Origin of the sequence: Flavobacterium sp. CYK-55, assembly GCF_018413465.1 — a bacterium.
Classification (GTDB): Bacteria; Bacteroidota; Bacteroidia; order Flavobacteriales; family Flavobacteriaceae; genus Flavobacterium.
The window spans coordinates 346,029-403,699 of the sequence record NZ_JAHCDK010000003.1 but is presented as its reverse complement, the minus strand read 5'-3'; the positions used below and the strand labels follow the sequence as shown (position 1 = coordinate 403,699).

Annotated in this window: 53 protein-coding genes and 1 pseudogene (2 of these 54 cut by a window edge); 29 read left to right on the top strand and 25 right to left on the bottom strand. The window is 38.6% G+C overall.

Going from position 1 to position 57,671, the window contains the following annotated elements:
* Window positions 1-662, bottom strand: partial view of a TerC family protein gene (locus tag KIH23_RS06365; protein ID WP_213212154.1) — the 5' portion only. 289 nt of this gene lie to the left of the window's left edge; 662 of the gene's 951 nt are visible here — the first part of the coding sequence; its start codon is at window positions 660-662; its stop codon lies off the left edge, out of view.
* A gap of 209 nt (window positions 663-871) precedes the next feature.
* Between KIH23_RS06365 and KIH23_RS06360 the strand changes: the two genes are divergently transcribed.
* The 6 genes from KIH23_RS06360 (at window position 872) to KIH23_RS06335 (ending at window position 7,220) form a co-directional block, all read left to right on the top strand.
* On the top strand, window positions 872-3,061 hold the full coding sequence (locus KIH23_RS06360) for a glutamine synthetase III (protein ID WP_213212152.1): 2,190 nt from the start codon (window positions 872-874) through the stop codon (window positions 3,059-3,061).
* A gap of 133 nt (window positions 3,062-3,194) precedes the next feature.
* Window positions 3,195-4,085 (top strand): OmpA family protein, encoded by an 891-nt coding sequence (locus KIH23_RS06355; RefSeq protein WP_213212151.1) that lies wholly within the window; start codon window positions 3,195-3,197, stop codon window positions 4,083-4,085.
* A gap of 9 nt (window positions 4,086-4,094) precedes the next feature.
* Window positions 4,095-4,862 (top strand): OmpA family protein, encoded by a 768-nt coding sequence (locus KIH23_RS06350; protein WP_213212149.1) that lies wholly within the window; start codon window positions 4,095-4,097, stop codon window positions 4,860-4,862.
* Window positions 4,863-4,909: 47 nt separating this feature from the next.
* Complete coding sequence (locus KIH23_RS06345; protein ID WP_213212147.1) at window positions 4,910-6,088, top strand: AIR synthase related protein; 1,179 nt, start codon at window positions 4,910-4,912, stop codon at window positions 6,086-6,088.
* Between the two features lie 86 nt (window positions 6,089-6,174).
* On the top strand, window positions 6,175-6,786 hold the full coding sequence (locus KIH23_RS06340) for a GNAT family N-acetyltransferase (protein ID WP_213212145.1): 612 nt from the start codon (window positions 6,175-6,177) through the stop codon (window positions 6,784-6,786).
* A 2-nt stretch (window positions 6,787-6,788) separates the two neighbouring features.
* On the top strand, window positions 6,789-7,220 hold the full coding sequence (locus tag KIH23_RS06335) for a hypothetical protein (protein WP_213212143.1): 432 nt from the start codon (window positions 6,789-6,791) through the stop codon (window positions 7,218-7,220).
* Window positions 7,221-7,281: 61 nt separating this feature from the next.
* On the opposite strand, the gene KIH23_RS06330 is transcribed toward KIH23_RS06335, so the two are convergent.
* The 5 genes from KIH23_RS06330 to crcB all read right to left on the bottom strand — a co-directional run bounded on the left by KIH23_RS06330 (window position 7,282) and on the right by crcB (window position 11,691).
* Window positions 7,282-8,514, bottom strand: coding sequence for a peptidylprolyl isomerase (locus tag KIH23_RS06330; RefSeq protein WP_213212141.1), 1,233 nt, complete (start codon window positions 8,512-8,514; stop codon window positions 7,282-7,284).
* Between the two features lie 32 nt (window positions 8,515-8,546).
* On the bottom strand, window positions 8,547-9,668 hold the full coding sequence (locus KIH23_RS06325) for a peptidylprolyl isomerase (RefSeq protein ID WP_213212140.1): 1,122 nt from the start codon (window positions 9,666-9,668) through the stop codon (window positions 8,547-8,549).
* A gap of 4 nt (window positions 9,669-9,672) precedes the next feature.
* Window positions 9,673-10,254, bottom strand: coding sequence for a gliding motility-associated peptidyl-prolyl isomerase GldI (gene gldI, locus KIH23_RS06320; RefSeq protein ID WP_213212137.1), 582 nt, complete (start codon window positions 10,252-10,254; stop codon window positions 9,673-9,675).
* Window positions 10,251-11,258: a DHH family phosphoesterase gene (locus KIH23_RS06315; RefSeq protein WP_213212136.1), complete on the bottom strand. Its 1,008-nt coding sequence runs from the start codon at window positions 11,256-11,258 to the stop codon at window positions 10,251-10,253. Before KIH23_RS06315 ends, gldI begins: the two co-directional genes overlap by 4 nt.
* A 61-nt stretch (window positions 11,259-11,319) precedes the next feature.
* Window positions 11,320-11,691: a fluoride efflux transporter CrcB gene (crcB, locus tag KIH23_RS06310; RefSeq protein WP_213212128.1), complete on the bottom strand. Its 372-nt coding sequence runs from the start codon at window positions 11,689-11,691 to the stop codon at window positions 11,320-11,322.
* A 71-nt stretch (window positions 11,692-11,762) separates the two neighbouring features.
* Here crcB and guaA point away from each other — a divergent pair, with 71 nt between their 5' ends.
* From guaA to KIH23_RS06270, 8 genes are all read left to right on the top strand, one after another.
* Window positions 11,763-13,292 (top strand): glutamine-hydrolyzing GMP synthase, encoded by a 1,530-nt coding sequence (gene guaA / locus KIH23_RS06305; RefSeq protein WP_213212126.1) that lies wholly within the window; start codon window positions 11,763-11,765, stop codon window positions 13,290-13,292.
* Between the two features lie 14 nt (window positions 13,293-13,306).
* Entirely contained in the window at window positions 13,307-14,206 is a 900-nt protein-coding gene (locus KIH23_RS06300; RefSeq protein WP_213212124.1) for a LysM peptidoglycan-binding domain-containing protein, read from the top strand.
* A 36-nt stretch (window positions 14,207-14,242) separates the two neighbouring features.
* Complete coding sequence (locus KIH23_RS06295; RefSeq protein ID WP_213212123.1) at window positions 14,243-16,306, top strand: LysM peptidoglycan-binding domain-containing protein; 2,064 nt, start codon at window positions 14,243-14,245, stop codon at window positions 16,304-16,306.
* On the top strand, window positions 16,306-16,707 hold the full coding sequence (locus KIH23_RS06290; protein ID WP_213212121.1) for an OsmC family protein: 402 nt from the start codon (window positions 16,306-16,308) through the stop codon (window positions 16,705-16,707). The genes KIH23_RS06295 and KIH23_RS06290 overlap by 1 nt, the downstream gene beginning before the upstream one ends.
* The gene (locus KIH23_RS06285) at window positions 16,707-16,937 is read left to right on the top strand and encodes a DUF3820 family protein (protein ID WP_213212119.1); all 231 of its coding nucleotides are present in this window, start codon (window positions 16,707-16,709) and stop codon (window positions 16,935-16,937) included. Before KIH23_RS06290 ends, KIH23_RS06285 begins: the two co-directional genes overlap by 1 nt.
* Window positions 16,938-17,053: 116 nt before the next feature.
* A complete protein-coding gene (locus KIH23_RS06280) occupies window positions 17,054-18,667 on the top strand; it encodes a CTP synthase (RefSeq protein WP_213212117.1) in 1,614 nt (537 codons plus the stop codon).
* Window positions 18,668-18,686: 19 nt separating this feature from the next.
* The gene (yidC, locus tag KIH23_RS06275; RefSeq protein ID WP_213212115.1) at window positions 18,687-20,582 is read left to right on the top strand and encodes a membrane protein insertase YidC; all 1,896 of its coding nucleotides are present in this window, start codon (window positions 18,687-18,689) and stop codon (window positions 20,580-20,582) included.
* A gap of 273 nt (window positions 20,583-20,855) precedes the next feature.
* On the top strand, window positions 20,856-22,184 hold the full coding sequence (locus KIH23_RS06270; RefSeq protein WP_213212113.1) for a T9SS type A sorting domain-containing protein: 1,329 nt from the start codon (window positions 20,856-20,858) through the stop codon (window positions 22,182-22,184).
* A gap of 78 nt (window positions 22,185-22,262) precedes the next feature.
* On the opposite strand, the gene KIH23_RS13880 is transcribed toward KIH23_RS06270, so the two are convergent.
* From KIH23_RS13880 to KIH23_RS06230, 9 genes and pseudogenes are all read right to left on the bottom strand, one after another.
* Window positions 22,263-22,676, bottom strand: coding sequence for a T9SS type A sorting domain-containing protein (locus tag KIH23_RS13880; RefSeq protein ID WP_410505124.1), 414 nt, complete (start codon window positions 22,674-22,676; stop codon window positions 22,263-22,265).
* A 33-nt stretch (window positions 22,677-22,709) separates the two neighbouring features.
* Window positions 22,710-23,903: pseudogene (locus KIH23_RS06265) on the bottom strand (aryl-sulfate sulfotransferase); the annotation flags it as partial.
* The gene (locus KIH23_RS06260) at window positions 23,903-25,237 is read right to left on the bottom strand and encodes a YHYH protein (protein ID WP_213212104.1); all 1,335 of its coding nucleotides are present in this window, start codon (window positions 25,235-25,237) and stop codon (window positions 23,903-23,905) included. The gene KIH23_RS06260 and the pseudogene KIH23_RS06265, both read right to left, overlap by 1 nt.
* A gap of 1 nt (window position 25,238) precedes the next feature.
* Window positions 25,239-27,503 (bottom strand): CotH kinase family protein, encoded by a 2,265-nt coding sequence (locus KIH23_RS06255; protein WP_213212102.1) that lies wholly within the window; start codon window positions 27,501-27,503, stop codon window positions 25,239-25,241.
* A gap of 61 nt (window positions 27,504-27,564) precedes the next feature.
* On the bottom strand, window positions 27,565-28,587 hold the full coding sequence (locus KIH23_RS06250) for a cytochrome-c peroxidase (RefSeq protein WP_213212100.1): 1,023 nt from the start codon (window positions 28,585-28,587) through the stop codon (window positions 27,565-27,567).
* A complete protein-coding gene (locus KIH23_RS06245; protein ID WP_213212099.1) occupies window positions 28,584-29,273 on the bottom strand; it encodes an MbnP family protein in 690 nt (229 codons plus the stop codon). Before KIH23_RS06245 ends, KIH23_RS06250 begins: the two co-directional genes overlap by 4 nt.
* Window positions 29,266-29,754, bottom strand: coding sequence for a periplasmic heavy metal sensor (locus tag KIH23_RS06240; RefSeq protein ID WP_213212097.1), 489 nt, complete (start codon window positions 29,752-29,754; stop codon window positions 29,266-29,268). The genes KIH23_RS06245 and KIH23_RS06240 overlap by 8 nt, the downstream gene beginning before the upstream one ends.
* Window positions 29,747-30,025: a hypothetical protein gene (locus KIH23_RS06235; RefSeq protein WP_213212095.1), complete on the bottom strand. Its 279-nt coding sequence runs from the start codon at window positions 30,023-30,025 to the stop codon at window positions 29,747-29,749. The genes KIH23_RS06240 and KIH23_RS06235 overlap by 8 nt, the downstream gene beginning before the upstream one ends.
* A gap of 20 nt (window positions 30,026-30,045) precedes the next feature.
* Complete coding sequence (locus KIH23_RS06230; RefSeq protein WP_213212093.1) at window positions 30,046-30,594, bottom strand: RNA polymerase sigma factor; 549 nt, start codon at window positions 30,592-30,594, stop codon at window positions 30,046-30,048.
* A gap of 223 nt (window positions 30,595-30,817) precedes the next feature.
* On the opposite strand from KIH23_RS06230, the gene fabG reads away from it, so the two are divergent.
* Together fabG and KIH23_RS06220 are read left to right on the top strand one after the other, a co-directional pair.
* Window positions 30,818-31,564 carry a 3-oxoacyl-[acyl-carrier-protein] reductase gene (gene fabG, locus KIH23_RS06225; RefSeq protein ID WP_213212092.1) on the top strand — a complete coding sequence of 249 codons (747 nt, stop codon included), beginning with the start codon at window positions 30,818-30,820 and terminating at the stop codon, window positions 31,562-31,564.
* Between the two features lie 16 nt (window positions 31,565-31,580).
* On the top strand, window positions 31,581-33,608 hold the full coding sequence (locus KIH23_RS06220; protein WP_213212090.1) for a hypothetical protein: 2,028 nt from the start codon (window positions 31,581-31,583) through the stop codon (window positions 33,606-33,608).
* A gap of 1 nt (window position 33,609) precedes the next feature.
* On the opposite strand, the gene KIH23_RS06215 is transcribed toward KIH23_RS06220, so the two are convergent.
* Complete coding sequence (locus KIH23_RS06215) at window positions 33,610-35,703, bottom strand: LTA synthase family protein (protein WP_213212088.1); 2,094 nt, start codon at window positions 35,701-35,703, stop codon at window positions 33,610-33,612.
* A gap of 160 nt (window positions 35,704-35,863) precedes the next feature.
* Between KIH23_RS06215 and KIH23_RS06210 the strand changes: the two genes are divergently transcribed.
* The 5 genes from KIH23_RS06210 (at window position 35,864) to KIH23_RS06190 (ending at window position 40,642) form a co-directional block, all read left to right on the top strand.
* Window positions 35,864-36,292 (top strand): thioredoxin family protein, encoded by a 429-nt coding sequence (locus KIH23_RS06210; RefSeq protein ID WP_213212086.1) that lies wholly within the window; start codon window positions 35,864-35,866, stop codon window positions 36,290-36,292.
* A 234-nt stretch (window positions 36,293-36,526) separates the two neighbouring features.
* Window positions 36,527-37,663, top strand: coding sequence for an alpha/beta hydrolase (locus KIH23_RS06205; RefSeq protein WP_213212084.1), 1,137 nt, complete (start codon window positions 36,527-36,529; stop codon window positions 37,661-37,663).
* A 7-nt stretch (window positions 37,664-37,670) separates the two neighbouring features.
* Window positions 37,671-39,095: a leucyl aminopeptidase family protein gene (locus KIH23_RS06200; RefSeq protein ID WP_213212082.1), complete on the top strand. Its 1,425-nt coding sequence runs from the start codon at window positions 37,671-37,673 to the stop codon at window positions 39,093-39,095.
* Window positions 39,096-39,098: 3 nt separating this feature from the next.
* Window positions 39,099-40,316 carry an acetyl-CoA carboxylase biotin carboxylase subunit family protein gene (locus KIH23_RS06195; protein WP_213212080.1) on the top strand — a complete coding sequence of 406 codons (1,218 nt, stop codon included), beginning with the start codon at window positions 39,099-39,101 and terminating at the stop codon, window positions 40,314-40,316.
* Entirely contained in the window at window positions 40,316-40,642 is a 327-nt protein-coding gene (locus tag KIH23_RS06190) for a DMT family transporter (RefSeq protein ID WP_213212079.1), read from the top strand. Before KIH23_RS06195 ends, KIH23_RS06190 begins: the two co-directional genes overlap by 1 nt.
* Before the next feature lie 2 nt (window positions 40,643-40,644).
* Here KIH23_RS06190 and KIH23_RS06185 read toward each other — a convergent pair whose 3' ends face one another.
* The 7 genes from KIH23_RS06185 to KIH23_RS06155 form a co-directional block, all read right to left on the bottom strand.
* A complete protein-coding gene (locus KIH23_RS06185; RefSeq protein WP_213212077.1) occupies window positions 40,645-41,835 on the bottom strand; it encodes a hypothetical protein in 1,191 nt (396 codons plus the stop codon).
* 20 nt (window positions 41,836-41,855) lie between these two features.
* Window positions 41,856-42,686 carry a type 1 glutamine amidotransferase gene (locus KIH23_RS06180; RefSeq protein WP_213212075.1) on the bottom strand — a complete coding sequence of 277 codons (831 nt, stop codon included), beginning with the start codon at window positions 42,684-42,686 and terminating at the stop codon, window positions 41,856-41,858.
* Window positions 42,687-42,737: 51 nt separating this feature from the next.
* On the bottom strand, window positions 42,738-43,844 hold the full coding sequence (locus KIH23_RS06175; protein WP_213212072.1) for a carboxylate-amine ligase: 1,107 nt from the start codon (window positions 43,842-43,844) through the stop codon (window positions 42,738-42,740).
* Window positions 43,845-43,969: 125 nt separating this feature from the next.
* A complete protein-coding gene (locus tag KIH23_RS06170; RefSeq protein WP_213212069.1) occupies window positions 43,970-44,917 on the bottom strand; it encodes a RimK family alpha-L-glutamate ligase in 948 nt (315 codons plus the stop codon).
* 18 nt (window positions 44,918-44,935) lie between these two features.
* The gene (locus tag KIH23_RS06165; RefSeq protein ID WP_213212067.1) at window positions 44,936-45,649 is read right to left on the bottom strand and encodes an esterase family protein; all 714 of its coding nucleotides are present in this window, start codon (window positions 45,647-45,649) and stop codon (window positions 44,936-44,938) included.
* Window positions 45,650-45,898: 249 nt separating this feature from the next.
* A complete protein-coding gene (locus KIH23_RS06160; protein WP_213212065.1) occupies window positions 45,899-46,306 on the bottom strand; it encodes a glyoxalase in 408 nt (135 codons plus the stop codon).
* Window positions 46,307-46,381: 75 nt separating this feature from the next.
* On the bottom strand, window positions 46,382-47,731 hold the full coding sequence (locus tag KIH23_RS06155) for an OmpA family protein (RefSeq protein WP_213212063.1): 1,350 nt from the start codon (window positions 47,729-47,731) through the stop codon (window positions 46,382-46,384).
* A 141-nt stretch (window positions 47,732-47,872) separates the two neighbouring features.
* On the opposite strand from KIH23_RS06155, the gene KIH23_RS06150 reads away from it, so the two are divergent.
* Together KIH23_RS06150 and KIH23_RS06145 are read left to right on the top strand one after the other, a co-directional pair.
* Window positions 47,873-48,295: an NUDIX domain-containing protein gene (locus KIH23_RS06150; RefSeq protein ID WP_213212061.1), complete on the top strand. Its 423-nt coding sequence runs from the start codon at window positions 47,873-47,875 to the stop codon at window positions 48,293-48,295.
* The gene (locus KIH23_RS06145) at window positions 48,292-48,684 is read left to right on the top strand and encodes an acyl-CoA thioesterase (RefSeq protein WP_213212060.1); all 393 of its coding nucleotides are present in this window, start codon (window positions 48,292-48,294) and stop codon (window positions 48,682-48,684) included. Before KIH23_RS06150 ends, KIH23_RS06145 begins: the two co-directional genes overlap by 4 nt.
* A gap of 1 nt (window position 48,685) precedes the next feature.
* Here KIH23_RS06145 and KIH23_RS06140 read toward each other — a convergent pair whose 3' ends face one another.
* Together KIH23_RS06140 and KIH23_RS06135 are read right to left on the bottom strand one after the other, a co-directional pair.
* Complete coding sequence (locus KIH23_RS06140) at window positions 48,686-49,942, bottom strand: mechanosensitive ion channel family protein (RefSeq protein WP_213212058.1); 1,257 nt, start codon at window positions 49,940-49,942, stop codon at window positions 48,686-48,688.
* Entirely contained in the window at window positions 49,935-50,210 is a 276-nt protein-coding gene (locus KIH23_RS06135; protein WP_213212056.1) for a DUF3817 domain-containing protein, read from the bottom strand. Before KIH23_RS06135 ends, KIH23_RS06140 begins: the two co-directional genes overlap by 8 nt.
* A 95-nt stretch (window positions 50,211-50,305) precedes the next feature.
* On the opposite strand from KIH23_RS06135, the gene KIH23_RS06130 reads away from it, so the two are divergent.
* The 6 genes from KIH23_RS06130 to KIH23_RS06105 all read left to right on the top strand — a co-directional run.
* On the top strand, window positions 50,306-50,815 hold the full coding sequence (locus KIH23_RS06130) for a DUF6155 family protein (RefSeq protein ID WP_213212049.1): 510 nt from the start codon (window positions 50,306-50,308) through the stop codon (window positions 50,813-50,815).
* A 78-nt stretch (window positions 50,816-50,893) separates the two neighbouring features.
* Window positions 50,894-52,426, top strand: coding sequence for a DEAD/DEAH box helicase (locus KIH23_RS06125; protein WP_213212047.1), 1,533 nt, complete (start codon window positions 50,894-50,896; stop codon window positions 52,424-52,426).
* Window positions 52,427-52,666: 240 nt separating this feature from the next.
* Window positions 52,667-54,211, top strand: a complete 1,545-nt coding sequence (pelF, locus tag KIH23_RS06120) for a GT4 family glycosyltransferase PelF (protein ID WP_213212045.1) — start codon at window positions 52,667-52,669, stop codon at window positions 54,209-54,211.
* Between the two features lie 53 nt (window positions 54,212-54,264).
* Entirely contained in the window at window positions 54,265-55,878 is a 1,614-nt protein-coding gene (locus tag KIH23_RS06115) for a hypothetical protein (RefSeq protein ID WP_213212043.1), read from the top strand.
* A 55-nt stretch (window positions 55,879-55,933) separates the two neighbouring features.
* Entirely contained in the window at window positions 55,934-56,674 is a 741-nt protein-coding gene (locus KIH23_RS06110) for an endo alpha-1,4 polygalactosaminidase (protein ID WP_213212041.1), read from the top strand.
* Between the two features lie 123 nt (window positions 56,675-56,797).
* On the top strand, window positions 56,798-57,671 hold the start of the coding sequence (locus KIH23_RS06105) for a hypothetical protein (protein WP_213212040.1). It continues 989 nt past the right edge of the window; only the first 874 of its 1,863 coding nucleotides appear in the window; the start codon lies at window positions 56,798-56,800; its stop codon lies beyond the right edge, outside the window.

The following is a 57,671-nucleotide window of genomic DNA, read 5'->3' as shown; positions in this document are numbered from 1 at the left end:
TCTAAGGCAAACAAAACATCCATAACTTCAATGATGACTAGGGCTACCAATAAAGGTGTGGCGAAGGTTTTATTCTCTTTTTTGATGACAAAATGTTCGTGATCGGTTTTGCTTGAAATCGGCATCACTTTTCCTAATAATTTATACACCCATGATTCTTTTGGTTCAAATGGCTCTTCACTTTGTGCGGAGAAAAGCATTTTTCCGGCAGTAAATAATAAGAATGCTCCAAATAAGTATGTGGTCCAGCTAAATTGACGAATCAGGATAACTCCGAAAAAAATCATCAAACCTCTAAAAATAATCGCGCCTAGAATACCCCAAAACAAAATTCGGTGCTGGTATTTCTGCGCAATTTTAAAGGAGCTAAAGATAACCGCCATGACAAAAATGTTGTCAATGCTCAACGATAATTCAATTAAATATCCCGAGATAAATTTCATCAAAGCGCCAGTAGGTGAAAGTTGGTCAGGATTGTCAATGGATTGGTTTTGATATAATAAATAGACTACGCCTGAAAAAACAAACGAAAGTGAAACCCAAACGGCAGTCCATTTTCCGGCTTCACGCGCACTAATAATATGTGGTGTTTTGTTGAATACGCCTAAATCGAGGGCAAGAATGGCAAAAATTCCGAGTAAAAATAGAATCCAAACAATCATAAAGCAGTTTATTGGGTATGGAACAAATATAACCCTTGTGTATTTCATCGGCAACTTTTGCAGGCATATGTTTTTGGTCTATAAAAACAAACATTTTATCTAATTTTTAAAATAACCCTGTAAAAAATAGGGGTATAAATTATTTTGGATGTATTTTTTTATAAATTTGCATCACAAACAACGGGGTAAAACCTTTTAAAACAAATTTTATGTCAACATTACGTTTTCAAGCACTACACACCGCCGGAAACAGAAAACCGGTTAAAGTAGAAGAACTCGACAAAAAGTCGGCGATTTTTGGTTCCAATGTATTTAACGACAAAGCCATGCGACAATTCCTCACGCCTGAGGCTTACAAAGCAGTTAAAAGCGCTGTCCAGCACGGGACTAAAATTGATCGCAAGTTGGCAGATTATATTGCAATGGGTATGAAAGAATGGTCGCTCACCAAAGGAGTAACCCATTATACCCACTGGTTTCAACCATTAACCGGTGCTACTGCTGAAAAACACGATGCCTTTTTTGAAACTTCATTTGACGGAAGTGATCCGGTTGAAAAATTTGGTGGTGGTCAATTGGTACAACAAGAACCTGATGCTTCGTCTTTTCCGAACGGAGGAATCCGCAATACTTTTGAAGCCAGAGGTTACACTGCTTGGGACCCAACATCTCCGGCCTTCATCTACGGAACTACTTTGTGTATTCCTACAGTATTTGTATCCTACACTGGTGAGGCTTTAGATAATAAAACACCTTTGTTGCGTGCCTTGACTTCAATTGATGAGGCAGCAACAGAAGTCGCTAAATATTTTGATAAAAATGTAAAGAAAGTTACTCCGACTTTGGGTTGGGAGCAAGAATACTTTTTGATTGACTCGGCTTTGGCAGCTTCACGTCCGGATATCAACATGACCGGAAGAACATTGCTGGGTCATACATCGGCCAAAGGACAACAATTAGAAGATCACTATTTTGGGTCGATTCCAACGCGTGTTTTGAATTATATGCGCGATCTAGAAAACGAGTGTATGTTGCTTGGAATTCCGGTAAAAACGCGCCACAACGAAGTAGCGCCTAATCAGTTTGAGTTAGCCCCGATTTTTGAAGAAACCAACTTAGCTGTTGATCACAATTCATTGCTGATGGATGTGATGTCAAAAGTTGCTGAGCGTCACGATTTCAAAGTGTTGATGCACGAAAAACCATTCAAAGGTGTGAACGGTTCTGGTAAACACAACAACTGGTCATTGGCTACTGATACAGGCGTAAACTTATTGGCTCCGGGCAAAACACCGATGAGCAACTTGCAGTTTTTGACTTTCTTCATCAATACCATTAAAGCGGTTTATCGTTATGAAGAATTGCTTCGTGCTTCCATCGCATCGGCAAGTAATGACCACCGTTTGGGTGCGAATGAAGCGCCACCGGCCATTATTTCTGTATTCATCGGACAGCAATTGACCAAAGTATTGGCAGAACTTGAAGGGGTAACCAACGGTAAACTTTCACCAGAAGAAAAAACTGATTTAAAACTCAATGTGGTTGGTAAAATTCCAGATGTATTGTTGGATAATACCGATCGTAACCGTACTTCGCCTTTTGCGTTTACCGGAAATAAATTTGAGTTCCGTGCGGTAGGTTCATCAGCCAACTGCGCTACATCAATGACTACTTTGAACGCGATTGTAGCCAAACAATTGATTGATTTTAAAGTTGAGGTAGATGCGCTGATTGAGAAAAAAGGCCTCAAAAAAGACGAAGCGATTTTCAACATTTTACGTGAATACATCAAAGAAACCAAAAACATCTTGTTTGAAGGTGATGGCTACAGCGACGCTTGGGAAAAAGAAGCTAAAAAACGCGGATTGAGCAACCACAAAACCACACCAAAAGCTCTAAAAGCTAAAGTTTCGAAAGAAGCTGTAAAGCTTTTTGAAGAGTTGGGCATTATGAATCATGTTGAGGTGGAAGCGCGTTATGAAATTGAACTCGAAGAATACACCAAAAAAATCCAAATTGAAGGTAGAATTTTAGGTGATATTGCCAGAAATCATGTTATTCCAACGGCCATTCGTTACCAAAATACTTTGATTGAAAATGTGCGCGGCCTTAAAGAAATCTTCGGAAAAGATTTTGAGAAAATCGCCAAAGAACAAATCTCGCTCATCAAAGAAATTTCATTGCATATTGAGGGTATTAACTCAAATGTTGATGCCATGATTGAAGAGCGCAAAAAGGCCAACAACTTGACTTCTGTTGAGAAAATGGCCGATGCTTATTGTGACAAAGTAAAACCGTATTTCGATGTCATTCGTGACCATTGCGACAAACTTGAGTTGTTGGTCGATGATGAAATGTGGACACTCACTAAATACAGAGAGTTATTATTCACACGATAGTCATTTTGAATTAGAAAAAATCCCGCTCAAAAGGCGGGATTTTTATTTGTATCCAAGCATAAGTAATTTAAGGTCTATTTAAACGTTTGTTCAGGTAATTATTATTTATTTTTGGGTCATCAGTTTCTGCGGCATGAAAAAGCTTGTCTTTATTTTATTTTGTTTGGTTTTAAATGTTTCATCATTTTTTGCTCAAGAAAATTTCTCGGTTTATTTTGATAGCAATAAGTTTGAACTCAATACAACACAAACCCAATCTTTAGAGCAGTGGATAACTTCCAATACCACCGGAAAAATCCTTGCCATTCACGGTTTTACCGATGAAGACGGAACTTCAGGGTACAACGATACACTGGCGCAAAAACGCGTTGCTTGTATTTACAACAAGATTCAGAATCGCATCAAGATTCGCGACGATTTTAAAACGCGCAGCTTCGGCGAAAACTTCGCACTATCAGCCAACAAAGCCCAAAACCGAAAAGTGACCATTTATTATTTGCTCGAAAAAGATTTACCGCGTGAAGACGAAATTCTAGGCATCAAACCCAAAGAACCGGTTTCAGAATTGCGCGAAGTGATTCATTATCCCGAACAAATGCAATTCACCAATCCGGATGGTTCGGTCAACGAATACAAGCTTGATGTTGCTTTTATGAAGAAACTCGGCGAGGCGCAAACGGGTGAAAAGCTCAAAATTGACAACTTGAATTTTGTCATCAACACCTATATTGTGGTTCCTGAATCGCGCTCTAAAATGTATGAATTGCTGCTCGTTTTGCAGAAAAACCCGAGCATGAAAGTGCAAATTCAAGGGCATTTATGTTGTATGCCGGTTGATCGTAATGATTTATCAACCCAACGCGCCAAAGCCATCAAAAACTTTTTGGTCGGCCAAGGCATCAATCCTGAAAGGCTCACTTATAAAGGTTTTGGCAGCAGTCAACCCATTCATCCAATTCCCGAAAAAGACGAAACCCAACGCGCGGCCAACCGTCGTGTTGAAATTGAAATCACCGCAAGATAAGTTTGTGTTATGAAAAAAGTGTTTGCCGTATGTTTGATGTTTTTGTCTGCGGCACTGCAAGGGCAGGAGCTCACGCTTTTTTTTGACTTTGACCGCTGCGATTTAAACCCAACTGCGCAAACCCAATTACAGCATTGGCTTGCTGATCATCCGAATGTTGAGGTTACCAAGATTTATGGTTTTTGTGACTGGAAAGGCAGTAATCATTACAACGATTCACTGTCAATCAAACGCGTCAAAACAGTTTTGGCCTATCTTCAAGAAAAAAATATTTTGGTGCAACAAGGCTACGAAATCAAAGGTTTTGGTGAAGATTTTCCGCAGTCAAAAGTGCAGTCTGAAAACCGAAAAGTCATCATCAACTACACCCAAAAGCCACAAAAACCAAAAGATTCTCATTTGAGTGAGCAAATCAGTCAAGCTCAAGTGGGCGATAAAATTCAACTCACACGCATTTATTTTGCCAACATGACCGCGCGTATTCTGCCGCAATCACTGCCGGTTTTACAAGATTTATTGTGCGCTTTAGAAGAACATCCATCGCTTAAAATTGAAATTCAGGGCCACATTTGTTGTCAATTGGTATACGACATCAACGATTTGTCTACGCGCCGAGCCCAAGCGGTGTACAACTATTTGGCGCGACAAAAAATCAGTAGAAAACGCTTGTCTTACAAAGGCTTCGGAACCAGTAAACCCATCTATACCATTCCCGAAAAAACACCACAAGAAGAAGATGCCAACCGCCGTGTTGAAATTTTAATCCTCGAACATTGACAGGCAGCAAAAGCTTGGTTATCTTTGCGCCACACAACAACACAACCATGAATTCAGAAACTTCAAAGCGCTATGATTTGCGCGGCGTTTCGGCTACCAAAGACGATGTACACAACGCCATCAAAAACCTCAACAAAGGTTTGTTCCCTAAAGCATTTTGCAAAATAGTCCCCGATACTCTAACCGGCGATGACAATTATTGTTTGGTGATGCATGCCGATGGCGCCGGAACCAAATCATCCTTGGCTTATATGTATTGGAAAGAAACAGGCGATCTTTCAGTCTGGAAAGGCATTGCCCAAGACGCACTGATCATGAACATCGACGATTTACTTTGCGTAGGAGCCACCAGTAAAATCATGCTTTCGTCTACTATTGGGCGCAATAAAAACCTCATTCCCGGCGAAGTAATTCAAGCCATTATTTCGGGAACTGAAGAACTCATTGCCGAACTCAAAAACCATGGCGTTGAGATTTTTTCTACCGGAGGTGAAACCGCTGACGTAGGCGATTTGGTGCGCACCATTATTGTTGATTCAACCGTAACGGCTCGTATGAAACGCTCTGAGGTTATTGACAACGCTCGCATTCAGTCCGGAGACGTTATTGTTGGCTTGGCTTCGTTTGGACAGGCTACTTATGAAAACGAGTACAACGGAGGCATGGGCAGCAACGGATTAACATCTGCTCGACACGATGTTTTTCATCATTCGTTGGCCGAGAAATACCCCGAAAGTTATGACGCCCAAGTACCCAAAGAACTCGTTTATTCCGGGAATATTCAACTCACCGATGTGGTCAAAGGAGCTCCGCTCAATGCCGGAAAACTAGTCTTGTCGCCTACGAGAACCTATGCGCCGGTAGTCAAAAAAGTCCTCGAAAAATATCGCCCGACCGACATTCACGGTATGGTGCATTGCAGCGGTGGCGGTCAAACCAAGGTGTTGCATTTTATTGAAAATCTGCACATCATCAAAGACAATCTATTTACGGTTCCGCCTTTGTTTGCGCTTATTCAAGAGCAATCGCAAACCTCATGGAAAGAGATGTATCAAGTATTCAATTGCGGACATCGCCTTGAATTCTATGTGCCCGAACACATGGCTGCCGATTTGATTTCAATTTCAGAATCGTTCGGCATTGCGGCGCAAATTGTCGGTAGAGTAGAGGCTTCTGATGTCAAGAAGTTGACCATCCAAAGCCCGAACGGAATTTTTGAATATTAATATTTTTTGAAGCTATTCCCGCTCTCCACTATATCTCCCGAACGAGTCGGGAGGATGCCGTTGCGATCGGGGCTAAAGAAACCGCCATGTCAGAATCAACTTTTATCCCACAAAATATCATCCTTCAAAACGAAAGCGTTTTACTGCGTCCGTTAGAACTTTCAGATTTTGATCATTTATTGCCGTTTTCGCTGCAAGAACCCGAACTCTGGAAGTATTCGTTAGAGCCTGCTTCGGGCGCTGAGAACTTAGAAAAATACATCCGAAAAGCCATCCAGGCCAGAGCCAAAGGCACCGAGTTTCCGTTTGTTGTTTTTGATAAAACCACCAATCGATATGCTGGCTCCACAAGGTTTTACGATATTCAACCTCATTTTCAGACTTTACAATTGGGCTACACTTGGTACGGAAAAGATTTTCAAGGAACCGCGCTCAATAAAAACTGCAAACTTTTGTTGTTGACCTATGCTTTTGAAACGCTCGGTATGCAGCGCGTTGAATTCAGAGCCGATAACAATAACCAACGAAGCAAAGCCGCCATGCGCAGTATTGGTTGCCAAGTAGACGGTGTTTTGCGCAGCAACATGCCTACTTATCAGAGCGATGTCCGCCGCGATAGTATTGTTTTGAGTATCTTGCGCGACGAATGGTTTAATGGGGTAAAAACAAACCTGGAACAAAAAATTAAAAACAGATAAATATGGAAATCAGACCCAAATTTGGCATTGGTCCGTTGTTGTTTGGTATGAAACAAAAAGATGTTCAAGCGGTTTTAGGCAAGCCTGACAAACAATTTGAAGATGACGACCAGAATATTATTTATGTGTACAACGCGCCCAAACTCAGACTAACTTTTTATGAAGATGAAGGTTTTAGAATGGGTTATATTATTTCATCGCATCCGGATTTGGTTTTGTACCAGCAATTCGTGATCGGGAAAACCGCTGATGAAATCAAGAAACTGCTTCAAACCAAACAATACAAAAACTGGGAAATTGAAGAATTTGATTTAGCCGAGAATCACTTTAATGAAGATCATTGGCTCATCTTGCAAACCGAATACAACGAAATTGTCAAAGTTGAACTTGGAGTTGTTGCCAAAAACGCTGATGATTTTGACTGGAAATTCTAAAATTAGCTTATAAAAAAAAGCACGGTTCAAAACCGTGCTTTTTTATTATATATACTTGTACTTATTTCTTTTCAGTAGTAGTGATGGTTGAGCCCGGTAAGGCATCAAAAATCTCAACTTCAAAAATGATGTTGGCATTAGGTGGAATCACGCCGCCGGCTCCGCTCTCACCGTATCCTAAGTTTGAAGGAATAAAGAAAACCGCTTTATCGCCAATATTCATATTGCCAATACCTTCTAAAAAGCCCGGAATCAAACCGTCTTTGCGGCCCGCTTGAAACGGAAATGGTTGATAACCGTTTTGCTTCGCGCGGTTTTCATCAAATTTTCCGTAGGTTTTGTTTACTTCTTCATAGCTGCTGTCAAACAAAGAACCGTCTTCTAAATATCCGGCATAATGAACATAAATATTGCTTCCATCAGCTGGTTTTTTATCAGTGCCTTTTTTAAGATTTGCAAATTCTAGCCCGGAAGCTGTTTTGGTAGCAGTTTTTCTAACCTCGGCCAATTGCTTTACTTTTTCGGCTTTTACCGGAGCATATTTCATATCATATGCTTTTTTAGCTTCAGCATCAGCTGCTTCTTTTTTGGCTTTTGCTTCGGCTTGAATGGCCGCTTGTTTTTTATCGTCTTCGGCTTTGTTTGCATAGTAATCACCAAAAACTTTTACAGCATCAAATGCTTTGGCAGCAGCACCTTTGCGAATGATGGTTACTTTTTTCATCACATCGTCTTGTGCAATGGCATCTACTACATTTTGACCGGTAACTACATAACCGAAAATGGTGTGTTTTCCGTTGAGCCAAGGCGTATCTTTGTGCGTAATAAAAAATTGACTTCCGTTGGTGGCCGGACCTGAGTTGGCCATTGCTAATATACCGGATTTATCAAACACAAATTCCGGAACAATTTCGTCTTTAAAGCTATAACCCGGACCACCAGAACCATTTCCGGCAGGGTCACCACCTTGAATCATAAAGTCTTTAATCACTCTATGAAACTTAAGCCCATCATAAAATGGTTTTCCTTTGAGTTTTGGGTCGGTTACAAAGCTTTGTTTTCCTTCAGTCAAAGCCACAAAGTTTGCAACTGTGATTGGGACTTTTTGATACTCTAAACGAACCAAGATTTTTCCTTTGGCAGTTTCAAATTCAACAAAAAGGCCATCTGTGCTTTGTGCAGGTTTTGCCTGATTGGCAGCAGTCGGTTTTTTTGCCGGAACAGCTTTTTTTCCTTTTTGGGCATTCATACTGAAGCTCGCCAAAAATATAAGAGCAAAAATTTTAATTTTCATTGTGTTTAAGTAATTGATTTAAATGATTATAACTAACGATTAGGCATTTTTTCTAGCAATTCAATTTCAAAAATAAGGTTGGCATTTGGCGGAATCACTCCACCGGCACCTTGCGGGCCGTAACCCAAATGTGAAGGTATAAAAATAATAGCTTTTTCTCCAAAAGATAATTTTTCAATGCCTTCAATAAAACCCGGAATCATGCCATCTCTTTTTCCGGCAGTAAACGGAATCGGTATGTATTGCTGTGCTTGTGCTCTTGCAATGTCGAGTTTGCCAAATTGTTCTGCAACGGATGCTTTACTGGTATCAAACAAGTCACCGTTTTCAAGAAATCCGGCGTAATGAATATAAATTTCACTACCTGGTTTTGGTTTTTTTCCTCCGGTTGAAGCAATGATTTTGTACTGCAAACCCGAAGCTGTTTTTTGGCTGGCTTTACGCAAAGCAGCAAATTCAGCCAATTTTTTATCGATTACCGGCTTGAATTTGATTTCGTATAAACGCTGATTTTCTGCGTCAATCTTTTTTTGCTGTTCGCGTGCTTTGGCTTCTTCAACAAAGTTATTGGCAAAAACTTTTTCGGCATCAAATTTTTTGGCTGCAGCTCCTTTTCGAATGATGGTCACTTTTACGATTTCGTCATTGGGTTCAATGCTGTTAACCGTTTCCATACCGTTGTCAACGACGTGTCCAAAAATGGTATGTCTTCCATCAAGCCAACGGGTAGCGGTATGTGTGATAAAAAATTGACTTCCGTTGGTAGCCGGTCCTGAGTTTGCCATGGCTAAAACACCGCCATCAGTAAAGCAGTTTTCATTGATTTCATCTTTAAATCTATAGCCGGCATCGCCCGAACCATCACCATTAGGATCACCGCCTTGAATCATAAAATTAGGAATCACTCGATGAAATTTGAGCCCGTCATAAAAAGGTTTGCCTTTAAATTGCGTTGCTACACAAGGGTTTTTTCCTTCGGCCAAACAAACAAAATTAGCTACGGTTACGGGTGTTTTTTCAAAATCAAGTTGGGTTATGATGGTTCCTTTGTTGGTTTCAATTTCGGCATATAGCCCATCTGGCAAGTTGTTTTCTGCATTTTTACATGCCGTAAAAAAGATCAAGGCAAAAATAAAAATTGAGATTTTTTTCATACAATTATTCAGTTACAGGTTTAGTTGTGGGTTTGGTTTCTGGCTCAAAAGAATTTAAAGTCACTGTGTAAATTAGCGGTTGGTTGTGTCCAATACGACGATTGTCTCCGTGATAACCATAGCCCATATGCGACGGAAACAAGAAAGTTACTGTTTCATTTTTGCGCATGAGTTTGATGCCGTCTCGTAATCCGCGGATGATTTTTTGTTCTTGATCAACGCGATAATCTTGTGGACGAAGCTCAAGTTCTGAGTAAATTACATTTCCGGACAAGTCTTTAATCTCGTAGGTATAATGTGCAATATCTCCTTTTTTGGGACGCAAAGTATCTGTGGTATTTCGTTTGTCATATCGATACCAATAGCCTTTTTTTGAAGCCAAATAGTTGACATTTGGATTACTCTTAATAATAGAATCAATTAAAGATTCTTCTGCCGATACGAGTTTCTTGTTTCGCTCAACTGATTCATTCAAAAAAGTTCCTGAAGAATGCGATATGGGTTTACGCGCGTTTTGCTGTGAACAACAACTTAAAATTGTAGCGGTGGTAGCAGTTAAAAAAATATACTTAATTTTTTGTATCATTTATGTGGTATTTGGGTAATAACTTGTTTGAATTTTTCTATTGTTTGTAGCATGCTTAAAGACGATTTCCCCCCAGCTGCATTGATGTGTCCGCCACCGTTGAAGTGATCTCGTGCCATTTGATTAACATCAATATCTCCTTGTGAGCGCAAAGAAATCTTGATAATGTTTTCATCTTTATGCTCAATAAAAATAGCAGCTAATTGAATTCCTTTGATGCTCAAGCCATAATTGACAATGCCTTCGGTATCGCCTTTTTCGTATTTGAATTCATCGAGTTCTGCTTGTGTAAGCGCGGTGTAAGCAGCTTTGTATTCAGGAAAAACAACCAAATTGTTCAATGCTCTACCCAGTAATTGTCTACTTTCATAAGAGTTGTTGTCAAAAAGCAAAGCCGGTATTTGTGTATTGTCAACGCCTAAATCAATCAATTCAGCTACAATTCGATGGGTGTTTCCGGTAGTTTTCGGAAATCTAAACGAACCTGAATCCGTCAGAATCCCGGTATAGATACAGGTAGCGATGGTTTGATCAATCTGATTTTTTCCTCCTAAAAATGAAATAAAATTGTACACCATTTCACAAGTTGATCCAAACTGCGTGTCAGAATAAGTAACGGTTGCATAACTGTCAGGGCTTTGATGATGGTCAATCATCACAAATGGAGCTTGTAGTTGGCTGAGTACTTTTTCCAATTCGCCGGTACGGTGCAAAGCATTAAAATCAAGGGTAAAAATAAGCTCAGCTTCTTGAAGAATTTTGGTGGTTTTGACGCGGTCGTTTTCATAAACGAGCACACTTTCACTAGCTGGCATCCAAGCTAAAAACTCCGGGAAGTCATTGGGTGAAATGACCATCGGGTCATGACCGCATTTTTTTAAAAAATGAAACATGGCCAAAGTCGAACCCATAGCATCGCCGTCGGGGCTTCGGTGCGGAATAATCGCAATTTTCTTGGGTTCTGCCAGTAGTTGAGTAACTTTCTGAATGTCTGCTGTAGTCATAAGGCTGCGAAGTTACATTTTTTTGTCAGATGTGCAGTAAATTAACGCAGTCTTAAGTGCATTATTTTGCAATACTCATGCCCAGCCAAACCGAAATTATTCCTATAACAATACTACAAATGCTATAGATTAAAGCCCAAAGTGTTTGTTGGTTTTGCATCAATTGAATGTTTTCAAAAGCAAAAGTTGAAAAGGTTGTATAGCCTCCGCAAAAACCGGTCACCAATAGCCATTTGAGTGGACCGTTAAGTATATTGTTTTTTTCGAGCCAACTCATCAAAACACCAATCAAAAAGCAACCAATTACATTTGTCGTAAAAGTTGCCAGCGGAAAAATTGCACTGTAATACTTTTGAACCAATACAGTTGTTAAATAGCGAAATATGCTGCCGATAGCTCCGCCTAAGCCAACATAAAAAAGAGTTTTAAACATGACTTTTTTGAGTAAAAATAGTTTTTTTAAATTCTATTTTCAACTCTGATTTTTTAAAAGTATTTTTGCCCATGCAACACAACGTACTTATTCTCGATTTTGGTTCTCAATACACCCAACTTATTGCACGAAGGGTTCGAGAACTCAACATCTTCTGTGAAATTTATCCTTATCATCACATTCCGGAAGATTTGTCTAATTACAAAGCCGTTATTTTATCGGGTAGTCCTTTTTCAGTTAGATCTGATGACGCACCGCATCCTGATTTGTCAAACATCAGAGGAAAGCTCCCGTTATTGGCGGTTTGTTATGGCGCGCAGTATTTGGCTCATTTTAATGGAGGCGAAGTAGCACCGTCCAACATTCGTGAATACGGCAGAGCCAATCTTACTTTTATTAAAGCGGACGAACCTCTTTTTGAAGGTATTTTGGTTGATTCACAAGTGTGGATGTCACACAGTGATACCATAAAAAAACTGCCCAATCATGGTGTTCGATTGGCCAGTACGCATGATGTAAATAATGCGGCGTATAGAATTGAAGGTGAGTTAACTTACGCAATACAGTTTCATCCTGAAGTATATCATTCAACCGACGGGAAATTACTTCTTGAAAACTTCTTGATTCGCATTGCCCAAGTGCCACAAAACTTCACTCCGGGTTATTTCGTAGATGAAATTGTTTCAGAATTAAAAAGCAAATTGCAGAACGATCGAGTTGTACTAGGATTATCTGGCGGCGTTGATTCAACAGTTGCTGCGGTTTTATTGCACAAAGCGATTGGTAAAAATTTGTATTGCATTTTTGTCAACAATGGATTGCTCCGAAAAAATGAATTCGAAAATGTGCTCGATCAATACCAACATATGGGTTTGAACGTAAAAGGTGTGGATGCTTCTGCCAGATTTATGGAAGCGCTTGCCGGAATTAGCGATCCAGAATCTAAACGCAAAGTCATTGGTCGCGTGTTTATTGAAGTTTTTGACGATGAGGCACATCAAATTGAAAATGTCAAATGGTTGGCTCAAGGAACCATTTATCCGGATGTAATTGAATCAGTTTCAGTCAAAGGTCCGTCGGCAACCATAAAATCGCATCACAATGTTGGCGGATTGCCCGATTATATGAAATTGAACATTGTTGAGCCATTGCGCATGTTGTTTAAAGACGAAGTTCGTAGAGTAGGGGCTGAACTCGGCATTGATGCTGCTTTATTGGGGAGACATCCGTTTCCGGGTCCGGGATTATCCATCAGGATTTTGGGCGATATAACTTTAGAAAAAGTTCGTATATTGCAAGAGGTTGATGCCGTCTTTATCGAGGGACTAAAATCGTGGGGCTTGTATGATAAAGTATGGCAAGCAGGAGCGATTTTATTACCGGTGCAAAGTGTTGGCGTTATGGGAGATGAGCGAACCTACGAAAAAGTTGTAGCGCTCAGAGCGGTTGAATCAACAGACGGTATGACCGCAGATTGGGTACATTTGCCGTATGATTTTTTGATGAAAATTTCGAATGAAATCATCAATAAAGTCAAAGGTGTAAATCGTGTGGTGTATGATATTAGTTCAAAGCCACCAGCCACAATTGAATGGGAATAACTTAAATTTATGCTATGAATAAACTATTGGTTTTGTTTTTTTCGCTGTTCTTTTTGTGTACTAGTTACAGTCAAACACGTAAAAAAGAACAAGAAGTTGACATTGTTGATCATCAAGTTCAGTTTGGTGAAACCGTTAGAATGATTTCTAAAAAATATCTTGTTGATCCTGCAGAAATATACAAACTCAATAAGTTTGCCGTTGAAGGTATTAGTAAAGGAATGACGCTTAAAGTTCCGGTTCCGCGCAAAGAAAGTGTTTCAAAACCTGAAGTTGAATCAACCAATAAAAACGAAACTGTTGCTCAAAGTGATGTGTCTACCAGAGATTCGGTTCAAGAATCTAAATCTGACGAAGCTCAAAAGCAACAAGTCAAGCCTGAATCAACCAAAGGAAACAATGACTCAGATGTAATCAACTCTTCTACAGTTGTTTCATCACAACCCAAAAAACAGGAAGTAAAAAAAATTGTCATCAGAGAAACACAAACTGATATCAATCACAAAGTCTTGCCCAAAGAAACTTTATTCAGTTTGTCAAGAACCTATAGCGTTTCAGTTGATGAGATTAAAGCCGCCAACCCCGAACTTGCTTCTAAAGGATTACAGGTTGGTCAAACAGTCAAAATACCCAAAGGTAAAACGGTCGACATTCAACAATCAACTTCGGTTGATGCTTCACCTGTTACCGAAAAGCCTGTAGCTGAAAAAAAGACATCTCAAAAAATTGCTGAAGTTAAAACCACTGAATCTAGTACTATTTCTGAAACAATTACACACAAAGTTGAACCCAAAGAAACTTTGTATAGTTTGTCCAGAAAATACAATGTTTCTGTTGAAGAGATTAAAAGCCAAAACGAAGCTTTACTCAAAAACGGGCTTCAAATAGGGCAAACTTTAATTATTAAAAAATAAACTGCACTTCTGTATACAACCTAACTAACTCACAGAATGAAAAAAATATTGATATCAATTGTAGCTGCGGCATTGACAACTGGAGCTGTGTTCGCCCAAGATAAAAACTTTTCAAAACACATTGTCAATCAAGGCGAGACTATTACTCAGATAGCCGCCAAATACAATGTAACACCACACGATATCTATACACTCAATCCCGATGCTCAAAACGGAATTAAACCCAATGATGTTTTGATAATTCCATCGTCAGAGGTAAAGAAAACAATTGCTGAAACTCCAGTAAAAACGATTGCTCAAGCTCCTTTAAATCGAATGCATACGGTTAAAGCCAAAGAAACATTCTTTAGCATTGCTCGTGATTACAACATTCTTGTCGGAGATTTAAAAAACCTTAATCCTGAGGCCTTTTCGGCAGGTTTGAAAGTTGGACAGACTATTAAAATCCCAGATGCAGGTGTTTCAGTTCCGGCTCCAGCTAAACCGGTAGTTGCTCCGAAACCTGAATCAGCTGTGGTTTCAAATGCCAATTCTGAGAAAAAAATCTATCATATTGTTGAGGCCAAAGAAACCAAATTTGGTATTGCCAAAAAGTACGGAATCACTATTGAAGAACTCGAACAGCGCAACCCCGGTATTCAGAACAATTTGCCAATGGGCTATAAATTGATCATCAGTGGGGTGAGTGAAGAACCACAGCCACAAAAAAAAGTGACTGAAAAAGTTCCGGTTGAAAAGCCAAAACCAGTCACTACTCAAATTGTTCGTGATGAGGTTGTTACTACTGAAACCACTAGAACATTAACCAAAAACGGTTATGCCAATTACGAAGTTAAAGACGGCGATACAATGTATAGTTTGAGCCAGTATTTTAATATTTCACAAGATGAGTTGTTGAAACTGAACCCTAATTTGAGCGGAGGAGTCAAAACGGGTACTATACTTAAAGTTCCCGGTCGCGGGCAAATCAAAGTAAGTTCAGCTTCATCGGGTGTACAAAAAGTAGCCGACAATAAAAAGACTTTGCTTCCTAATGTTACCAAAAAACAATTGGTGTTGATGTTGCCGTTTAATGCTGCTAAGATTCAAAGTGATACGCTTAAAACCATTGATGCACGTTTGAAAAAAGATGCCTTTTTGAACATGACACTTGATTTTTATGCCGGAGCTTTGGTCGCGATTGATTCAGCCAAAACACTTGGTTTGAATGTCGATGTAAAGATTCTTGATTCTGAGGAAAGTAAAACCGGTTCATCGGTAGAAGCTTTGGTCAAAAACAATGATTTAAGTAAAGCTGACGCCATCATTGGTCCTTTTTATCAACAATATGCCGAGAAAGTGGCCGATTTGCTCAAAGATAAAAATGTACCGGTAATATCACCCATGTCTAAAGAACCCGGAAAGCCATTTTCAAACTTATATCAAGCGATGCCTTCAACCGAATACGGTAAAACGGCTATGTTTGAATACATGAAAGCCCAAAACGGAAACGTTATTGTGGTGAGTGACCCGAAAAAAGTGGCCAACAAAGATTTTATTATGACCAATTATCCGCAAACTAAATTTGCGGCCTTACTTGATAATGGTGCACTTGACGTAAATGACCTTAAATCATTGTTTGATAAGGATAAAAAGAATTTTGTAGTGCTTGATTCAGAGCGCACAGGACTTATTTTAGGAACCACAAATGTCTTGTTGAACGAAATGTCTAATTTCAACATTCAATTGGTCATCATTGAACAAAATGATACACTTGATTTTGAAGAGATTTCAATGAAACGACTCACCATTCTTAAATTGTTGTATCCGACATTTACTCGTGAGAATACGACTGGTCAAGGTTTAGCTTTTGAACAACACTACAAAGAAAAAAACAAAGTTTTCCCGAACCAATTTGCCGTGCGCGGATTTGATGTTACTTTTGATACGCTCATGCGCATAACACAATTCAAATCGTTTGAGGATTCGGTTTCTGAAATTAAATCGGAACAAGTTGAAAGCCGTTTTCAGTATGCCAAAAAAGGCAAAGACGGCAATGAAAATAGAGGCATTTATCTTATGGAATACCAAGATGATTTGTCTGTAAAACAAGTAAACTAATGACTTCAAAAATAACTTATCTCGGTGAGTTGCGCACCACTTCGGTGCATTTGCAATCCGGGACTGAAATTTTATCTGACGCTCCTACTGATAACCACGGCAAAGGCGAAGCTTTCTCCCCAACTGACCTAGTAGCTAATTCGCTCGGAACTTGTATGGTATCAATCATGGCGATTAAGTCAAAAGATATGAATCTTGATTTGACCGGAAGCACGGTTGAAGTTACCAAAATCATGAACCCGGAACCGCGCAAAATTGCTAAGATCATTGTGGTTTTGAATATGTCTATTGCTGCAGATGAAAAAACGCGCACTATTTTAGAACGCGTGGCGATGAATTGTCCGGTTTTGCTGAGTTTGCATCCGGATATTGAAAAAGAAGTTACTTTCAATTGGAAGTAATGACCGAATCGCAAAAGGAATTATTAGCGCTCGCACATGCCCGAATGCCTTTTGGTAAATACAAAGATTCATATCTGATAGATTTGCCTGAATTTTATGTAGTTTGGTTCAAAAATAATGGCTTCCCCGCCGGAAAATTAGGGCAACAACTTCAACTTGTTTATGAGCTCAAACTCAACGGACTCGAACCGATGTTGCGCGATTTGCGCAGTCGTTTTCAAAAGCCGTAAAAGCGCATGTTTTGCTGTGAATAAATCTGCGTGACGCATGGTTTTTAATCAATATATAATTGTATTTTTGCCACGTTTTTTAAACCGCACAACAACAACACAACAACAACATCATCATGAATCAAACTAAGTATATTTTTGTTACCGGCGGCGTGACTTCTTCTCTCGGGAAAGGAATCATTGCGGCATCGTTGGCAAAATTGCTGCAAGCCCGCGGTTATCGAACCACCATTCAAAAGTTCGATCCGTATATCAATGTTGATCCGGGCACACTTAATCCTTATGAACACGGCGAATGTTTTGTCACCGATGATGGCGCCGAAACCGATTTGGACCTGGGCCATTACGAACGATTTTTAAATGTTCCGACTTCACAGGCCAACAATGTAACTACAGGCCGCGTTTATCTTTCGGTGATAGAAAAAGAACGCCGCGGAGAATTCTTGGGCAAAACTGTTCAAGTTGTTCCGCACATCACCAATGAAATCAAAGAGCGTATGCAATTGCTCGGCAACACCGGCGATTTTGACATTGTTATTACTGAGATTGGTGGAACCGTTGGTGATATTGAATCATTGCCGTATATAGAATCGGTTCGTCAATTGGTTTGGGAACTCGGCGAAGGCAACAGTATTGTGATTCACCTGACTTTGGTTCCGTATTTGGCGGCAGCCGGTGAACTCAAAACCAAACCCACACAGCATTCGGTCAAAACGCTCATGGAAAGCGGTATCAAAGCCGATATTCTCGTTTGCCGCACAGAGCATGAACTCTCTGATGAATTGCGCCAAAAACTCGCTTTGTTTTGCAACGTAAAACGCGAGGCTGTAATTCAATCTATTGATGCTTCTACGATTTATGAAGTGCCGAATTTAATGCTTGAAGAAGGACTCGATGTGGTTACCCTCAAAAAACTCAACTTACCCAAAAAGAACTCGCCCGATCTCAAGAACTGGAATGTTTTTTTACATCGATTAAAAAATCCAAAACATACCGTTAATATTGGTCTCATTGGTAAATATGTAGAATTGCAAGATTCGTACAAATCAATCCTTGAAGCCTTTATTCACGCCGGTGCTACCAATGAAACTAAAGTGAATGTGGTTTCGGTTCATTCGGAACATATTGATGCCGATAACGTTGCTGAGAAACTCTCAGGTTTAGACGGAATCCTTGTGGCACCGGGCTTTGGCGAGCGCGGTATTGAAGGAAAAATTGAAGCCGTTCGTTATGCCCGTGAAAAGCATTTGCCGTTTTTTGGCATTTGTCTCGGCATGCAAATGGCCGTTATTGAATATGCGCGCAATGTTTTAGGTTTAAAAGATGCCAATTCTACTGAGATGAATCGCGGAACTTCGCATCCGGTGATTGATTTGATGGAAGAACAAAAAAGCATTACAGACAAAGGCGGAACCATGCGTTTGGGCGCTTGGAAATGCGTTTTGAAACCGAGAACTTTGGCCCAAAGTATTTATAATACAGATCAAATTTTAGAGCGTCATCGTCATCGTTATGAATACAACAGTGACTATTTACAAGCACTTGAAAAAGGCGGTTTGATTGCTTCTGGCGTCAATCCGGATACGAATTTAGTAGAAGTGGTTGAGATTGCCGATCACCCGTTTTTTGTGGGCGTGCAATATCATCCGGAATACAAAAGTACGGTAGCCAATCCGCATCCTATATTTGTTCGTTTTGTTGCGGCAACAGTACAATCAAAAAAGAAATAATCAATTTTTATTTATATCAATGGAAGAAAAAAAATTTGACCTCAACTCGATTATAGGCTTTGTTTTGCTGTTCGGGATTTTGTTCTGGATTATGTATCAAAATCAACCAACAGCCGAGCAATTAGCTGCTGAGAAAGCCAAGAAGGAGTTGGCTCAAAAACAAGCAAAACAAGCTTCAAAAGTAGTGGCTCCAATTACAGAAACGACTCTAACAACTGCTGACTCTACTGAGTTGAACGCTTTGAAAAGTACCATGGGCGCTTTTGCTTATTCAGCAACTTTGCCATCAGCCAAGGAACAAGTCACCACTTTAGAAAACAATTTACTTCGTCTTAAGATTTCAAATAAAGGCGGATATATAACAGAGGCAGTTCTTAAAAACCATGAGCGACTCAAAAAAGGTTCTGGTCAGCTCGTTACACTGATTAGAAATAACAATTCACAACTGAGTTTGTCATTAAAAACCCAAGACAATCGTTTGTTGCAAACCGAGGATTTGTTTTTTGAGCCAAACTTGACCAAATCAGGCGAGGATCAAATCTTGACCCTTCGTTTAAAAACTGCTGCAGATGCTTATTTAGAGTATCGTTATGTTTTAAAACCAAACAATTATATGCTTGATTTTGATGTGCGTTCACAGGGATTGAGCAAGGTTTTAAACACAGCACAGCCCATAGACATGCAATGGGATATGCAAACATATTGCAATGAAAAAAGTGTTGGGTATGAAAACCGATATACGGATATTCGCTTTGAATATGAAGATGGCAAAGATGATTATACGGGGCAAGGGAAAGACAGTGAAGAATCACCCAATAAAGTTTCATTCATTGCTTTTAAACAGCATTTTTTCTCGACTATTTTGTTGACCAAAAGTCCTTTTGAAAAAGCCAAGTTATATTCAGATAATTTGGTTCAAGATGAAGAGATTGACACCTTAGTTACCAAACAATTCAAGGCTACTATTCCGTTGGCTTTTCATGGAGGTGAATTGAACAACCAAATGAATTTGTATTTAGGCCCGACAGATTATGCAACTTTAAAGGCTTATGATCGAAACTTAGACAAAATCATTCCGTTGGGTTGGGGTATTTTTGGCTGGATCAACAAGTTCATCTTTATTCCGTTGTTTGGCTTTTTGAGTTCATTTATTGCTTACGGAATTGCCATCATCGTCTTTACGATCATCATCAAAATAGCGATGTCGCCCATTACTTATAAGTCATTTTTATCTCAAGCCAAGATGAAAGTTTTGCGTCCGGAGATTAATGAACTTAGTGAAAAATTCAAAAAAGATCCGCTCAAAAAACAGCAAGAAACCATGAAGTTGTACAACAAAGCCGGTGTGAGTCCGCTGGCAGGTTGTATTCCAGCGCTGATTCAGTTGCCGTTCATGTATGCATCGTTTCAGTTTTTCCCATCGGCTTTTGAGTTGCGTCAGAAAAGTTTTTTATGGGCTGACGATTTGTCTTCATTTGACCAAATCGCTCAATTGCCTTTCCATATTCCTTTGTACGGAAGCCACATCAGCTTGTTCCCGATTTTGGCTGCCATTGCCATTTTCTTTTACATGAAAATGACTTCGGGTGACCAGCAAATGGCTGCTCCACAGCAAGAAGGTATGCCGGATATGACCAAAATCATGAAGATGATGATTTACATTTCACCGGTGATGATGTTGATTTTCTTTAACAGCTACGGAGCCGGATTGAGTTTATATAACTTTATCTCAAACTTAATCACCATCGGAATTATGTTTGTGATCAAGAAATATATTGTTGATCCTGAAAAAATCCACGCGCAAATTCAAGAAAACAAACTCAAAGAGCCTAAAAAACAAGGTAGATTCCAACAAAAATTACAACAAATGATGGAAGAAGCCGAAGCGCAAAAGGCGCAACAGAAGAAAAAATAAATATTTAAAATATTGAATGATCAAAGAGATTGTTCATCCTAACCAAAAACCGCTCTTTTTTGAAGCGGTTTTTTTTATGTATTTAAGGAGTTAATTTAAAAAATCTAATTCTGAGCTTTGTGGTGGATGTAAGTTTTGTTTAATGAAAATCTACCTTTTCATGTAATAAATTCTCAATGATTAAACAGCAGTTAAACTTTGTAAGTATTTGTTATAAAGTAATTTAGTAAAGGTTTGTTTTTTATAAATTTAAAAAAAATAACATAAAAAACTATGAGAACACTTTTACTTTTATGCTGCACATGCTGTTTGTATTTTGGAAATGCTCAAAATATAAATTTCACAGACTCTTTACTTAAAGGCGCATTGATTGATGCTCCAGAAGTAGCCAATGGCACTAGTTTTATTGATTTAAACGGAAATACAACCACCAATGTCGATACCAATAGCGATGGTGAAATCAGTATTTCAGAAGCGCAGAACATCGCACACATCGATTTTTCTTATTTGCCATTTACTGATTTAGAAGGTTTGCAATATTTTACCAATGTAAAAACCATAACTTCTTATAACAGTTTGGCCACCACTTTCAACTTTCCAGAACTTGTCAATTTGGAAGAGCTTACCCTAACTGCAATTTCAGGTCAGATGGTCTTATCAAATTTTGATGTTTCCGAAAATTTAAATCTAAAAAAGTTGAACTTATACACCGGTCTTGCCAACAGCATAGATTTGTCTGATAACATCAATTTAAGAGAATTAATCATTAAAGATGAAGCATCAAATTTGAACTTGAATCTAGATAATTTAATCAACTTAAGAAAGTTAACTTATTTCGGAAACCTGCCTACTTTAGACCTGTCAGATTGCATCAAATTAATAGAAGTTACAATTGGTTATACCACAGCTACAAATATTGGTCTATCATCTATAGATTTATCAAACCAACCGTTGCTCATAAATTTATACATCAGCAATACAAATATTACCAGTTTAGATTTAACAAATAATCGCAATCTAGAAAACGTATACGTGCAGAATAATCAGCTACAAAATATTTTTTTCGGAAATCTTACCTATGTTAGAAATTTGTATTGTGAAAACAACCAGCTCACAACATTAAACTTAAATAACTTTCAGAATCTTGAAATACTCTCATGTGCCAATAATAATTTGACGGAACTGAAACTTAAAAATTTCAAAATCGAACAGTATGTTGATTTCAGCAACAATCCAAACTTACAATATATCTGTTGCGATGCAGAACAGCAAGTCTATATTCAAAACCAAGCTTTATTAAACGGAAATTTCGACGCTGTTGTAAATTCTGATTGTGCAACCGTTGGCGCTTTGAGTATAAACAACATCGATAATACGCAAAGTAAAATCTCAATTTTTCCAAATCCTGCCCAAGATTATCTCATTTTTAGTAATCAAAAAGTCCTCGACAATGTGACTATTTATGAACTCAACGGGCGGTTGATAAAAACATATCAAAAGATAGCCAAAAGCATTGATGTTTCTTTCTTGGAAAAAGGTGTTTACTTGATAAAAATAAATACTGATGAGCAAACACAAACACTCAAATTCATCAAAGATTAGTAAAAAAAGCCCAGCAGTGAAGTTGGGCTTTTTTGTTTGGAGATACCCGAAAGTACTTCCGTTCTCAGATTAATTAACTTATCGTTGTACAACAATCTTAAAATTTTGACTTTGTTGGCTGTTGCTGATTTTTAATAGATAAAGCCCGTTGTTTAAATGACTTGTTTTTAATGTGTATTTTGCTTCAGTTGGGTTGATGTTTTCTTTCATGATGGTTTTTCCACTCAAATCTGTCAAACAAAGTTGCGCATCAGATAATGAGACACTCAATTGAATGTTCAGCATGTCTGAAACCGGATTCGGAAAAACACTGATGCTGTTTTGAACTTGTGTTTGGTTGGCTAATAAAAGCTGACATGAATTTGTAACCGGATTGGTGTTTTCAATGGTGTTGCCCGAGTTTAAAATATGGTTAGAAAATCCGCTAAAATGACTCGGATAAAACGTACATCTAAAAACCGAATTTTGCGTGGGTGAACTGTTTTGTGTCATTACGCCTGAAGCATTGACCGGATTGATGTATTTCCAGACGGTGGTTCCTGAGTCGTCAACTTCTGTAAAAGTGCCCGCCGGACCGTTGCACATGAGCACATTTCCGTTTGAAAGCATCTGCGCACCCGAAATATTCATGGCGTAATAATTATTGGGGTTTCCGCTGTTATAAATCCATTCGGCTGTGCTGGGCAAATACGGAAGGCTTGATTCATACAAATAGCCATTGGTTGGAGGGTTAATGATGTCTACCGTTGAGTAATTTCCTCCGGTTCGGCCTAAACCATTGTTAAAAACCATGATTTTGTTTTCAAACGCAAGGCCAGAAGGTATCCAATGCGCATTGTGTTGACCAAAAAACTGTGCGTTTGTCGTATGGTTATAAGTAGCTGAATTTCCCCAGCGATATAGTAAATCTCCGCCTTTTCCTGAGTTTCCACCACTGTGACCGGCTGCTTGCGCCGTGGTTGTGCTGTGATCGATGATCCAAATTTCGTCTAAATTGTGACTGCTCAGTAAAATCTGATCTAACGAAGCATTATAATCAATTGAATTGAGGTGAATCCAATCTGAATTGGTCGCACTCGCATTGTAATTAATATTGAGCAATTGCGGATTCGATGCAACTGAATTATAGCTGGGTTTAGTAGCATCAAAATCTTGAACCAAATGGTCGGTCAAATGCCATTCCCAAACAATATTACCCGTGTTGGTCCCGGTGGGTTGTAGCTCAATGATTTTTTCACTCCACAAAACCGATGGAGTCAAAGCCGGATTTCTGCCCAAAGCAATGGCTTGCGTATTGGTGATTTTTTCCCAAGCAATGATCAAAATGTTTCCGTTGGGCAAAGCTTTTATATCGTGGTGTTGACATTGATTGGTGTCTGATATAGTATAGCTCCAAATTACGTTTCCATCCCAATCAATCTTTTCAATAATTCCGCCTTTACCACCGGCATTGAATGTTGTGTTGTTGGCATTTCCGGTTCTTAATAAAGTGCCGTCTTCTAACAAATAAACTGCTTGTCCGGGTTTGTATTGGCTATTCCAAACATGAACCAGCTGACCGCATTTATCAATCAAATAAGTATTATTTGAAGTATTTGGAGCGAATAAAACATACCCATCGTCCAAACTACCTGATTGATGTTCTATCAAACCGATGGTTTGTGCTTTGAGCGATGATATAGCTGCGCATAAAACGATGATGGATAAACTTATTTTCATCAGCGGTTAACGATTACTTTAAAGCTTTGGTTGTTTTTACCATCGTTTAATCTGAGCAAATAAGTTCCGTTGTATAGGGTGTCGGTTTCAAAAACACACAAAGTACTGCCTTGTGGAAGTTTTTTGGTTTCGATGAGTTTTCCGGTTATATCGATTAAATCAACCGTCAAGTCACGCGTGGTCATCGGAATTTGCATGACTACAAAATCTTGCGCCGGATTCGGAGCAACCACTACATTACTTACGTCAAAACCCGAAGTTGATAAAGCTGTGTAGGTTGTGGTGCCAGCCGGAATCGAGGTTACAGTTGTTGTGGTAACAGTTCCGTAAAATGTGGGTCCTACAACATACGGATAAGCCGAGTTGTGATTCGCATCAACCGTAGTGAAATAGCAATAAATACCATTCGGATATTCGGGCGTAATGCAAAAACGACCGTTGTGTTCGTCTAAATAACTCGGATCGCCGGGATGTGCCACATATTCGTAATCCTCTCTAAAATAACCATTAAAATAAGTGGTATTTACTGCCGGGCCGTTGGTTCTGGTGGTTTGATTTTTTAGCTGATAACTTGATTTCATTCTGGTAATGGTACCGGTTCCGTCGGTGTTGGTATAGGCATAAGCGCCATAAATCGGAAAACCATCATAAGCAAAACCCAGCAACGGTGAATGCTCGTTAGGATTGATGACATACAGCCCGTCAGACGGGTACGCATCGCATACATTAGAAATCACATTCAAATCTAAATTAAAAGCACTCGGATTTTGGTGGTGGTGATAATTGCCCATGGCCGGATGTGCTTTGGCACAATCAAAGCCGCCTTTTTCGGCCAAAACAGCATCGCGATTCCAAGCTTGAGTAGTTTGCGGACCACCTGGACACGGAGGATTTCCGGGTCCGCCGCAGAGCGCATTGGTATTGTTGTTCCAAGCCACGCCATCTCTGTAATCAAACAAAGCTACACCATTGATAAAAATGCCAATGTTACCGCCAGTTGTAGCAGTTGGCGTACCTGTGTTTTGAGAAGGTGAAAGACTAACTTTAAATATTTTGTTTTGTGCTGTAGCTATAGATGGATTGCCATCTTGAAACGGCCCTGTGATGTAGGCCGGAATTCCCGTGGCTGAAATATACGCATGGGTTGTATTGTAATTAACCGATTGTACATTGGCTTGCACCGCGTCAACAATAGGAGTAGAGTTACCCGCTACATAATGACGCCCGGTAATACCCGTTGTGTTTTGTAGCCATTTTGTGATGGCAGGATTGGTTTGCGCCATGAGCATCATGCTTTGCGCCCCGATTATTAGAGTAAAGAGAGCTTTTTTCATATTAGTTGCGGATAAGTTTTACGTTGGTATTGTTGTTAATGGTCATCAGATAAATACCTGCCGGATAAGCTGAAATATCATAAGAAACCGAAGTTTGATTGTTGAACTCTTGACTGTTTAATAACTGCCCTTGCAAATTGTAGAGTTCAATTTTTTCGATTTGATAATTTTTGTTTTGGATGTTGACTAAACCGCTGGTCGGATTTGGATAAACGGTTAAATTCTGTTTGAATTCAGCGGCTGAAACCGATAAAACTTCGTTGTTGGCATTGTATGTAGGTGATTGAATCACAAAGTTTCCGGTGCCATTCGGTATTCGCGCATAACCCATATCGGCAGTTTGTGTTCCAAAGCTGATGTTCTCAATAATGGTTCCGTTGGCATAAGCTAAAATAACACTCTCACCGGCACTTGATAATTTAAAATTCGCATGAAGCCCTACTTGTGACCCGTCTTCATCAGCCCAAATGGTTAAGTAGCCATGTGGCTCAATGGTGAGTCCAGACGGGAAGGCCCATTTAATCAAATTGGTATCGGTATCGGTCATGTATAAATTGTCTAAACTCAAAGTAGTATCGGTGTTGTTGTAGAGTTCAATCCAATCCTCAAATTCACCGTCTTGGTCAGTAATGGTTGAAGTGTTTTGCGCCATAAGCTCGTTAACCACCAAATCACCGGGATTAATGGTTGGGTAAACCGCGTGCAGAGTATAAAATTCATGTTCGGCTCTTACCGGCGAAAACTTACCAACGTTGTTGTTTTCGGCATAAATGTAATACTGCATAAAAGCTTTGCTCATATTCATGGCAGCGCCATAAATATTATCGTTGGCAGCTCCGTCACCATGCGCTCCGTCGTCATACATCAATACTTTGGTAAAAGGCAATTCTTTATCAGAACGATAACCTAAATAAACGCTATTGGTGTTTGTGTTAACTACATTCGCCGTAATAAATACGTCGCTGTTGATTAAAGGCTCTGCAACCGCTGGCAACACTGAGGTAATGGTGGGTTGCGCATTGGTAAAATCAGCCAAAGTGTTCAAATAAGTGTTGCGTCCGCTCATAAGATTGGTGATGCCTGGCGCTGAATTCATTCCTCCGGTAATATCTGTATTCAAGTTGCTTTGATATTGAGCATACGTATATTGTTTATTCGGGTCAGCTTGAACCGCTGCATCAATAATGGCTTGATAGGATTGAGCGGTAGTCAGATAGCTGTTGTTGGCAAAATTTTCTTCCATAATGGTTTTGTAGTGTGCCAAATACATGCGTTTGTATTTCGGAACCGCCAATAGTTTTTGTACGAGTGGCCAAGCTGCATCTGATGCGTGTAATAAATGCGTCATCTGTTTTTTGGCAGTAGTTGTATTTAGGGCAATGGTTCCGGTTTGCGAAAAAACACCAAACGACATATTCAAATCCCAAACTACTGGGTTAAATCGACCGTTGTCGTCTTTATACAAATAATAATTTTGTTTGAACGTACCGATGTAGCTATCCAAATTAACCAATGCATTGTCATAAGCCAGCATCCACAAAGCGCGGTCAACATCTAAAACAGATTCAATGTTGTTGATGTCATTGGCAAGTGTGTTGGTCAGCGTAACCAAATCTTCCCAACCGGCAGTAGAGTTCATTTCGTAAGCGGTTTGATAGCTAGCAATATTGGTTCCGAGATATGCTAAATTAGGCAAAGCTGTACTGTTCGGGCCTGCGCCGCCAATCGGATTACATTTAAAAAAAGCATTGTTATTAGAGTAAAAATGCTCGTCAACAAATTTCTTTGAAATCGATTCGGCACTGGTATACAAACCAATCAGAGTACCGTTGACATATACATTGGCATAATTACACAAAGGCGCATCCATATATTGTCTGAGAATCGCGTAGGAGAGCGGCTCTCTCAAAAACGTTGGATCAAAATAGACATTGCTGAGTTTGATATCGGTGTAGCCTTGATAGTTCTGACTTTGATAAGTGTCCAGCTCAATATGAAAAGGGTTTTTAACGCGATTAGCATTGTAAGTACTGTTGCCTTTATATTTAACGCCGACATTGTTGAATATGGTTCCGTTGATGGTAACCGATTGCGCCGGAATATAATCTTCGGTTGAAGCTGCTTGCGCGTCGAGCAAGGCATCCCAATTGCTTTCGGCAAATACAATTCGAATATCTTGAATCGTATTGATGTCATAAAGTGATTGCGAAAAAGCTCTGGTTCCAAAGATTAAAATTAGCGCTGTGAGAATGGTTTTTTTAATCATAATTGAATGGTTGATTTTGTTTTGACGAAGGATTGTTTTATTTCTTGCGGTTGCGGGTAAATTATTTTGGATAACTGTATTTCGGATTGAACAAAAACTCCTGATCGGTGAGTGTTTTTAAAAAGGCAATTAAATCGGCGCGGTCGTGATCGGTTAATTGCATGGGTAGTCGTAACTCTTTGGGAACATGTTTGTTTGAAGGCAATGAGTTATAGTGATTGATTACCTGCGTTAAATTCTTAAATCGACCGTCATGCATGTACGGAAACGTGAATTGAATGTTGCGCAAAGTAGGCGTTCTAAACCGCAGCGAATCTTCTTTTTTGCCGGTAATTTTCATGCGTCCGATGTCTTTTAAATCTTCATCTAAATCAAGTCCGTTGTTTTCAAATCGATCATCTGAAAATAAAGGTTCTTTGTGGCAAGCGGCACAATGTTGTTTGAATAAATCATAGCCTTTTTGTTCGTTTTCTGAGAAACTTTCTTGGCCTTGCATCACGCGATCGTATTTGGCATTAGCCGATTGCAACATCAGCATAAATTGCGATAGCGCTTTCAAAGTAAGTTGTCCTGTGATTTTTTGGGTGCCGAATGCTTTTTCAAACAGCTGCGGATATTTTTGCGTTTGTTGTAATTTTTCAACTACGTGTGCCAAAGATTCATCCATTTCAACCGGACTTTGAATCGGGTTGAGCGGTTGCATATCTAAATGATTGACACCGCCGTCCCACAAAAAATCTTTGTTCCAAGCAAGGTTGATGAGCGCCATCGCATTGCGCGTCCCGATTTTACCGTCAATGCCGTGGCTAAGTTCGTGGTCAACATGTGTAAATCCGGTAGCTTGCAAATGACAAGTAGCACAACTAATGGTATTATCGCGTGAAAGTATCGGATCGTAAAACAAATTTCGTCCAAGTTGAAAGCCTTCTTCAGTAAGCGGATTTTTTGAAAAATCATAACGCGGTTTGGGCCAACCTTTCGGAATTGTAAGGTAAATAGGCGTGGGCTTAAAATACGCAAATCCGGCACAAACAAAAGTGGCCGCCAAAACGCTGATGATATGTTTTTTATTCGGCGTTATCATTGCTTAAACATAAGTAGGGCATTATCGGCCAACTTCATGGCTCGATTGCCGGGAATCATCACACTCGAAAATTCGGTTACTTTAAAGTTTTCAAAAAACGCAGCTAAATCAATAGAAATCAAATTTAGATTGGCTGCGTTGGGTATGATTTCAATTTTTCTGAGCGCATTGTTGGGGTTTAAGTAACCGCCAATGTGGTATTGAAATTGGTTTTTTCGGCTGGTCAATGTAGGACATTTGCCTTCTATTTTAAAATTGATGTAACCGCTTTGCCAGGCCCAATACATGCCGCGGGTCGGGTCAAGATCGCCGCCAAGTGCGCCCGAAACACTGCTCAAACTATCAACGCCCAAATCAAAAGTAATTTTTTTGATTTTTTTATTTGTACCAGGGCCGATGTTCAGGATGTAGGTTTTGGCTTCTTGCCAATCAACCAAATGATGTTGTTTGGGCGCTTTGAGGTTGGTATGGTCGGTAAAGTAAACTTGAATATTCGAAGCGTATAATTTTACAGTTGAAAATTGTAAACTGTCATTTTGTTTTGATACATACCATTTTTCAGCTTCGAGCGGAAGCTTGTCAAAACTAAAGTTGAATTTGAGTTGCAACGAATCTTTTTGCGCCCATGAATTCATTGATAAAGCACAACACAACCAAAAAGCAATATTTTGCAGCAGCCTAATCATGACGTGGTTTAGGCGGATGTGAAAACAAAGCTGCTAATTCAGTGGTCAAATCATCAAAATCATCCATTTGATCTGGATGACATAATTTTTTAATATCTGTAAAATGATCAAAATGGGTTTGCTCAATTTGTAGTTGTAGTTCGCCGAGTTTTGAAACGAGTTTCTTTTGCGCTGTGGTATCTATTGGCTCTTGTTTGAGTAAACTGTACAATTCATTTTTACAAAATCGAACTTCATGATCTAACGAGTCAATTTGGGCGCGGTGAGCGTGAATTAATTTTTCATACGCTTGTTTTTGCGCCTGGTCAAAATGCAGTTTTTCTATGATGAGCCTTTTGGGGCCTTCGTGATGCGGGCCATTCATACCATGAGGTCTGTGCTCCGGCATGGGTGATTTACCCATGACCAAAAACAATAAAATGGCTACATTCAGGAGTAATAAAATGCCGACCATCCAGCTGAGTAATTTAACCTTATTCATGTTGGTACAGTTGATTTGATTTGTTTAAATCAGATGCTATTTCAGAAACCGATTGATTTTTTTGGGTGTGATGAACTTGCTTCAAAGCCTTAAAATTGAGGCCTATGAGCAATAAAAATGAAGCCGCTGCGAGCCAAACCGCTGAGGTTGATACGCGCGGATACTGGTCAATGCGTGCTTGAATTTTAATAAATAAATCATCGCTTGGCTCCGCAGCTTGATGACCGTCGGTGCTGTTGATGATTGAATTGATCCAATTTTGTGCTTCCATAGTTTTGTAGACGAAAGGTTTTATTTTTTCTTGCGGTATTCGATGAATTTTTCTGATAATTTTTCTTGCAGCGATGCTTTGGCCCTAAAAACCAACGATTCAATAGCCGAAACGCTCAGGTTCATGACCTCGGCAATTTCAGGATTGGATAAACCTTCAATTTTTGAAAGCACAAAAGCCGTTTTCTGATTTTCGGGCAAAGTGTTGATGGTTTGGTATAAAAGGGCGGCTTTTTCTTTGTTTTCAAGCAAAATGCCCGGATGTTCAAAGTTGGGATGATTGAGATAATCATGTTCGTTTTGGCTTTTGGTGCCAAAAATAAACCAGCGTTTACGGCTGTTTTTGTGTTTGATTAAATCGTGACATTTGTTCAGCGCAATGCGGTAAATCCAGGTTTTGAGCGATGACTTTTGGTTGAATTGTTCGAGCGAATGATACACTTGTACAAAAACATCTTGTGTGATTTCTTCGGCTTCTTCAATATTTTGCAGATAGTGCAAGGCAAGATTGTACACCAATATATGATATTGATGGTAAAGGTTTTGAAAATCTTGCTCGCTTTGGTTCATGTGCGCAAATTACAAGGAAATATTTTTAACAGCTCAATGGGGAATCTATTTTTTGATTGAAGCAAATAATACTATATTTGACGGACTAAAAAATAGCCCTGATCGCAGTGAAAATCCTTTTGTAAAAAGCATTTGCCGGAGCTTGGCGGAGGAAAATTTCTTTTTGTCAAAAGATTGCAACGCAGAGCAGGAATAGCTTCTCACAAAAATAAAAGAATAAAATATGAAATTACTTGAAGGAAAAGTAGCCATCATTACCGGTGCCAGCCGCGGAATTGGCAAAGGAATCGCCGAAGTTTTTGCTCGTCACGGAGCCAACGTAGCTTTTACGTATAGTTCATCGGTAGAATCGGCCATGGCGCTTGAAAACGAACTCAATGCTATGGGCATCAAAGCCAAAGGTTACCAATCAAACGCTGCTGATTTTAACCAAGCGCAAGAATTTACCGATGCTGTTTTGGCTGAATTTGGCACCATTGATATTTTGATCAACAACGCCGGAATCACCAAAGACAATTTGCTCATGCGTATGTCTGAGGAAGATTTTAACCAAGTGATTCAAGTGAATTTAAATTCGGTGTTCAACATGACCAAAGCGGTTCAAAAAACATTTTTGAAAAACCGTGCAGGTTCGATTATCAACATGAGTTCGGTAGTAGGCGTAAAAGGAAACGCCGGCCAAACCAACTATGCAGCTTCTAAAGCGGGCGTGATTGGTTTTACCAAATCAGTGGCTTTAGAGTTGGGTTCGAGAAACATTCGTTGCAATGCCATTGCTCCGGGTTTTATTGAAACCGAAATGACCGCCAAACTCAATGAAGATGTAGTGCAAGGTTGGAGAGACAGTATTCCGCTGAAACGCGGCGGAACTACCGAAGACGTAGCCAATGCTTGTTTGTTCTTCGCGTCAGATATGAGTACGTATGTAACCGGTCAGGTTATGAATGTAGACGGAGGAATGTTGACATAATCGACATCTAATTTTAATGACAACAAGCGCCCTATTATTGATTATTTTATCGCTCGGTATAGCCGCGGGTTTGTCCTACTATCAATATTTTTACAAGGCCAAAAATCTGTCTAATGTGTATAGATTTTTGGCTTTTTTGCGTTTTGTAGCGATTTTTTCAGTGCTGTTGTTGCTGATCAATCCGGTCATCACGCACAAATCTTTTGAAGTGGTCAAATCGCCTTTGATTTTGGCGGTTGACAATTCATCTTCAATTGCAGATTTAAAAGCGGATGCTTCTGTTAAAGAAGTCTACGAAAAGTTATCATCAAATGCTGCTTTGCGCGACAAATTTGATGTTCAAACCTATAAGTTTGATCAAGAAGTTTCGGTTTCAAATGCCTTTGATTTTAAAGGAAAACAAACCAATCTTGAACAACTAGCCAAAAACATCAAAAGTGTGTATCGCAGCGCCAACCGAGCTGCCGTTATCATCACCGACGGAAACCAAACCATCGGCAACGATTATGTGTATAGTTTTGATGCGGAACAAGCAGTTTACCCGGTAGCGGTGGGCGATACCACCACTTTTTTGGATTTGCGCATTGCCGAACTTAATGTCAATAAATACGCTTTTCATAAGAATAAATTTCCGGCCGAGATATTCTTAAACTATTCCGGAAACAAAAACATCAGCGCCAACTTTAAAATTGTGCAAGGCAACAACACCTTGTTTACACAGCAAGTTTCGTTTTCGCCTGAAAAAAAATCAATGGTTATTCAAGCTTTGTTGCCCGCTGAACAGCCCGGGCTTCAGGTGTATAAAGCGATAGTCACTTCGGCCGAAAAAGAAAAAAACAGCTACAACAACACCAAGAATTTTGCGGTTGAAGTGCTCGATCAGAAAACCAATGTTGCGTTGGTAAGCGCGATTAATCATCCGGATTTGGGCGCTTTGAAACGTTCGATTGAAACCAATCCGCAACGAAAAGTGCGCGTTTTAAAACCTTCGGAATTATCAGCGACGGATCAGTACAACTTAGTGATTGCTTATCAACCCACGGCTGATTTTAAACCAGTTTTTGATGCGGCCCATCGTGCCGGAATCAATATGATGATCGTGACCGGAGTCAATACGGATTATTCATTTTTGAATCAGCAGCAAAGCAATTTGGTGTTTAAAATGAGTGGTCAACGCGAAGATTATACCGCCGATTTTGATGCCGGATTTAATTGGTTCTCCATTGAGAATATTGGTTTTGAGCAGTTTCCGCCTTTGCAGAATGCCTTCGGAACCATTACAGTCAATGGCAATGTATCCACGTTGTTATCCGCTAAAATTCGCAATATTGACATCGAGATGCCGCTCTTGGCTTTTGCCGAAAATCAAGGAAAACGCACGGCTTATTGGTTAGGCGAGAATGCTTGGAAATGGCGTTTGCAGAGCCATGTTGATAACAAGAGTTTTGAAAAATACGATGTGTTTGTTGATAAAATGGTGCAGTATCTCACATCGAACAACGCCAGAAAATCATTGGTTGTGAATCATGAGCGCTTTTATAATTCAGGCGATGCGCTTGAAATTACCGCGCAATATTTTAATAAAAACTACGAGCCCGATGAGCAAGCGCGATTGACCATTCAGGTAGTGAATAAAAACACCAAGCAAACCAAAAAATACGATTTGCTTAAAACCAACAATGCTTTTAAAGTTAATTTAGATGGTTTGTCGGCAGGTCAGTACAGTTTTTCGGTCAAAGAACTCAATACCAACACCGTTTACAACGGAACTTTTGAAGTGCTCGATTTTGACATTGAAAAGCAATTTGTGAACCCGGATTTGAATCAACTCAAGCAATTGGCGGCACAAACCAAAGGTCAAGTTTATGTTCCGAATCAAGTTGATGCGCTTGTGAAGAGTTTGCTCGAAAACCCAAAATATCAAGCTATTGAAAAAGCCATAGTTCGCAAAACACCTCTGATTGACTGGGTTTGGTTGTTGGTCATAGCCGCGCTGGCCTTGGCAACTGAATGGTTCACCCGCAAATACAACGGATTGTTATAGTTTATTTTTGATATTTTTTCTTCTTCAAAATATCTGAGGCTGTTTGGTAATACGAAACAGTTTGATCTATTAAATCTTTTCGGGGTTTATCCAAAGGTTTTTCATCATAATACAACTGAAAATGAGGCGCCAACTTTGCATCGGGAATCAAATTCAATTGCAATTGTTTTACTTGTTGTTTGGGCGATAAAATGGTTAAAACATTGTCTTTGATCAATCCTAAATTTTGATAAGTCGCCACAAAAGCGCGTGGTTTGTAATCAGCTTGCAACACGTCTTGACCGTAGAATTTACTTTGATAATTAAAATGCAACAAACCAAACAGCGTAGGCATTACATCAATTTGTGACATGAGTTGGTTGTATTGTTTGGCTTGAATATCTTTTGGACTAAAAATCATCGCAGGAATGCGGTATTTATCAAGCGGAAGTTCAGTCTTTCCGGCACTTGAGGCGCAATGGTCAGCTATGATAACAAAAACGGTATTGTTATACCAAGATTGCTTTTTAGCCATTTCAAAAAACTGTTTCAAGGCAAAATCGGTATACTTTACACCACCGTCTCTTGATTTGGCATCACCCGGAATATCAATGCGATTGTTCGGATAGGTAAACGGTCGATGGTTGCTCACAGTCATCCAATGATTAAAGAAAGGTTTGCCGGTTTTGGCTTCATCGTTCATGGTTTGAATGGCCTTTTTAGCCATGTCTTCATCACAAACACCCCAGACATTGTCAAAGGTAATTTCATTGGGTTTGAATGATTTTTTATCTACAATATCATAACCGTTTCCGGAATAGAAATCCTGCATATTGTCAAAAAAGGCGTCGCCGCCATACAGGAATTTTACTTGATAACCTTTTTGCTTAAAAATGTTTCCGGTAGAGCATTTGTCTTTGTTGTCTTTGCGTTTTACCACACTTTCGCCTGCGGTGGGCGGCAAACATAAAGTTACAGCTTCTAAGCCACGCACGGTGCGGTTCCCAACAGCATAAAGATTGGTAAACAACAAGCTTTTGGTGGCCAAACTGTCTAAGAATGGTGTAATGTTTTTTTGATTGCCATACATTTTAAAAAAGTCGGCACTGTAACTTTCTAGGGTAATCAGCACTACATTTTTATGTGTTTCGGTGCTGTCGCTTTTGATGGTTCGCAAAGTGCTGTCTCCTGAAATGGCAGGTAATTGTTGCTTTAACAGCGCATAAGCTTCATTTTCGGGTATGGTTTTATAGAATTTAAAATAGTCTAATTCGCTATTGATAAACGCTAAATAAAATTTATAAACGCCGTTGGCTTGTAGCTCATTGGTAAAGATATTTTCGTCGTTTTCTTTACTCGATAAAAACGGAATAATCAGCAGTGAAACCGCAAAAAGCCCAAAGTAAACCAAAGTAATTTGTGTTTTTTCTTTGAAGGTTGGAAGGTTTTCGAGGTAGTTTTTAGAGCTTTTAACGATGTGATAGGTGATGAATCCAGACACTAAAAACAATCCTAAAAAGATAGGAATCACCGGATAAGATTGCATAATGTTACCAATCACTTCATTGGTGTATACCAAATAATCAACAGCAATAAAGTTATAACGCACACCGAATTCGTTCCAAAAAAAGTATTCGCTAATGGCATTCTGAATAATCAGCAAAACATATAAAAACATTACAAAGGCAAACAGCCAAAAGCGGATGGTTTTTCTATGTTTGGGTAAAAACAACAACAATCCAAATAAAACCGTTTTGATGGCTATAAAACTAATACCGATTTCAGGCAGTGAACCGCCGTATTCATTGAGAATCGTATTGCCAAAATAAACATACATGAGCAACGCAACCAACAATCCGAAGATGATGTAACCGTAGGGTTTTAAATATTTTGAATCAGAAATAAAAATCAAATACAGCCATAAAAAAAAACTAGCTACTGCAAAAACAAAAAAGTCAGAAACCAATCCAAGGCTGAATATTTTTAAAGTATCAAAAAATGAAAATGATGATTGTGTAATCGGGTGGAAGAGCAGCACCAATCTGAGTACTAAACTTACCACTAAGTAAAAAACGGCAAGATTGTAAAACGGAGAAAGTTTTTTTGAAAAAGTCATAGCTTGTTTTCTTAAGCCACAAAATTAATCAAAACATTTCATCTGAAATATCTCATTTATAGGCAAAATAAAATATGTATAGAATTAAAAAGTTTAAAAAATAAATAATACTTTTAGTGACCAATTAAATGGAATTACAACAGAGCCAAAATCAAATGATATGAAAAGCACAGTATTTACTTCCGTTTTATGCTCAATAGCTATTCATTGTTCCGCCCAAGAATGGAGCAACAACCTCAATCAGGCTTTTCGAGAAGCATCCATGACCAACAAAAAGGTATTGTTGTTTTTCTCAACGGATGAAAACTGCGAACGATGTCAGAAATTAGACAAAAACGTTTTGCAATCTCCAGAGTTCAAAGACTTTGCAAAAGATGACTACATTTTGGTCAAACAAGATTTTGAACCAACTGATGATCCGCAGCAACTTGAACAAAACCTTTTGGTGGTTGAAAAATACAACAAAGACGGTTTCTTCCCGCTGCTGGTTATCTTGAACAAAAATGCAAAAGTTATTGGCCAAGTAGGTGCTTATAACAATGAAACGCCCAACCAATATCTCGACAGGCTTCTGTCCGTTAAACATTAAACAATTCAATCATATAAATCAAAGCATCCTTTAAGGGTGCTTTTTTTGTTGGAGTCAATGATTATTGACAAAAAAAAATATTCTCAATTCTGCGGCACAAAAAGCCCAAAAAACTAAATCTTTCAAAGAAATTTTCATCTCATTAAAAAATGCGTAAAACTTCAAGTTAAGCATCGGTTTTTCTTGGCTTTCAAAAGCTAAAAAACTATATTTACTACGCGAATAATTTTTGATATGAATCCCCAAAACCAAGAGCAAACTTTTGAACCTGACCACGATTTGCAGGAGCCTCAGTTGAATATTTTACTCACCACTGATGAAGATGATGACCGACCGGTTTATTTGTCCGGTAATTTTAATCAATGGCATACACAAGATTTGAACTTTCAGATGGAAAAAATCGGCAGCGGATTATATCATTATAAATTCCCGGCAGATTTTGCGTACCCGGATGAGTTGTTGTACAAATTTACCAAAGGTGATTGGAGCGAAGTTGAAATTGACAAATATGGCAACAGAACTGAGAATCGATCTTGCAAAGAACATTCCGGAGTGCGCAAAGAACACGTGGACAAATGGCGTAAAAACTGGTTGCCTTTTAAATCGAATTTCTTGCCCAAGGTTCATTTGATTTCAGATGAATTTGAGATTCCGCAACTCAATAAAACGCGTCGTGTCTGGGCTTTGCTACCCCATGATTATGACCAAACTACTGAGCGTTATCCGGTTTTGTATCTGCAAGATGCCCAAAATTTATTCAATGAAAAAGCGCAATACGGCAATTGGGAAATAGATAAAAAACTCGCCGTCATGTCTGAATATAAAATCGGGAAAATCATTGTGATTGCCATCGAACATGCCGATCAAGACCGCATCAAAGAATACAATGTAGGCAACACCGTTTTAGGCGCAGGTCAGGGCAAAAAATACATTCGATTTATTACCGATACACTCAAACCTTTTGTAGATAAGGCATTCCGAACCAAACCAGAGCGTGAACACACCGGAATCGGTGGCAGTTCTATGGGCGGTTTGGTCAGTATTTTTTCAGGTTTGATGTATCCCGAAGTCTACGGGAAGCTCATGGTTTTTTCGCCGTCTTTGTGGGTGGTTCCCAAAATGAATTTCAATCAAATGGATTTTTCAGAACCCGGAGAAACCAAAATTTATCTTTACGCAGGCGGTGACGAAAGCGCCACGATGATTGACCACGTAAAAAGATTCAAAAAAAATCTCTTAAAAAACGAATTAGCAACCAACAAAATGAAAATACAACTCAGCATCAATATGCTTGGGAAGCACAATGAAACTTATTGGAGCGACGAATTCCCGAAGGCTATTGAATGGTTGTTTTTCAATACTAAAGATTAAAGTTTAGATGAAAACAATTGAAATTAAAAACCTTGAAGCATTTTCGGGTTTGGTATTGATTCCGGTTTTTGAAACCAATCCTCAAAATGTTGTGCCGATTGAGTTTCACGGCGTATCGATTCCGTCCAAAGTTTTTTACGGTAAAAAAGACACCCATTATTTGGTCGAAAAATACGATTGCCTGCACTTGTTTATTGGTTTGGGTAAAAAAATCGATTATCAATCGCTCAAAACTATTTTCAGACGCATTGCAGCCAATGAAAAAGAGCGCTTTGGCAAAAATGTCGCATTATACATTCCGGAGATATTTACTTTACAACAAGTTGAAGCCGTTATTTCAGGCTTGTCATTGGGCGCTTATCATTTAGGCCACTTCAAAGAAAAGCAAGTGCATCCGCTTTTAGAAAAAGAGTTTTCGCTGTCGATTTTATCTAAAAATGATCATACTGAAACCATTACCCGCGCTGTCAAAATTGGGCGTGCTCAAAAAGAAGTGATGCAATTAGTCGATTTGCCATCAAATGTAGTAACGCCGTCTTATCTCTCGCAATGGGCGCAAGATATGGGCGCTGCGCACGGATTTTCTACACGTGTGCTCGATGCGGCCGCCTGTAAAATTGAAGGTTTAGACGCTTTTTTATCGGTGGGTAAAGGAAGCGCCAAAGAACCGCAATTCATCATGATGGATTATCAGCCCACAGGCGATAAACTCAGACACATCGGTTTGGTGGGCAAAGGAATTACTTTTGACACGGGCGGATTGAATATTAAAACGGCCGGAATGGTGCATATGAAGTCAGATATGGCCGGAGCTGCCGCTGTTTTGGGCGCTATGGTTCTGATTGCCGATTTGAAACTTCCGGTGCGCGTCACGGCGATTGTTCCGTGTTGTGAAAATGCGGTTGATAAAGATGCTTTTTATCCTAGCGATGTCATCAACAGTTACCAAGGCGCAACCATTGAAGTGATTGATACTGATGCCGAAGGTAGACTTATTCTAGCCGATGGTTTATCGTATTTGATTAAAAATTTCAAACCTGAAATTGTGGTTGATTTGGCTACTTTAACCGGAAGTTGCGTGGCTACTTTTGGCTATGAATGCGCCGGATTGTTTACGAATAATCCTGAATTGCAACAAAAATTGCAGTATTCCGGTGATGCCATTGGTGAGCGAATGTGGCCGCTTCCGTTGTGGGATGCCTATGCGTCGGAACTTGACAGCGATATTGCCGATGTGAAAAACTACCACGGAAAACCATACGCCGGAGCCATTACTGCCGCCAAGTTTTTGGAGTATTTTACTGACAAACATACCGCTTGGGCTCATTTGGATATTGCCGGTGTGGCTTTTATTGACGATGAATTTGCAAAAAGCAAACACGCCTCTGCATACGGCACTTATTTACTAACTCATTTTATTGAAAATCTTTAAGTTATGAGCAAAAATCCCAAAACATTTGTTTGTATATCAAACTATTTTAAAGGCGCAGATTTTTTGATTTCGCTCAAAAAGTTAGGCAATAAAGTATATTTAGTTACTTCAGAAAAGTTGCGTGACAAGCCTTGGCCCATGGATTTCATTGACGAGATTTTCTTTATGGAAGGGCAGGACACTGATTGGAATTTAGAACATTTGCTTTTGGGTGTGAGTAATTTGATGCGTCATTCTGAAATTCATTCTATTGTTGCGCTCGATGATTTTGATGTAGAAAAAGCCACTTATTTGCGTGAAAATCTTCGAATTGACGGTATGGGTCAAACCACCGGTAGATATTTTCGCGATAAATTGGCCATGCGTATGCGCGCTAAAAGTTGCGCTATTTCTAACCCAGAATTTTGTTCACTGTTTAATGATCACGAAATCAATCAATTTGCAGATGCAGTGCCAGCCCCGTGGGTGCTCAAGCCACGTTCTGAGGCTTCAGCATCGGGCATCATAAAAGTACATGACAAAGAATCACTTTGGATACACATCAATGAATTGGGCAACAATCGTTTTAAATATTTGCTCGAACAATTCCGTCCGGGCGATGTATATCACTGTGATAGTTTGGTGCTCAATGGAGAGATTTTATTCAGCATCAGTTCACAATATTTAGCTACACCTATGGAAATTTCTCAAGGCGGCGGTATTTTTAGAAGTGCCGTTATTCCTTATGGAAGTGACGACGCTCAAGCCATCCAAGAAATCAATGCGCAAGTCATCAAAGGCTTTGGTTTGAAACACGGAGCGGCGCATTCAGAATACATTAAGTGTCGTGAAACCGGAAGATTTTTCTTTTTAGAAACTTCGTCTAGAGTAGGCGGAGCGCATATAGCCGAAATGGTGGCCGCGGCTTCAAACATCAATCTGTGGGTTGAATGGGCAGCCATCGAAAATAGCTTGGTCAAAACGACTGATTACAAATTGCCCAAAATCAAAAAAGAGTATGCGGGCATTGTGCTCACGCTTTCTAAATTCCAACACCCGGATTTGTCTTCGTTTAATGACGCTGAAGTTTGTTTTAAAGTGCCTTTAGATTATCACGCCGGATTGATTGTCAACTCAAAAAGCCACGAGCGAGTGCGCGCCTTACTCGATGATTATGCCGAGCGATTGACTCGCGATTTTGCTTCGGTAATTCCGCAAGCTGATGTTAAAGATTTGCACTGATGTATTGGTTGTTGCTCGTTATCGCCGGTTTGTTTGAAGTAGCTTTTGCCACTTGTTTGGGCAAAGCCAAAGAATCAGTCGGATGGGCGATGTATGGTTGGTATGTTGGCTTTTTAATATCGCTCACCATTAGTATGATTTTATTGGTCAAGGCCACACAAACTCTGCCCATCGGTACTGCCTATGCGGTTTGGACCGGTATTGGTGCACTCGGAACTGTCTTGGTAGGTATTTTTGTTTTTAAAGAACCGGCTACTTTTTGGCGTGTGTTTTTTTTGCTTACTTTGATTGGTTCCATCATCGGGCTCAAAGCCGTTTCGCACTGAGGTTACTTTTTAAATAAGCCCAATGAACCGCCTACCCAGTCTTTGTCTTTGTTGAACTTTACGCCAATCATTTCTCCGCGACTGAGTCTTACCAAATTGCACAAAAGGGTAGGAGCCACGGCATCTTTTTGCCAAACACACAGCACGCGCACTTCAACTTTGACTTTGCCGTCGGGCGCTTGTAGAATGGGAATATAGTTGACCTTTTTTTGAAGAATATATAAGTCTTTCTCTTGAACGTTTTCGATGTCTTGACGCGTTACGTGAAAAACAACACCGCTGCCTGAGAATGAAAACAAAGGTTTTAAAACATAGTTTTCTAAATCTGAAGGAATTTCTTTTAGTTCGCTCAGTAAAGTAGTTTCAATAAAATATGGGCCTTTGAGCATGGGCAAAATATACTTGCTGATTCTGAAAAACCAATTCGGATGCCCGGCCCATTCCACATCGAGTTCATCGCTAAAACTAAAGTTGAGTTTTAAATCTTTTCTGAGTTCGAGTTCGTCAAAAATCACGCGGTTGTATATGCGTTTAACCAATATTTCTCTGCCGCTGGCATCGGTATAAAACAATTGATTCCCTTTTTTGATGAGCTCTGTTACACAAACGATTGGAATTCCGAGGTCGCGTCGGCAGTAATAAAAATCAATTTTGGTGTTTTGTTTTTCGGGTTCAATTTCAAGCAAAATCACGTTTTCTTTTGCGTGTCCATTGCAAATGGCTTCTTCTATAATGTGCGCATATTCAGGTTCAGAAATGCCAGTGATGTATGGTGTAAATTCATCTAAAAACGGATACTGTTTTTGGAATTTACCATACAAAACCTGCTGAAAATTAAACAACGACGGAAAACCTTGCACTTCAATAAGTTTCGGAATTACTTGACCATCTTCTTCGCAAATGCCAAAATCAATCGCTAAAAAAGTGGTGTGTGCATCTTCATTCGGAACCCGAGTGTTGAGCAATAAAGCTTGATCAGTTAGTTCTTTAAAATTGGGTTGTGTGATAAATTCAATGACTTGCTCACTGCCTTCAATAAGCTGTTGCTTGAGTTCTTCAGAAATAAAAAAAGGTGATTCGGCCATTCTAAAAGTAGGCACATAATCAAAATCATCAGCAATATCTTGTTGGAAAGCCTTATATTTTTGTTCGCTGAATTGTTGGTTAAAAAGTTGGCGGTATAGGTCAATCATCTTCAGCCGAATTTAGATTGCTAATTGGATAGCATTTTTTTAGTTCTGAGAATATCGTTGATGGCAGTTCTGAGAAAATTAGGAATCAAAGTCTCGTTGGTCTTGTAGATTTTTTCTTCGTCGAGCAAATCTTCGAGCATATTTCTGAATTTTTTACGCCCTTTCATGTTGATGATTTTCTCGCGGGTTTCTGCTTTTTTGAGGTTGGCAATAAAACTCAACGGATCAGCTTCCGGGTGAAACTGCGTTCCGACCATGTAATCTGAAAAACGAACCGCCATAATCGCGCGTTCAAATTGCACGTAATCGCGAATTTTTTCTAGTGAAATAATTTTCGCGCCTTTCTCTTCAAACACATTCAAATTCGGCTGAACCACTTGATAATCACGAGAATCCACCGCATAAAACGGATCGTCTAAACCTTCTAAAAGCGAATCACGCATTCCGTCTTTGGTTTTGTGCACGGTCATAACGCCAAATGAAGTTCCGTTGCGCTTGGTAATTTCGGCCAAACCAAAATGCTGACAAGCCATCTGAAACGAATGACAAATAAGCAACATATGTTTTTTGATTTCGTTTTCTTGGTTCCAGAGTACGAATTGGTCTAAAAATGCGTAGTAATGTTTATCCCAAATACCGTCACCAACTAGAGGATTTCCGGGACCACCGGTTGAAATAAAGATGTCAAAATCTTTGAGTTTTGGAAGTTCTGATTTTCGACGAATGTCAAAAACCTTAAAAGTCAACACTTGGTTGAATCGGCCAATGATGTCCATAATGCAGCGCATGCCTTGGTTGGGCTCGCCGTTATACATATCGAGTATGGCTACTTTGATCAATTGTCCGCTCATTGTGATGGGGATTTAGATAGACATTTGCCCTGCAAATATAGGATTAAATCGTTATAAACCTTTAGTAAATTCTGAAGTAATAAAATCAACTACATCTCCCAACCTGCCTGTTTTTTCAAAAACCGCCAATTGCTTATCGGCGCCGGTTCCGTTTTGCATGATTTGATGTACGTAATTAATGTGTTCACGGCTACCCAATTCATCTACCACATCATCAATAAATTCTAGCAATTCGCCAATGAGCAATTTGGTTTCGACTTCTTTTTGTAATCCAAAATCAATCATTTGGCCTTCAATTCCGTAACGAGCTGCTCTGAATTTATTTTCTTTAATCAGCGCCAATCTATAAATATTGTAACTCATATTGTGTTGGGTGAGTCGGTGTAATTTGGCCACCACCGCTTGAATAATGGCTACAATACACATGGTTTCTTCAACGGTCAAACTCATGTCACAAATTCTAAACTCAATGGTATCGTAAAACGGATGCAAGCGCAAATCCCACCAAATCTTTTTCGGATTGTCAATGCAATTGGTCTTGACCAAAGTTTCAAGATATTTGTCATACGAGGCTACATGATCAAAATATTCCGGCAATCCGGTGCGTGGAAATTTATCAAAAACCTTGGTTCTAAATGATTTGTAACCGGTTTGACGGCCTTCCCAAAAAGGTGAATTGGTTGATAAAGCAAAAATATGCGGCAAAAAATAACACGCCTGGTTCATAAGTTGTAAGCCGATTTCGCGGTTTTCAATGCCCACATGACAATGCATCCCAAAAATCAAATTCGAGCGCGCAGCATCTTGCAATTCATTGACAATGTTGTGATAACGCGGATCATCAGTTATCGGTTGATCTTGCCAGCGCGAAAACGGATGTGTTCCGGCGCCGCCCACCACCAAATTTTGCTTCTCGGCGAGTTCGACAATTTTACTGCGCAAAAACCTAATTTCGCGGTCGGCTTCTTTGACGTTTTTGCAAATATTGGTGCCCACTTCTACCACCGATTGATGCATTTCGGCCTTGACTTGTTCGTTCAAAAAAACCTTAGCGCCATCGACAATTTTAGATAAATGCGAGCGCAAATCGCGGGTTTCCGGGTCAATAATTTGGTATTCTTCTTCAACACCGAGCGTGAATACTGGAAGCTTTTTCATGTGTATATTTTTTTGAAGCTTATCCGGCTATTCGCTTTATCTTTTAAACCTAGAAGGTTTCAAAAACCTCGTAGGTTCAAAAGGATGCCGCTACTATCCGGGCTAGGAAATTAGCTTGCGTTTGATTATTTCTGTTCGACTGAATTTTTGATAAAATCGCCCCAAGTCAGGTTCATTTTTCCGGCTTTGTGTTTTTTGGCCAAACCAATCGCCATTTTGGCTGAAGTTTCTACAACCCATTCAAAGTTTTCGGCACCTACTGAGGTCAGCTCTGCATCGGGCGCCGGATTGCCAAAATCAATCGCATACGGAATACCGTCGCGCACGGCAAACTCTACGGTATTAAAATCATAGCCCAAACCTTGGCACAAACGCAGCGTATAATCTTTAATGGTAGCCAAAAGTTTTTTATCGGTCACCGGATTATCTACCACATAACGCAAATGGTGCGGATTGCGCGGTTCATAAGGCATAATGCGCACGTCTTTTCGGCCCAAACAATATACTCTAAAATACGATTCAAAAACAATTTCTTCTTGTAGTAACATCACTAATTGACCGGTTTCGCGGTGTTTTTCCCAAAACTCTTCTTTGTTTTCAAGTCGGTATACATTTTTCCAACCACCGCCGGCATAAGGTTTCATATAAGCCGGAAATCCGACATAATTAAAAATGCCATCCCAATCGAGCGGATATTTGAGGTTTCTGAATGATTTTGCAGTGGTGTCAGTCGGATGTTCTGCCGAAGGTAAAATCACTGTTTTAGGCAGCGGAACCCCCAAAGTATCGGCCAAACAATTGTTGAAGAATTTATCGTCGGCGCTCCACCAAAACGGATTGTTGATGACATTGGTTCCGGTGAGTGCCATATTTTTTAAATAAGCTCTATAAAACGGAACGTCTTGCGAGATTCGGTCAATGATTACAGCGTATTCGCCGCCTTGGTTTTGAACCACTTTATCAATAGAAACGGCCTCAGCGATGATGCCTTTTTCATTTTTTGAATTTACCCGTTCAATAAAGGCTTGCGGATAAGTGTCTTCCATTCCGAATAATATTCCAATTTTCTTCATAATATGATTCTTTATAATTTAGAAAAATTTGATTCTTGATAAATAATGCGGAAACATTTCGCGCCAAACCGGCCAATCATGCTGACGTTCGGGCCTGATGTCTAACCAATGCGGAACATCGCGTGCCGCCAAAACTTTGCTGAGTGTTAAATTGGCATCAAAACAAATGTCCCAATTTGAGGTTCCGAGAATGATGTCCATGTTCCAAAGTTCGTGATCGTTGAGCCCATATAGATAATCTTCAGGGCTGTTGTAATACACGTTTTCATCGTGATAGCCTTCCATAAAACTCTTGATGTCAAAGGCGCCGCTCATGGAGAACATATGGCTCACATAACCCGGATGACGAAAGGCAAAGTTAGCAGCGTGATAACCGCCAAAACTGCAACCTGCCACGGCTACTTTTCCTGAATAAGTGTTGTTTTTAACACGCTCGACAATTTCATGGCAAATCATTTTGTCATACCAAGTGTGGTTTTGAATTCTGTGCGCCGGATGAATTTGTTTGTTGTAAAAACTGTCTTTATCTATGCTGTTGGGGCAAAAAATCTGAATCAGACCTTGTTCTATATACCAGCGCGCTGATTCAATCAAACCCTGGTCTTTGTTTTCGTGATAGCTGCCCATTGAAGTTGGAAATAAAATGACCGGATAACCCGCATGTCCAAAAACGAGCATTTCAATTTCGCGACTGAGATTCGGAGAATACCATTTGAAAAATTCTTCCTTCATATCAAATAAGGATTGTAATGACCAAGCAAAAGGTGAGTGATGACACCGCACAAACAAGTTTAATAAAAATATCCCACATATGCCATTTTTACTGCGGTTTACTTATATATTTATGATAATGGCTGATGTATTGTTTGTTATTTAGCAAAATATCAAAAAAGAGTTGTTTCTAAACGAGTCATTTGATAAAAACACAAACCGGCACCAGGTTTTGAGTGCTGCTTCAAGAGTTTTTCTTAGTATTGAGGTCTATTGAATTGCATTTAAAGGTTCAAATAACTGTATTTGATTTTTAAGTCTTTCCATCAGCATATTCATCATTCGTTTGTTGAGGGCTGATGAATTTTGAATATATGTGGCGTATTCTTCAGCAGTAAATAAACCAATCACTATTCCTTTGAGGGCGTTTCTGAATTTAATGTCTTTTTGGATGGAGTTTTCTATAAATTGTAGTTTCTTCTCAATAGAGAATGTATAAAAAACATTTTTGTGTTTGCTGATGTGGTTTCTAAAAACTTCGATAAATAAATTGTTTTGAAGTTTTAAAATAGGCCTGAGCGTTTGATTTTGAAAACGTTCGTCGGCAGACGAAGAGGGATTGATTTGACCTATTGAGTCACCTCGAAATTCTAACAAAAATGTGTCGCGCGTTTCCATTTTTGTTTTAAAATTAAAAAAAAACCTCCGTTGTTAGACGGAGGTTTTGGGTAGTTATTAATAATGTACTGTTAATTATTCGCGTACTCTGAAAGTTACTCTTCTGACCAATCTTCTGGCATCACCAGAATCAATAGCCACTGAACTATCTTCACCTTCACTAACTACGTGAAGTCTATCTGGGTTAATTCCAGCTTTAATGAGCGTATTTTTAACGGTATTAGCACGACCAATTGACAACTTGTCATTATATGTACTTTTGCCAATTTCATCAGCATGACCAATAATGTTGATGCTTGCTGATGGATTGTTTCTTAGGAATGTCAACATGAAATCAATTCCTTCTGTAGATACATTGGTAGGCGTGGTTTTGTTAGAATCAAAGTAAGTAGTAACATATCCTTCATTGATCAAACGTTTCACCATATCAGCATTGGCTGTTTCAATGGTTTCCCGAACATTTGATTTATCCACATAATTATCGGTCATGTATTTTTCAAGTTCATCCGGAACCCCGTTTTTGTTCACATCAACCATACGACCTTTGGTATCAACAGCCACTCCAGAAATAGAGTTGTTTTCTACATCAAGGTAATCAGGAACGCCGTCTTTGTCACTGTCATTCATCATTGTTTCTAGTTCACCAATGCGTTTGTCAAGTTCTTCTACTTGTTTGAGTTTTCCTTCATCGATAACAGCCCAATCTCCGTGAATATTATCTTTTCCGAATGAATAAGTAATACCCAAAGAAGCCATAACCATTTGACCTGATAAGTTGTTTTTCTGGTCAGATACGTGACCATCCCAAGTAAAGTGTTGTCTGAAATTAGTTAGAGTGCTAAAATCTCCAATGATTGAAAACTTCTTTGAAATTCTGAGCTCAGGAGAGATACCAAACATTGCTCCTAAATTGAGTTCAGATTTGTTGTAGTAACTTGTAGGATCTCCGGGTTCTTCCAGTTTAGGAGTTGCTCTTGAGGCTTGGAGTCCTGCGTGAATTAATATACTAAGTCTACCTAATTCTTGTTGAATATTAAACAATCTAGAGGCGTTGACAACCCCCTGAAGTCCAAAGCGGTATTGTTGTAATTTAAAATCTTTACTGGCTGTCGATTTATTGTTGGTTAAATAATCTGAGCTGACATCAGCTTTCAAACCAAATCTAGCACTAAACATGTAACGAACACCAAGGCTAAATGAATTGGCACGAATAGAACCAAATAATTGATCAGGATTACTTGAATAATAACCGTCTGTGAATGGGCGTGTACCTTTACTTTGACCTGCTGTGAACTCAAGTGTCCATTTGTTGTAATCTTTTGCTAAACCTGTATCATTTGCTTCTTTAGCATCATCTTTTTTTTGCGAATAACCCGCAGTAATAGCTAATAATGCAAATGATAACAATAGTAAACGGTGTTTCATAGTTTTGAATTTAACTTCGTATAGAGCGTTTTAACACTTAAGTTGCAAATATAATAGTTTAGATTTAATATTCAATCATTTGACAAATAAAAGCTATACACTATTTTTACACAATCTTTCAACTATTAAAACCTAGTTATTATGCGGGTTTCAAATATTTTCTTAACTGTAGATATTGTTTTGTTCAAAGCAACTTCAGAGGTAACGTTTGTATTGCTTATTCAACGAAAAAATGAGCCTTGTAAACTCTGCTGGGCGCTTCCGGGTGGTTTTGTTGATGAGAATGAAAATCCTGATACTGCCGCTGCTCGGGAATTGTTTGAAGAAACGAGTATTAAAGCCACTTTGCAGCAACTACAAGTTTTTGGGAAGCCAAACCGCGACCCGCGCGGGCATGTAGTTTCAGTTGCCTACATTGGTTGGGTTGATAATTCTGTTCTGGCTTTGGCTGCTGACGATGCCTTGAACGCTTGTTGGTTTAATGTCTCAGACTTGCCTCAGCTGGCTTTTGATCATGAGGAGATAATTAAATTTGCTATGAAAAAACAAATATCTGTATTATGAGATTTCACACGAGAAAATGGGTAAAACCCGAAGATTTAAACCCGAATGCCACTTTGTTTGGTGGCAGATTATTGGCGTGGATTGACGAAGAAATTGCGCTTTATTCAGTAGTTCAGCTAGAAAATTCTAGAGTAGTCACAAAGCACATGTCTGAAATTAATTTTCGCAGCTCGGCTAGGCAAGGAGATATTGTTGAAATTGGTATTGATGTAGTTAAATTCGGCACAAGTTCGTTGACTTTAAGATGTGAAGTCAGAAATATGCGTACTTGGGAAACTATCATTACGATTGATGCCATCACCATGGTGAGTTTAGGCGATGATGGAAAACCCAAACCACACGGAAAAACAAAAGTTGAATATGTTAGAGAAAGGCTAGGAGATCGATAAGCTAATTTTGAATTTCTTTACCAGTTGAAAGCTCAAAAATTTCTAAATCAAAATAGCCGATTGAAGCTATGATGTGATCAAAAATGTCGGCCATAATATACTCGTAGTTTTCAAATTTTTTATCTTTTGTAAAAGTGTAAATTTCTAAAGGTATACCTTGAGCTGTTGGTTGTAATTGTCTGCAAAGCAGAATCATATCTTTATTTAAACTCGGATAATTTTCTAAGTAACTGGTGATGTACTTTCTAAACAAACCAAAGTTGGTTAAGTTGCGACCATTGATGGGTAATGTTTTGTCGATTTTGTGTGAAAGGTTATATCGATCAATTTCGGTTTGTCGGGTTTCAATGTATTGACTTACAAGTTGAATTTTTTTTAGGTTTTGCAACTCATCGGGGCTTAAAAAACGGATGCTTTTGGCTCTGATAAGAATGTGTCTTTTGATGCGCCTTCCATCAGAATTAAGCATGCCGCGCCAGTTTCTGAAAGAATCTGAAATTAAACTATATGTTGGAATTGTAGTGGTTGTATAATCAAAGTTGCGCACTTTTACCGTTGCTAAATTAATCTCAATAACATCACCGTCTGCTCCGTATTTGTCAAAAGTAATCCAATCACCAATGCGAACCATATCATTCAACGAAACTTGTACGCTGGCCACAAAACCAAGAATCGTATCGCGAAAAATCAAAATCACAATTGCAGAAACGGCTCCTAAAGTTGTAAGCAAGGTCTGAGCTTTTATGCCAAATAATTCATAAATAATCATTGTGATTCCAATGACCCAAAGAATAATCATTATGACCTGAATATAGCTGTCAATAGGTTTATCGCTGTATTTGGGCTTGAGCTTTAAATAATCGCGTAAAGCGTTAAAAATCGTCCGTACAATCCATAGAATCAATAGGATAATGTATATGCCGACTAGTTTTCCGAAGACCGTTTCCCAATAAACAAAATCATTCAGGATCACCGGGACTGACTTATAAATAAACAAAAGCGGAATCAGATGCGCTATGTACTTTGTTGTTTTGTTGCTGATGAGTAAATCATCAAAACGAGTGTTGGTTTTTTTGGCTACAACTGCCATAACAGTAACCAACAAAAATCTAAAAATGAAGTAAATATTATACGCCAGAAAGCACAGTATAGCAATGTTAATCGCTAAACTCATGTATGATGCTATGGTATCTCCAAGATTCCATTTCCGCAAAAGAGGATAACACCAGCCGTATATAAACTCCAACGTTTTATGCATTTTTCAGGTATTTTTTCTCAATATAAAATGTTCCGAACGGAACCACCGAGGCCAAACAAATAATAGCAAAGATTTTGTTGCTCCATTTTTCTTCAGATTTACAAAAAATCGCTAAGCCAATGTATGCAATAAAAAGTAAGCCATGTGCCATTCCGATAACACGAACATATTGTGGTTGTTCCAGAATATACTTCATTGGCATAGCAAAAAATAAGAGAAGCAACAGGGAAAGCCCCTCGAAAAAAGCAATTTTTTTGAATAAATTCATCTTAAAATAGGTTTGATTAAATGGTTAGGCAAAATTAAATAAACCAACCGATTAAAATAAAATCCCGTGTATTTTTGTCGTATAATTTTTTATAGATGAGTAAACGCGAGTTAAAAAAATATTTGGAACAACTGTCGAATGAGCATCTTCAAGAGCAAATCATTGAACTATATGAGAAATTCCCATTGGTAAAAGTTTATTATGATTTTGTTTTTAAACCCAATGAAGATAAATTGATAGATGAAGCCAAAGCTAAAATTCTCAATGAATATTTCCCGACCAAACGCCGAAAACCCAAAACCAGACGATCAATAGCGCAAAAAAGCATAAAACACTTTATAAATTTAGGTATGGATGCTTTTTTATTATCTGATTTGATGTTGTTTAATCTTGAAGTAATGCTCAAATATTCAAAACAAAAACCGCAAACCTCGGATGCTTTTTATAAAAGTTTTCTCAGTTCGTTTGGGCAACTTATAACCTATCTTACCGAAAATGGATTAACTGCAAATTATCGAGATAGAGTAGAAGCTGCTGTCCTAGAAATTTCAAGGCAAAACTGGCCAAATTTGTTTGCTTTTGAACTAATCATGGAACGACTTTAAAAATTTTCAACAAACCCCAAAAAAAATCTTTAACAAGTCTTTTTTAGGTGTACTTTTGCAAAATTATTCAAAACTGATATGACGCTGCGCGCCACCGAACTCCTTGTTGAAGACGAGCCTAAGGAACTTTATGAGTACCAAAGAGGTGATATTGACGCTATTTTTCAGCGAATTGATCACGCGCCACACAACCATCATTTGTTGTATCAGTTGCCCACAGGCGGAGGAAAAACAGTTATTTTTTCTGAAATTGTACGTCGTTATTTAGCCAAGCACAACAAGAAAGTTTTAGTGCTCACGCATAGAATTGAGCTGTGTAAGCAAACTTCGCAGATGCTCAAAGGTTTTGGTGTGACCAACAAAATCATCAACAGCAAGGTTAAAGATTTGCCAGATCAAAATGATTTTGACTGTTTTGTAGCAATGGTTGAAACGCTCAAGAATCGCATTAACGACAAAAAGTTTCATTTAGACAATATTGGATTGATGATTATTGATGAAGCGCACTACAATTCGTTTAGAAAGTTGTTGCGTTTTTTTGACAATTCATTCATTCTCGGTGTTACTGCTACACCATTGAGTTCCAACATTAAATTGCCAATGTATGAAAATTATCATGAACTTATAGTTGGTGATACTATTGCGTCCTTAGTCGAAAAAGGCTTTTTGGCCAAAGCAACTACGTATAGTTATGAGGTTGGTTTGACTTCACTTAAAGTAGGAATCAATGGCGATTATACCGTAAAATCATCAGATGATTTGTATTCAAATATGGTGATGCAAGAAAAGTTGTTGCATGCTTACACCGAAAAATCATTAGGCAAGAAAACATTGATTTTCAATAACGGAATCAACACATCATTATACGTTTACGATACTTTTTTAGCAGCTGGAATTGATATTAGGCATTTGGATAACACAACCGGACCAGATGAACGGCGTGATATATTGGAGTGGTTTAAAAAAACACCCAATGCAGTACTCACTTCTGTTGGGATTCTGACCACCGGATTTGATGAACCTACTGTTGAAAGTATTATTCTTAATCGCGCAACCAAATCATTAACACTTTATTTTCAGATGATTGGTCGTGGATCAAGAAAACTGCAAAACAAAGATGAATTTACAGTTATCGATTTGGGGAATAATGCTGCAAGATTTGGTCTTTGGAGTGATCCGGTTAATTGGCAGCATATCTTTAAAGCGCCTGAGTTATACCTTGAGAGCTTGCGAGATGATGCTGAAATTGAACATAATTTCAGATATCAAATGCCTCCAGAACTCCGAGCCAAGTTTGCTAAAACGGCCGTGATAGACTTTGATGTTGAAGAAGAACACAAAAAAGCAATTGCAGCCAATTTGCGTTCAAAAGTGGTCATCGAAAAATCATTAGAACAACATGCGCTCATGTGTGTTGAAAATACAACAGATATCAACTCAGCCCGCATATTGGCTAAATTGTTAGGTGATGATATTGAATCGCGCATGAGAAAATATGCCAGCTGCTTAAGTCATTGCAGTAAAAACTATAAAGAATGGCTTATTGAAGACTACAAGCAAAAACTCAGTTTGCTCATTGGTAAAAAGTTTAGAGAACTTAATTTCGATTAGTCTAAAAATGAATTTCAACTCGATGAAATACATTATTTTACCGATATATTCAACGTTTTTTTTTAACAAGAATTCTGTTAAAGAACAAAAAGTGCATTTCATCGACTTTATGAGTGTTTATAACTGATTTAGAGGGTATTTTTTTTTTATTAGACTCATTGAAAATATCTTTGTCAATGAATCAATATGTTAAAACATTTTGTATTCAAAAACCCCACCCCCAGCTTAAACCGACATATTATGAAGAACAAGTACGATGTAATGCTCATTTTAGAAGGCACCTATCCGTTTAATGGCGGAGGCGTTTCTACATGGGCGCACATGCTGTGTAATCAGGTTCGCAACGTGAATTATACATTGTATTCAATCAATGCAGATTTTGAACAGAAATCAAAATATGTTTTGAGTGAAAACGTCAAGGATGTTATTCAAGTTCCGATGTGGTCTCCGTTAGAGCCTCAGGAATTGTTGAGCTATGGAAGTAAAAAATACTACAAAGCCGTCAACAGAAAAGAACAGGAAGACGACCAGGCTATTGCCGATGAATTTATTCCGATCTTTGAAAGATTGTTGGCACATATTTACAATGCCGATGCTGATATTGAAGAAATTGACGACACTATCTTTGATATGTGGCAATTTTTTCAAAACCACGATTACAAAAAAACCATGCGTAGTCAGGCGGTTTGGAATTGTTTCTGCAAAACAGTTTCTGAAGTGATTCGCAAGGACAATCACTACGAAGCCACTTTATATGATTTCACTGTGGGTATGCGTTGGATTTATCGATTCATGTTACCCATATCAATTGATGTTCCCAAAGTTGACATTTCGCATTTAACGCTTTCGGGTTTTCCGGTTATTCCTGCGCTAGTTTTGAAATACAAATACGGAACGCCAATTATGGCTACTGAACACGGTGTTTTTATTCGCGAGCGATTGATTGCAATCAATTCATCGGAATATTCATTTTTCTTAAAGAACTTGTTGATTCGCTTTTCAGAATGCATTACTAAATTAGTTTATTACAAAGCTGATATTATTCTGTCGGTAAATAAGTTTAACATGATTTGGGAGAAAAAATACGGAGCACATCCCAACAAAATAGATGTAATTTACAACGGTATTGATGCTGATTTGTTTGTTCCTAGCCCGAAACCAGTTGCCCTTGAAGGTGTTCCAACCGTAGTAGCAGCAGCACGTATCTTTGAGCTTAAAGATGTGATCACCATGATTAAATCATGTGAAGTAGCCAAACGATCGATTCCAAACGTTCGTTATTTGGTATACGGTGATAACAACGCTGTTCCGGAATACACCAAAGAATGTCGTGACTTGATCAAAAAATTAGGTTTAGAAGACAATTTCTTTTTGGCCGGATACCACGATAAACCACACCAGTTGTTTTGTGAAGGAGATATTTCTATCTTGACCTCGATTTCTGAAGGGTTTCCGTATACAGTTCTTGAATCAATGAGTTGTGGAATCCCCGTGGTTGCTACTGATGTAGGCGGAGTAACAGAAGCTCTTGACGAAAGTTGCGGTTTTATTTGCAAACCAAAAGATTACGAATCCATCGGAATAAGCGTAGTCACTCTGCTACAAGATGAAGCTTTGAGAAAGAAAATGGGAGCAGCGGCAAGAAAAAAAGTGTTGGATAATTTTACAATTGATAAATTCATTAAAGAGTACGAGGTTGCTTATGATTTTGTGATGAACAAAAAAGCACATGAGCCAATTTATCTCAATACTCACTTAGAACAAGAGGCTATGGAAGCATCCTAAGAACAACAATATAGTTTTTTAGTAACTTAACCAAAATAGATCCCCAATCTACAATGGAACATCATTACAGAAACATCAAATCCTTAATCGAGCAGACTAAGGATAAAGTTGGCAAGCCCGTTAGTAGTCAGGTTGTCGAAGCCACGATTGAGTCGTTGGGTATTCGCGAAAAGGATACTATGGATGACTATGGTTTTAATTCAATCAAGGATTTAGCCGACTTAGTATTTTACGAGCTCAACAATGACCCATATTATATTGGCTCTAAAAATGCCAAAGAAATTGAGGTCGAGGCTACTCAGCCCAAAATAATCCAACTCAAAGATTACTTCAAGCTCAAAACTAAAATTTTTGCACAGTATTATTCACTAGGGATTTTTCACCTATTGCCGGTACTCATGCAAATTGCGGCCATTATTTTATTTGGCTATTCACTTTGGACTTTTGTCGGATTCAACGAAATACAATCAACAGCAGTAGTTTTGGGAGTAATTGTAGGGCTCATATCAACTGGTGGATTTGTTCAAGTTATTGGAAAACAAGCCTCATTTTATTGGAACTATCAAGATTATAAGATGACCAATAAAACCATCAATTATTTGCACAAAGTTGGTATGCTGTCTATTTTCTTTGTCTTGACCGCGATTTTCTTGGTTAATTTTTTCTTCCATATTTATCCGTACGAGGTTCTTTTTATTGTATTTGCCTATGCTTTTTTTGTAGGGATGTTACTTTTGATGCTCGCGCCTTTACACACCATCAAACAAAGATGGATGATTACTTTTGCTATTTTTTGCGGAACTGCGGTTGCAATTTTTCTCAAAGAAACTACACAGTTGATGATCTTTTTTACCCATTGGATTGGTATTGGTGTAGCAATATTAATCACCAAAATATTTCTGGTTCTGTACTTTAAAAAACTGACCAAAAACAAAAAATCAATTACTGGAGATAAAATAAAAGTACCGGTTTTGTTGTACCATAATTATCAATATTTCTTTTACGGAATTTTTGTTTATGTTTTTATTTTTATCGACCGTATTTTAGCATGGTCATCCGGAATTAATGGCAATTTGCCTTTTCTGATTTATTTTGAAAAGAATTATGAACTAGGTATGGACTTGGCTATTTTGGTGTTTTTACTTTTGGCCGGTGTTATGGAATACGGCATAGCATCTTTTACTCGCTTTATTGATATTGGCCAAAAAATTACCGATCATAAAACCCCGGAAGATTTCAACAACCAAATCAAAAAGATGTATTGGCAACAGATTTTGATTCTTTTTGTTAGTAGTGCTTTGGCTTTTGTGCTTATATACTATATCATTAATGCCTCGTGGGGTTTTGAGGGTCAGTTCAAAGAAACTTTGGTTAGATTAAGTATTAAAGTATGCGTTATTGGCGGAGCAGGCTATGTTTTGTTGGCATGGGGAATGCTCAATTCATTGTATTTGTTTACCTTGGGCCAAGCAAAACGACCTTTGCAAGCCATTGTGTATGCCTGCTTATTCAATATTGTTTTGGGGTTTTTCCTGAGTCGTTTTTGGTCATATGAATACAGTGTGCTTGGAATGTTTTGTGGCGCTGCTGTATTTGTAGCCATCACACTTAAGGCTATGACTGAATATTTTAAAAACCTGGATTATCATTATTATGCGGCATATTAAGTACTTACTTTTTATCATTCCGTTGATATTTATCTTCAATTCATTCAGAAAAGATATGCGAAAAGACAGCGTACTGGTTTGTTACGGAAAACTAAATCCTGAAACAATCAAAGGTTACAAATACCTTATTGTTGAATCAAAGCATTATTTTCCGAGTAATATCAGGGTTTTTAAATCGCAGAATGAAAAGGTATTTGCCTATATTAGTTTAGGTGAAGTCAATGAAAATGCTCCGCATTACGACGAGCTCAAAAAGCTAACTCTAGGAAAGAACAAGATTTGGAACAGTCACTATCTTGATTTGAGTAAGAAAAAAACCATTGAAACGCTTATGCTTATTGTAGATGAGATTTTTGAAAAAGGCTATGACGGTTTGTTCTTAGACAATTTTGATAATTATACCATTCATGGTCCTCAAAAAGAACAAAAAGCCGGAATTATAGAGCTGATGAAACTCATTAAGGAAAAATATCCTAAAAAGATGTTTATTCAAAATGCCGGTTTAGAATTATTGCCAGACAGTAATTCGTTTGTTGATGCAGTAGCAGTTGAATCTGTGGCAACCGACTACGATTTTAAAACCAAACAATACAAATTAAAAAAGCAAGAAGCTTTTGAAAAATATTTGGGTGAGCTTGACAAAATTCATCAATCTTTTAAAATACCAGTGATTATTATAGAATATGCCGATACAGAGAATCTGGTTTCTGAAGTTAAAGATCGTTTAGTTCAAACTAAGCATTATTATTTTATCGGAAATATTGATTTACAAACCTTACCCAAATTTAAAAAGTAACACAATATGATGATGTTTCTCACCAGTTCGATCTTGATGGGTTTTATAAGGCTTTGCTTTATATTACTCTTCTTGTTCTATCTGAATCGAAAATTCGTTAGTGTTTCCAAGCACGTTCATTTCATGGATTTTATCGTGCTCAATTGGTTTCGATACGCCGCCATGCTCATCATTACTTTATTCGTTTTGGTCGAGGTAAGCGCTTATAATTTGTTTAATTGTTTCTTCATTTTTACCCTGATTTTAGGAATTGATATGATCGGAATTGAAAATCTTAAAACACCACGTGTCTATTTTAGAGAGCATATCAAAACAGGGTTACTTACTTTTTTGCGCAACGTTGAGAACGAAAAATCATTTTGGTTTTGGTTTAGCGTTAACCGAAACAAGAAAAAGAAAGACAGCAACATGCTCATTTTAATGATCACCATTGTATTGGGAATCACCACATTCTTGAGTAGATATTACTTTATTATTTATGATAATTATTCGTTGTCAGACGCTTGGATTAATGACTTAAACCACTTAATTCAGTTTGACAATCAATATTGGTTTACTTTTGAGTTAAATACTGATGCCGAACTTATTTTGGCTAATTTCTACGGAAAAATTACAGATGTCAGTCCAACAATAGCTTTACAAGTTATTGCTATTCTTGAATCTACTTTGCTGGCCATTGTGATTTTTTGGGTAATCAATAAGCTCACACCTTCAAAGTTTATCGCGCCTTCAGTAGCAGCTTTGTTCTTTAGCTTGGTTTATGTACTCACACCACTTAATGTATATTTTTTACTCAAAGCCAACCCAACTTTTATGGCTTTGACCTTTGCCTTACCTGCCTTTGTAATGTACCTTAACCCAAATGTACTTCGTGCAAATAAATGGAATTACTTTATGGCTTTTATGGCAGTTTTTATTGCTATTGGCTTGACCGATTTGTTTACGCTTTGTGTACTCATTCCTCCATTTTTAATCATTGCATTTTTCTTCACTAAAA

Coding starts and splice junctions, on each gene's coding strand:
- KIH23_RS06145 (WP_213212060.1), top strand. CDS start 48,292: ATGAGATTTCACACGAGAAAATGGGTAAAACCCGAAGATTTAAACCCG.
- crcB (WP_213212128.1), bottom strand. CDS start 11,691: ATGTTTAAAACTCTTTTTTATGTTGGCTTAGGCGGAGCTATCGGCAGC.
- KIH23_RS06160 (WP_213212065.1), bottom strand. CDS start 46,306: ATGGAAACGCGCGACACATTTTTGTTAGAATTTCGAGGTGACTCAATA.
- KIH23_RS06125 (WP_213212047.1), top strand. CDS start 50,894: ATGACGCTGCGCGCCACCGAACTCCTTGTTGAAGACGAGCCTAAGGAA.
- KIH23_RS06150 (WP_213212061.1), top strand. CDS start 47,873: ATGCGGGTTTCAAATATTTTCTTAACTGTAGATATTGTTTTGTTCAAA.
- KIH23_RS06235 (WP_213212095.1), bottom strand. CDS start 30,025: ATGGAAGCACAAAATTGGATCAATTCAATCATCAACAGCACCGACGGT.
- KIH23_RS06220 (WP_213212090.1), top strand. CDS start 31,581: ATGACAACAAGCGCCCTATTATTGATTATTTTATCGCTCGGTATAGCC.
- KIH23_RS06295 (WP_213212123.1), top strand. CDS start 14,243: ATGAAAAAAATATTGATATCAATTGTAGCTGCGGCATTGACAACTGGA.
- KIH23_RS06210 (WP_213212086.1), top strand. CDS start 35,864: ATGAAAAGCACAGTATTTACTTCCGTTTTATGCTCAATAGCTATTCAT.
- KIH23_RS06260 (WP_213212104.1), bottom strand. CDS start 25,237: ATGAAAAAAGCTCTCTTTACTCTAATAATCGGGGCGCAAAGCATGATG.
- KIH23_RS06345 (WP_213212147.1), top strand. CDS start 4,910: ATGAATTCAGAAACTTCAAAGCGCTATGATTTGCGCGGCGTTTCGGCT.
- KIH23_RS06300 (WP_213212124.1), top strand. CDS start 13,307: ATGAATAAACTATTGGTTTTGTTTTTTTCGCTGTTCTTTTTGTGTACT.
- KIH23_RS06230 (WP_213212093.1), bottom strand. CDS start 30,594: ATGAACCAAAGCGAGCAAGATTTTCAAAACCTTTACCATCAATATCAT.
- fabG (WP_213212092.1), top strand. CDS start 30,818: ATGAAATTACTTGAAGGAAAAGTAGCCATCATTACCGGTGCCAGCCGC.
- KIH23_RS06335 (WP_213212143.1), top strand. CDS start 6,789: ATGGAAATCAGACCCAAATTTGGCATTGGTCCGTTGTTGTTTGGTATG.
- KIH23_RS06115 (WP_213212043.1), top strand. CDS start 54,265: ATGGAACATCATTACAGAAACATCAAATCCTTAATCGAGCAGACTAAG.
- KIH23_RS06110 (WP_213212041.1), top strand. CDS start 55,934: ATGCGAAAAGACAGCGTACTGGTTTGTTACGGAAAACTAAATCCTGAA.
- KIH23_RS06290 (WP_213212121.1), top strand. CDS start 16,306: ATGACTTCAAAAATAACTTATCTCGGTGAGTTGCGCACCACTTCGGTG.
- KIH23_RS06340 (WP_213212145.1), top strand. CDS start 6,175: ATGTCAGAATCAACTTTTATCCCACAAAATATCATCCTTCAAAACGAA.
- KIH23_RS06200 (WP_213212082.1), top strand. CDS start 37,671: ATGAAAACAATTGAAATTAAAAACCTTGAAGCATTTTCGGGTTTGGTA.
- KIH23_RS06250 (WP_213212100.1), bottom strand. CDS start 28,587: ATGATAACGCCGAATAAAAAACATATCATCAGCGTTTTGGCGGCCACT.
- KIH23_RS06270 (WP_213212113.1), top strand. CDS start 20,856: ATGAGAACACTTTTACTTTTATGCTGCACATGCTGTTTGTATTTTGGA.
- KIH23_RS06140 (WP_213212058.1), bottom strand. CDS start 49,942: ATGCATAAAACGTTGGAGTTTATATACGGCTGGTGTTATCCTCTTTTG.
- yidC (WP_213212115.1), top strand. CDS start 18,687: ATGGAAGAAAAAAAATTTGACCTCAACTCGATTATAGGCTTTGTTTTG.
- KIH23_RS06325 (WP_213212140.1), bottom strand. CDS start 9,668: ATGAAAAAAATCTCAATTTTTATTTTTGCCTTGATCTTTTTTACGGCA.
- guaA (WP_213212126.1), top strand. CDS start 11,763: ATGCAACACAACGTACTTATTCTCGATTTTGGTTCTCAATACACCCAA.
- KIH23_RS06175 (WP_213212072.1), bottom strand. CDS start 43,844: ATGAAAAAGCTTCCAGTATTCACGCTCGGTGTTGAAGAAGAATACCAA.
- KIH23_RS06155 (WP_213212063.1), bottom strand. CDS start 47,731: ATGAAACACCGTTTACTATTGTTATCATTTGCATTATTAGCTATTACT.
- KIH23_RS06240 (WP_213212097.1), bottom strand. CDS start 29,754: ATGAATAAGGTTAAATTACTCAGCTGGATGGTCGGCATTTTATTACTC.
- KIH23_RS06355 (WP_213212151.1), top strand. CDS start 3,195: ATGAAAAAGCTTGTCTTTATTTTATTTTGTTTGGTTTTAAATGTTTCA.
- KIH23_RS06195 (WP_213212080.1), top strand. CDS start 39,099: ATGAGCAAAAATCCCAAAACATTTGTTTGTATATCAAACTATTTTAAA.
- KIH23_RS06130 (WP_213212049.1), top strand. CDS start 50,306: ATGAGTAAACGCGAGTTAAAAAAATATTTGGAACAACTGTCGAATGAG.
- KIH23_RS06255 (WP_213212102.1), bottom strand. CDS start 27,503: ATGATTAAAAAAACCATTCTCACAGCGCTAATTTTAATCTTTGGAACC.
- KIH23_RS06330 (WP_213212141.1), bottom strand. CDS start 8,514: ATGAAAATTAAAATTTTTGCTCTTATATTTTTGGCGAGCTTCAGTATG.
- KIH23_RS06165 (WP_213212067.1), bottom strand. CDS start 45,649: ATGAAGGAAGAATTTTTCAAATGGTATTCTCCGAATCTCAGTCGCGAA.
- KIH23_RS06205 (WP_213212084.1), top strand. CDS start 36,527: ATGAATCCCCAAAACCAAGAGCAAACTTTTGAACCTGACCACGATTTG.
- KIH23_RS06170 (WP_213212069.1), bottom strand. CDS start 44,917: ATGAAGAAAATTGGAATATTATTCGGAATGGAAGACACTTATCCGCAA.
- KIH23_RS06190 (WP_213212079.1), top strand. CDS start 40,316: ATGTATTGGTTGTTGCTCGTTATCGCCGGTTTGTTTGAAGTAGCTTTT.
- KIH23_RS06315 (WP_213212136.1), bottom strand. CDS start 11,258: ATGACTACAGCAGACATTCAGAAAGTTACTCAACTACTGGCAGAACCC.
- KIH23_RS06280 (WP_213212117.1), top strand. CDS start 17,054: ATGAATCAAACTAAGTATATTTTTGTTACCGGCGGCGTGACTTCTTCT.
- KIH23_RS06360 (WP_213212152.1), top strand. CDS start 872: ATGTCAACATTACGTTTTCAAGCACTACACACCGCCGGAAACAGAAAA.
- KIH23_RS13880 (WP_410505124.1), bottom strand. CDS start 22,676: ATGACACAAAACAGTTCACCCACGCAAAATTCGGTTTTTAGATGTACG.
- pelF (WP_213212045.1), top strand. CDS start 52,667: ATGAAGAACAAGTACGATGTAATGCTCATTTTAGAAGGCACCTATCCG.
- KIH23_RS06245 (WP_213212099.1), bottom strand. CDS start 29,273: ATGATTAGGCTGCTGCAAAATATTGCTTTTTGGTTGTGTTGTGCTTTA.
- KIH23_RS06185 (WP_213212077.1), bottom strand. CDS start 41,835: ATGATTGACCTATACCGCCAACTTTTTAACCAACAATTCAGCGAACAA.
- KIH23_RS06180 (WP_213212075.1), bottom strand. CDS start 42,686: ATGAGCGGACAATTGATCAAAGTAGCCATACTCGATATGTATAACGGC.
- KIH23_RS06285 (WP_213212119.1), top strand. CDS start 16,707: ATGACCGAATCGCAAAAGGAATTATTAGCGCTCGCACATGCCCGAATG.
- gldI (WP_213212137.1), bottom strand. CDS start 10,254: ATGATACAAAAAATTAAGTATATTTTTTTAACTGCTACCACCGCTACA.
- KIH23_RS06135 (WP_213212056.1), bottom strand. CDS start 50,210: ATGAATTTATTCAAAAAAATTGCTTTTTTCGAGGGGCTTTCCCTGTTG.
- KIH23_RS06350 (WP_213212149.1), top strand. CDS start 4,095: ATGAAAAAAGTGTTTGCCGTATGTTTGATGTTTTTGTCTGCGGCACTG.
- KIH23_RS06215 (WP_213212088.1), bottom strand. CDS start 35,703: ATGACTTTTTCAAAAAAACTTTCTCCGTTTTACAATCTTGCCGTTTTT.